56 protein-coding genes (2 of these 56 running past the window's edge) are annotated in these 55,479 nt (G+C 58.1%); 26 read left to right on the forward strand and 30 right to left on the reverse strand.

Annotation, left to right across the window (positions count from 1 at the left end; all coding sequences use genetic code 11):
• The 3 genes in view from GGR28_RS00240 to GGR28_RS00250 are tightly spaced (at most 54 nt apart) and all read left to right on the forward strand, a layout consistent with a single transcriptional unit that may run on beyond the window.
• Positions 1-381, forward strand: partial view of a sigma-70 family RNA polymerase sigma factor gene (locus tag GGR28_RS00240; protein ID WP_183493709.1) — the 3' portion only. Its footprint begins 198 nt before the window's first position; 381 of the gene's 579 nt are visible here — the last part of the coding sequence; the start codon falls outside the window, past its left edge; its stop codon occupies positions 379-381.
• A 54-nt stretch (positions 382-435) separates the two neighbouring features.
• Entirely contained in the window at positions 436-675 is a 240-nt protein-coding gene (locus GGR28_RS00245; protein ID WP_183493710.1) for a hypothetical protein, read from the forward strand.
• A gap of 50 nt (positions 676-725) precedes the next feature.
• On the forward strand, positions 726-1,766 hold the full coding sequence (locus GGR28_RS00250; protein ID WP_183493711.1) for a DNA topoisomerase IB: 1,041 nt from the start codon (positions 726-728) through the stop codon (positions 1,764-1,766).
• On the opposite strand, the gene porD is transcribed toward GGR28_RS00250, so the two are convergent.
• From porD to GGR28_RS00270, 4 genes are read right to left on the reverse strand one after another with little or no spacing between them, the layout of a single operon-like run.
• Positions 1,738-2,721 (reverse strand): type IX secretion system protein PorD, encoded by a 984-nt coding sequence (gene porD / locus GGR28_RS00255; RefSeq protein WP_183493712.1) that lies wholly within the window; start codon positions 2,719-2,721, stop codon positions 1,738-1,740. The genes GGR28_RS00250 and porD overlap by 29 nt on opposite strands.
• Positions 2,718-3,932, reverse strand: a complete 1,215-nt coding sequence (gene coaBC / locus GGR28_RS00260) for a bifunctional phosphopantothenoylcysteine decarboxylase/phosphopantothenate--cysteine ligase CoaBC (RefSeq protein WP_183493713.1) — start codon at positions 3,930-3,932, stop codon at positions 2,718-2,720. Before coaBC ends, porD begins: the two co-directional genes overlap by 4 nt.
• Before the next feature lie 2 nt (positions 3,933-3,934).
• Positions 3,935-4,285: a DNA-directed RNA polymerase subunit omega gene (locus GGR28_RS00265; RefSeq protein ID WP_183493714.1), complete on the reverse strand. Its 351-nt coding sequence runs from the start codon at positions 4,283-4,285 to the stop codon at positions 3,935-3,937.
• Entirely contained in the window at positions 4,251-5,084 is an 834-nt protein-coding gene (locus tag GGR28_RS00270; protein WP_183493715.1) for an outer membrane protein assembly factor BamD, read from the reverse strand. The genes GGR28_RS00265 and GGR28_RS00270 overlap by 35 nt, the downstream gene beginning before the upstream one ends.
• A gap of 97 nt (positions 5,085-5,181) precedes the next feature.
• Between GGR28_RS00270 and GGR28_RS00275 the strand changes: the two genes are divergently transcribed.
• Positions 5,182-6,114 (forward strand): DUF3137 domain-containing protein, encoded by a 933-nt coding sequence (locus GGR28_RS00275; protein WP_183493716.1) that lies wholly within the window; start codon positions 5,182-5,184, stop codon positions 6,112-6,114.
• On the opposite strand, the gene GGR28_RS00280 is transcribed toward GGR28_RS00275, so the two are convergent.
• A complete protein-coding gene (locus GGR28_RS00280) occupies positions 6,068-7,015 on the reverse strand; it encodes a Ppx/GppA phosphatase family protein (protein WP_183493717.1) in 948 nt (315 codons plus the stop codon). The genes GGR28_RS00275 and GGR28_RS00280 overlap by 47 nt on opposite strands.
• 91 nt (positions 7,016-7,106) lie before the next feature.
• On the reverse strand, positions 7,107-7,718 hold the full coding sequence (locus tag GGR28_RS00285; RefSeq protein WP_183493718.1) for an outer membrane beta-barrel protein: 612 nt from the start codon (positions 7,716-7,718) through the stop codon (positions 7,107-7,109).
• A 92-nt stretch (positions 7,719-7,810) separates the two neighbouring features.
• On the opposite strand from GGR28_RS00285, the gene GGR28_RS00290 reads away from it, so the two are divergent.
• A complete protein-coding gene (locus tag GGR28_RS00290) occupies positions 7,811-8,101 on the forward strand; it encodes a hypothetical protein (protein ID WP_183493719.1) in 291 nt (96 codons plus the stop codon).
• Here GGR28_RS00290 and GGR28_RS00295 read toward each other — a convergent pair whose 3' ends face one another.
• The gene (locus GGR28_RS00295) at positions 8,102-8,770 is read right to left on the reverse strand and encodes a hypothetical protein (RefSeq protein ID WP_183493720.1); all 669 of its coding nucleotides are present in this window, start codon (positions 8,768-8,770) and stop codon (positions 8,102-8,104) included.
• 120 nt (positions 8,771-8,890) lie between these two features.
• Between GGR28_RS00295 and xseB the strand changes: the two genes are divergently transcribed.
• Both xseB and GGR28_RS00305 read left to right on the forward strand, forming a co-directional pair.
• Positions 8,891-9,076, forward strand: a complete 186-nt coding sequence (gene xseB / locus GGR28_RS00300; RefSeq protein ID WP_183493721.1) for an exodeoxyribonuclease VII small subunit — start codon at positions 8,891-8,893, stop codon at positions 9,074-9,076.
• Between the two features lie 4 nt (positions 9,077-9,080).
• The gene (locus GGR28_RS00305) at positions 9,081-9,920 is read left to right on the forward strand and encodes an SDR family NAD(P)-dependent oxidoreductase (protein ID WP_183493722.1); all 840 of its coding nucleotides are present in this window, start codon (positions 9,081-9,083) and stop codon (positions 9,918-9,920) included.
• On the opposite strand, the gene GGR28_RS00310 is transcribed toward GGR28_RS00305, so the two are convergent.
• The 3 genes from GGR28_RS00310 to GGR28_RS00320 all read right to left on the reverse strand — a co-directional run bounded on the left by GGR28_RS00310 (position 9,895) and on the right by GGR28_RS00320 (position 12,703).
• Entirely contained in the window at positions 9,895-10,758 is an 864-nt protein-coding gene (locus GGR28_RS00310) for an SDR family NAD(P)-dependent oxidoreductase (protein WP_183493723.1), read from the reverse strand. The two genes, GGR28_RS00305 and GGR28_RS00310, sit on opposite strands and share 26 nt — an antisense overlap.
• A gap of 212 nt (positions 10,759-10,970) precedes the next feature.
• Positions 10,971-11,792: a type 1 glutamine amidotransferase gene (locus GGR28_RS00315; RefSeq protein ID WP_183493724.1), complete on the reverse strand. Its 822-nt coding sequence runs from the start codon at positions 11,790-11,792 to the stop codon at positions 10,971-10,973.
• 206 nt (positions 11,793-11,998) lie between these two features.
• Positions 11,999-12,703 (reverse strand): YjjG family noncanonical pyrimidine nucleotidase, encoded by a 705-nt coding sequence (locus tag GGR28_RS00320; RefSeq protein WP_183493725.1) that lies wholly within the window; start codon positions 12,701-12,703, stop codon positions 11,999-12,001.
• A gap of 150 nt (positions 12,704-12,853) precedes the next feature.
• Between GGR28_RS00320 and GGR28_RS00325 the strand changes: the two genes are divergently transcribed.
• From GGR28_RS00325 to arfB, 3 genes are all read left to right on the forward strand, one after another.
• On the forward strand, positions 12,854-13,363 hold the full coding sequence (locus GGR28_RS00325; protein ID WP_183493726.1) for a DUF1573 domain-containing protein: 510 nt from the start codon (positions 12,854-12,856) through the stop codon (positions 13,361-13,363).
• Between the two features lie 114 nt (positions 13,364-13,477).
• A complete protein-coding gene (locus GGR28_RS00330) occupies positions 13,478-14,173 on the forward strand; it encodes a metallophosphoesterase family protein (protein WP_183493727.1) in 696 nt (231 codons plus the stop codon).
• Positions 14,170-14,571, forward strand: a complete 402-nt coding sequence (gene arfB, locus GGR28_RS00335) for an alternative ribosome rescue aminoacyl-tRNA hydrolase ArfB (protein ID WP_183493728.1) — start codon at positions 14,170-14,172, stop codon at positions 14,569-14,571. Before GGR28_RS00330 ends, arfB begins: the two co-directional genes overlap by 4 nt.
• A gap of 17 nt (positions 14,572-14,588) precedes the next feature.
• Here arfB and GGR28_RS00340 read toward each other — a convergent pair whose 3' ends face one another.
• The 3 genes from GGR28_RS00340 to GGR28_RS00350 form a co-directional block, all read right to left on the reverse strand.
• Positions 14,589-15,500, reverse strand: coding sequence for a transcription antitermination protein NusB (locus GGR28_RS00340; protein ID WP_183493729.1), 912 nt, complete (start codon positions 15,498-15,500; stop codon positions 14,589-14,591).
• Positions 15,501-15,573: 73 nt separating this feature from the next.
• On the reverse strand, positions 15,574-16,944 hold the full coding sequence (locus GGR28_RS00345; RefSeq protein WP_183493730.1) for a hypothetical protein: 1,371 nt from the start codon (positions 16,942-16,944) through the stop codon (positions 15,574-15,576).
• 57 nt (positions 16,945-17,001) lie between these two features.
• On the reverse strand, positions 17,002-20,394 hold the full coding sequence (locus tag GGR28_RS00350; RefSeq protein WP_183493731.1) for a DEAD/DEAH box helicase: 3,393 nt from the start codon (positions 20,392-20,394) through the stop codon (positions 17,002-17,004).
• A 193-nt stretch (positions 20,395-20,587) separates the two neighbouring features.
• On the opposite strand from GGR28_RS00350, the gene GGR28_RS00355 reads away from it, so the two are divergent.
• From GGR28_RS00355 to GGR28_RS00370, 4 genes are all read left to right on the forward strand, one after another.
• Positions 20,588-21,556 carry an NAD(P)H-dependent flavin oxidoreductase gene (locus tag GGR28_RS00355; protein WP_183493732.1) on the forward strand — a complete coding sequence of 323 codons (969 nt, stop codon included), beginning with the start codon at positions 20,588-20,590 and terminating at the stop codon, positions 21,554-21,556.
• 51 nt (positions 21,557-21,607) lie between these two features.
• Positions 21,608-22,405, forward strand: a complete 798-nt coding sequence (locus tag GGR28_RS00360) for an SDR family oxidoreductase (RefSeq protein ID WP_183493733.1) — start codon at positions 21,608-21,610, stop codon at positions 22,403-22,405.
• A 6-nt stretch (positions 22,406-22,411) separates the two neighbouring features.
• A complete protein-coding gene (locus GGR28_RS00365; protein ID WP_183493734.1) occupies positions 22,412-23,152 on the forward strand; it encodes an enoyl-CoA hydratase-related protein in 741 nt (246 codons plus the stop codon).
• A 161-nt stretch (positions 23,153-23,313) separates the two neighbouring features.
• Positions 23,314-24,045: a helix-turn-helix transcriptional regulator gene (locus GGR28_RS00370; protein ID WP_183493735.1), complete on the forward strand. Its 732-nt coding sequence runs from the start codon at positions 23,314-23,316 to the stop codon at positions 24,043-24,045.
• Between the two features lie 141 nt (positions 24,046-24,186).
• Here GGR28_RS00370 and GGR28_RS00375 read toward each other — a convergent pair whose 3' ends face one another.
• Complete coding sequence (locus GGR28_RS00375) at positions 24,187-26,574, reverse strand: glycoside hydrolase family 3 N-terminal domain-containing protein (protein ID WP_183493736.1); 2,388 nt, start codon at positions 26,572-26,574, stop codon at positions 24,187-24,189.
• A gap of 73 nt (positions 26,575-26,647) precedes the next feature.
• Positions 26,648-27,136 (reverse strand): DUF6495 family protein, encoded by a 489-nt coding sequence (locus GGR28_RS00380; protein ID WP_183493737.1) that lies wholly within the window; start codon positions 27,134-27,136, stop codon positions 26,648-26,650.
• A gap of 80 nt (positions 27,137-27,216) precedes the next feature.
• Here GGR28_RS00380 and GGR28_RS00385 point away from each other — a divergent pair, with 80 nt between their 5' ends.
• The gene (locus GGR28_RS00385) at positions 27,217-28,074 is read left to right on the forward strand and encodes a TerC family protein (protein ID WP_183493738.1); all 858 of its coding nucleotides are present in this window, start codon (positions 27,217-27,219) and stop codon (positions 28,072-28,074) included.
• An 11-nt stretch (positions 28,075-28,085) separates the two neighbouring features.
• Here GGR28_RS00385 and GGR28_RS00390 read toward each other — a convergent pair whose 3' ends face one another.
• The 5 genes from GGR28_RS00390 to rplU all read right to left on the reverse strand — a co-directional run bounded on the left by GGR28_RS00390 (position 28,086) and on the right by rplU (position 33,316).
• Positions 28,086-29,252: a PD40 domain-containing protein gene (locus tag GGR28_RS00390; protein WP_183493739.1), complete on the reverse strand. Its 1,167-nt coding sequence runs from the start codon at positions 29,250-29,252 to the stop codon at positions 28,086-28,088.
• Between the two features lie 198 nt (positions 29,253-29,450).
• Positions 29,451-30,263, reverse strand: a complete 813-nt coding sequence (locus GGR28_RS00395; protein WP_183493740.1) for a LytR/AlgR family response regulator transcription factor — start codon at positions 30,261-30,263, stop codon at positions 29,451-29,453.
• 103 nt (positions 30,264-30,366) lie between these two features.
• Positions 30,367-31,608: a DEAD/DEAH box helicase gene (locus tag GGR28_RS00400; RefSeq protein ID WP_183493741.1), complete on the reverse strand. Its 1,242-nt coding sequence runs from the start codon at positions 31,606-31,608 to the stop codon at positions 30,367-30,369.
• A gap of 1,060 nt (positions 31,609-32,668) precedes the next feature.
• Positions 32,669-32,950 carry a 50S ribosomal protein L27 gene (rpmA, locus tag GGR28_RS00405; protein ID WP_183493742.1) on the reverse strand — a complete coding sequence of 94 codons (282 nt, stop codon included), beginning with the start codon at positions 32,948-32,950 and terminating at the stop codon, positions 32,669-32,671.
• A 51-nt stretch (positions 32,951-33,001) separates the two neighbouring features.
• Positions 33,002-33,316, reverse strand: coding sequence for a 50S ribosomal protein L21 (gene rplU, locus GGR28_RS00410; RefSeq protein WP_183493743.1), 315 nt, complete (start codon positions 33,314-33,316; stop codon positions 33,002-33,004).
• Positions 33,317-33,547: 231 nt separating this feature from the next.
• Between rplU and GGR28_RS00415 the strand changes: the two genes are divergently transcribed.
• Positions 33,548-33,967, forward strand: coding sequence for a hypothetical protein (locus GGR28_RS00415; protein ID WP_183493744.1), 420 nt, complete (start codon positions 33,548-33,550; stop codon positions 33,965-33,967).
• Here GGR28_RS00415 and GGR28_RS00420 read toward each other — a convergent pair.
• Genes GGR28_RS00420 through GGR28_RS00440 form a run of 5 tightly spaced genes read right to left on the reverse strand, consistent with a single transcriptional unit; the run spans position 33,899 to position 38,105 of the window.
• A complete protein-coding gene (locus GGR28_RS00420) occupies positions 33,899-34,702 on the reverse strand; it encodes a Rossmann-like and DUF2520 domain-containing protein (protein WP_183493745.1) in 804 nt (267 codons plus the stop codon). The genes GGR28_RS00415 and GGR28_RS00420 overlap by 69 nt on opposite strands.
• Positions 34,695-35,351, reverse strand: a complete 657-nt coding sequence (locus tag GGR28_RS00425) for a phosphoribosylanthranilate isomerase (protein ID WP_183493746.1) — start codon at positions 35,349-35,351, stop codon at positions 34,695-34,697. Before GGR28_RS00425 ends, GGR28_RS00420 begins: the two co-directional genes overlap by 8 nt.
• Positions 35,348-36,166, reverse strand: coding sequence for an indole-3-glycerol phosphate synthase TrpC (trpC, locus tag GGR28_RS00430; protein ID WP_183493747.1), 819 nt, complete (start codon positions 36,164-36,166; stop codon positions 35,348-35,350). Before trpC ends, GGR28_RS00425 begins: the two co-directional genes overlap by 4 nt.
• Positions 36,167-36,218: 52 nt before the next feature.
• Entirely contained in the window at positions 36,219-37,208 is a 990-nt protein-coding gene (trpD, locus tag GGR28_RS00435) for an anthranilate phosphoribosyltransferase (protein ID WP_183493748.1), read from the reverse strand.
• Positions 37,209-37,214: 6 nt separating this feature from the next.
• Entirely contained in the window at positions 37,215-38,105 is an 891-nt protein-coding gene (locus tag GGR28_RS00440) for an outer membrane beta-barrel protein (protein ID WP_183493749.1), read from the reverse strand.
• 239 nt (positions 38,106-38,344) lie between these two features.
• On the opposite strand from GGR28_RS00440, the gene GGR28_RS00445 reads away from it, so the two are divergent.
• The 5 genes from GGR28_RS00445 to GGR28_RS00465 all read left to right on the forward strand — a co-directional run bounded on the left by GGR28_RS00445 (position 38,345) and on the right by GGR28_RS00465 (position 41,685).
• The gene (locus GGR28_RS00445; protein WP_183493750.1) at positions 38,345-38,962 is read left to right on the forward strand and encodes a NifU family protein; all 618 of its coding nucleotides are present in this window, start codon (positions 38,345-38,347) and stop codon (positions 38,960-38,962) included.
• Between the two features lie 104 nt (positions 38,963-39,066).
• Entirely contained in the window at positions 39,067-40,362 is a 1,296-nt protein-coding gene (gene bioA, locus GGR28_RS00450; RefSeq protein ID WP_183493751.1) for an adenosylmethionine--8-amino-7-oxononanoate transaminase, read from the forward strand.
• Positions 40,363-40,365: 3 nt separating this feature from the next.
• Positions 40,366-40,707: a 2Fe-2S iron-sulfur cluster-binding protein gene (locus tag GGR28_RS00455; protein WP_183493752.1), complete on the forward strand. Its 342-nt coding sequence runs from the start codon at positions 40,366-40,368 to the stop codon at positions 40,705-40,707.
• 108 nt (positions 40,708-40,815) lie between these two features.
• A complete protein-coding gene (gene iscX / locus GGR28_RS00460) occupies positions 40,816-41,061 on the forward strand; it encodes a Fe-S cluster assembly protein IscX (protein ID WP_183493753.1) in 246 nt (81 codons plus the stop codon).
• A gap of 90 nt (positions 41,062-41,151) precedes the next feature.
• Positions 41,152-41,685 (forward strand): KdsC family phosphatase, encoded by a 534-nt coding sequence (locus GGR28_RS00465; RefSeq protein WP_183493754.1) that lies wholly within the window; start codon positions 41,152-41,154, stop codon positions 41,683-41,685.
• A gap of 5 nt (positions 41,686-41,690) precedes the next feature.
• Here GGR28_RS00465 and GGR28_RS00470 read toward each other — a convergent pair whose 3' ends face one another.
• Positions 41,691-42,299, reverse strand: a complete 609-nt coding sequence (locus GGR28_RS00470) for a Uma2 family endonuclease (RefSeq protein WP_183493755.1) — start codon at positions 42,297-42,299, stop codon at positions 41,691-41,693.
• A gap of 89 nt (positions 42,300-42,388) precedes the next feature.
• Between GGR28_RS00470 and GGR28_RS00475 the strand changes: the two genes are divergently transcribed.
• The gene (locus GGR28_RS00475) at positions 42,389-44,707 is read left to right on the forward strand and encodes an ATP-dependent helicase (RefSeq protein WP_183493756.1); all 2,319 of its coding nucleotides are present in this window, start codon (positions 42,389-42,391) and stop codon (positions 44,705-44,707) included.
• Positions 44,708-44,764: 57 nt separating this feature from the next.
• Entirely contained in the window at positions 44,765-45,943 is a 1,179-nt protein-coding gene (locus tag GGR28_RS00480) for a cellulase family glycosylhydrolase (protein WP_183493757.1), read from the forward strand.
• A 5-nt stretch (positions 45,944-45,948) separates the two neighbouring features.
• On the opposite strand, the gene GGR28_RS00485 is transcribed toward GGR28_RS00480, so the two are convergent.
• The 3 genes from GGR28_RS00485 to GGR28_RS00495 are packed head-to-tail and all read right to left on the reverse strand — an operon-like array spanning position 45,949 to position 51,843.
• On the reverse strand, positions 45,949-47,163 hold the full coding sequence (locus GGR28_RS00485) for a Pycsar system effector family protein (protein ID WP_183493758.1): 1,215 nt from the start codon (positions 47,161-47,163) through the stop codon (positions 45,949-45,951).
• Positions 47,126-48,097: an SdiA-regulated domain-containing protein gene (locus GGR28_RS00490; RefSeq protein ID WP_183493759.1), complete on the reverse strand. Its 972-nt coding sequence runs from the start codon at positions 48,095-48,097 to the stop codon at positions 47,126-47,128. Before GGR28_RS00490 ends, GGR28_RS00485 begins: the two co-directional genes overlap by 38 nt.
• Before the next feature lie 11 nt (positions 48,098-48,108).
• Positions 48,109-51,843 carry a hypothetical protein gene (locus tag GGR28_RS00495; RefSeq protein ID WP_183493760.1) on the reverse strand — a complete coding sequence of 1,245 codons (3,735 nt, stop codon included), beginning with the start codon at positions 51,841-51,843 and terminating at the stop codon, positions 48,109-48,111.
• 194 nt (positions 51,844-52,037) lie between these two features.
• Here GGR28_RS00495 and bshB1 point away from each other — a divergent pair, with 194 nt between their 5' ends.
• Complete coding sequence (bshB1, locus tag GGR28_RS00500) at positions 52,038-52,769, forward strand: bacillithiol biosynthesis deacetylase BshB1 (RefSeq protein ID WP_183493761.1); 732 nt, start codon at positions 52,038-52,040, stop codon at positions 52,767-52,769.
• Here the strand turns inward: bshB1 and GGR28_RS00505 are convergent.
• Entirely contained in the window at positions 52,720-54,072 is a 1,353-nt protein-coding gene (locus GGR28_RS00505) for a polysaccharide deacetylase family protein (RefSeq protein ID WP_183493762.1), read from the reverse strand. The two genes, bshB1 and GGR28_RS00505, sit on opposite strands and share 50 nt — an antisense overlap.
• Before the next feature lie 84 nt (positions 54,073-54,156).
• Between GGR28_RS00505 and GGR28_RS00510 the strand changes: the two genes are divergently transcribed.
• Complete coding sequence (locus GGR28_RS00510) at positions 54,157-54,957, forward strand: hypothetical protein (RefSeq protein WP_183493763.1); 801 nt, start codon at positions 54,157-54,159, stop codon at positions 54,955-54,957.
• Between the two features lie 71 nt (positions 54,958-55,028).
• On the forward strand, positions 55,029-55,479 hold the start of the coding sequence (gene aroB, locus GGR28_RS00515) for a 3-dehydroquinate synthase (protein ID WP_183493764.1). Its footprint extends 614 nt past the window's final position; 451 of the gene's 1,065 nt are visible here — the first part of the coding sequence; the start codon lies at positions 55,029-55,031; its stop codon lies beyond the right edge, outside the window.

Raw genomic sequence — 55,479 nt, forward strand, 5'->3', positions numbered from 1 at the left:
GCCCGCAACCTGTTCATCAACGACTACCGCAAGCGCAAGCGGCGGGGGGAGCAGGAGCTGGACGAGCGCGCCGCCTACCAGTACCGCGATGTGGACAGCCCCATGGCCGGTTTTGCCGACCTGCGCATTGCCGGGGCCCTCGACCGGGATTTCAGCGACCAGATCATGAAGGCGATGACCTTCCTCTCCGATCGCCAGCGGGCCATCGTACTCATGGCCGACCTCTACGATTTTGCCGAAAAGGAAATCGCCGAGGCCATGGAAATGCCCCTGAATACCGTTAAGTCGGTCACCCGCCGCTCCCGCATTGCCCTCATCAAGCAACTGCAGAGCTATGCCGAATCGACCTTCGGTATCGTGAATACCAGAAACTTAGGTTAACCCAATGGTGCCATCCCGACTACGTCGGGGTGGCACTTTTAAATTCGAAACGTCATGTACAACGAGTGTAATCCTTCCCCCAACGGAACCCCCTCCCGTCCCGGCCATAGGCTGCCGGAAGTGGTGGAACACCAATCGACGACCGGCGAGCACGATCCGCCGAGTACCTACGCCGAAACCGACTTGGCCTCCTTTAAGGTCTTCCTGAAGCGCAATATGCGCAACCAGGCTCCCCCGGCCGGCCTACTCGACGATATCCGTGCCCGCATCGCCGGCATTAGAACGAGAAAATAGCAAACCAGCGGGCCGATTTTTCCTTTAAGCAGGGTCAGATCATCAACCCCATGGAGGAAGCCCGTACGAAAAGCCTGGACGTACCCGACCTTGTTCACGTCTCCGACGAACAGCCCGGGTGGACCCGCAAACCCTACAAGGACAGCTTCCGGTACTTCCGCGAAGACGGTACCCGGATCAAGGATAAACTCGTCGAGGACCGCCTGGCCTCCCTCGCCATTCCACCGGCCTGGACCGAAGTCTGGATCTGCCCCCTGGAAAACGGCCACCTACTCAGTACGGGGCGCGACGAGGCCGGCCGCAAGCAGTACCGCTACCACCCCGACTGGTTGGCCTTCCAGCAACTCAATAAATTCAATACCCTGATGGAATTTGCCGCCGCCCTGCCCGGTGCCCGGCGAACGCTGCGCGGCATCATTCAGGACAAAAGTCGGGGCTGGACGAAGGAGCGGGTCGCCGCCATCGCCGTAGCCATGATGGACGAAACCGGCATGCGGGTCGGAAATTCCGCCTACCGCAAGCGCAACGGCACGATCGGGCTGACTACCCTGCGCCGCAAACACGTCGAGGTAGACGACGACGGCCTGCACTTTGACTACGTGGGCAAGAGCGGGCAGGAACGGGAGGTGAACCTGAACGATCCCATCCTCGTCGGCCTCCTTTCCAACATGAGCGAACTACCGGGCTACGAGGTTTTTCGTTACCGGGGCGACGACGGCAAGATGTACAACCTAGACAGCAGCGAAGTCAACGAAATGGTGCGGCAGTTGGTAGGTCCGGACTTCAGCAGCAAGTACTTTCGGACCTGGGCCGGCACGGCGGCCGCCGTAGATGCTTACTGGGAGCTACTGGAGGAAAATGGAGGCACGCCTCCCGAGCGCCCGGATTTGCGCGTGGTCGAACGGGTCGCGGAGTTTCTGGGGAATACCACTACGGTTTGCCGTAAGTATTACATCCACCCCAGCGTGCTTGCCGCCGTGGCGGAGGAGCGGGTGCCGGGAGAAGATTCCATTACGAAAAAAGAAGAAAAGGAATTTGACGGGGAGTTCGACAACGATGAAATCATTGCCTTCCGTTTGGCCCGCGGTTGATCGTCGTTCCCCGGGAGGTAGCGGGACCGGATGATCGAATCAGGCGGTAGTCGCCGGACTTGGATGGGTCGATGCGCGACATCATCTGAATGACGGCATTCTGCTCGGGACCCGTAGCCCCCTTGTAAATTTCCACGATCTCATCGCGCTTGGCGTCCACGAAGGACTGAACCAGGGCCGAGCTCGGGTAGGATTGGTTGGCGGCCTGCACGTCTTCGATGGCCAGCGTAATGTTGTTCCGTCCGGCTACCGGATCGGTAAGCATTTGGTCAAGTCCCAGCCGGTGGTAGGTATACAGCGCGCGGCGGACGGGCACCATCCGGGGGCTCAGCAGATTCTCGAGCAGGAAGGAGCGGTTGTTGCTCTTGTTTCCGGAGCTCCAGCCCGGGCTGTTGGCGACGGCGGACGGGAGGCGGTTGTAAATCTCCTGTGCCTGCTCATAGTAGGGTTGGCCGCCCATGGGGGAAAAGGTATCGTAGTCGAGTCCCAGTACCAGGTAGGCGTAGAAGCCCATGAGTGACGACAGCTCCGAGGTATAGCTCTGCTCCGAAAGCTGAATGGCCGCGAATTGCTCGTAACCGAAGGAGATGTTCTTGTCCTGGTAATTTAGGATCGGGGTCACCTCACCGGTTCCGTAGATCGGCCGGGAAGTTTGGATGGCCAGGGTTCCGGAGTAGCGGTTCGGGATTACCTGCTCGCCGTCCTGGGAGTTCTTTTCGGTTTGCTCGGTGATGGTGAGAAAGATGGTAGCGTCGATGCGTTCTTCCGGCTCGAAGCGGTCGTTGGTCCAGGTGCGCCCGTTCAGAAAAATGGCCAGGTCCTTCTCCAGGGTTTCGAACACGCGGCGGTCCGTCTGGGTGATCTGCTGGGTGTTGAGGTTAACGGTCCAGTTGATTTCACTCTGTCCGACGAGGAGCAGGGGAGCCAACAGGAAGAGGATCAGCGTCAGTTTCATGGTGTCGGTTTATCGGCGGCGAGGCGATCGAGAATGTCATCGGCTACTTCCCGCTTCGTTTTTAACTCGAAGGCGGTGACCTTATTGCGGTCGATGAGCTGGATTTGGTTGGTATCGTGACCAAAAGCGGCACCCGCCGTCCGTGGGGAGTTGAGTACGATGAAATCGAGGTTCTTCCGCAGCAGCTTTTTGCGGGCGTTTTCCACGCCGTTTTCGGTTTCCAGTGCGAAGCCGACTACCCGCTGATCGGCCAGTTTGTTGTTCCCGAGCTCCGCGGCAATGTCGGGATTGCGGACGAGCGACAGCGTCAGCTCCCCGTCCTTCTTTTTTATCTTATCCGTTGCCACGGTTTCCGGCCGGTAGTCGGCTACGGCGGCGCACAGGATGGCGTCCGTACATTCCGGCCACCGTTGGAGTGCGGCGGCGTGCATCTCGCGGGCCGACCGGACCGGCGTGGTCGTAATATTTGCGGCAGTCGTAGAGAGGTGGGTCGGACCAAGAATAAGTTCTACCCCGGCTCCGCGGGCGGCGGCGGCTTCGGCGAGTGCGATGCCCATCTTGCCGGTACTGCGGTTGCCGAGGAAACGGACGGGGTCGAGGTCTTCAAAGGTCGGGCCGGCCGTAATGAGTATTCTTCTTCCCTTGAGGTCCTGACTTACCGTTTGATTGGGCTGATCTCCAAAGTGATCTTCCAGCCGCTGCAAAATGTGTTCCGGTTCGGCCAGTCTTCCCTGACCGTTGAGGCCGCTGGCCAGTTCCCCGCTTTCCACGTCGATGAGGTGATTGCCGTACGACTGCAGCAGGGCGACATTGGCCCGGGTGGCCGGGTGCAGCCACATGTCTACGTCCATGGCCGGAGCGAAAAACACGGGGCACCGGGCCGATAAATAGACGGCCACGAGGGCGCTATCACAAATGCCGTGGGCCAACTTAGCCAGGGTAGTGGCCGTAGCGGGGGCGATCAGGTAAGCATCGGCCCAGAGGCCGAGCTCGACGTGGTTGTTCCATCCCTCGTCGGTATGCACCGACGAGATCACCGGATTGCGGGAGAGGGTACTGAGGGTGAGGGGGGTAATAAAATCGGCAGCGGCCTGGGTCATGAGCACCCGCACCTCGGCGCCGGCGCGGACCAGGCCACGTACGATGAGGGCGGCTTTGTAGGCGGCGATACTGCCGCTCACCCCCAGAATGATCTTTTTACCGGCGAGCAAGCCTACAGGTCGTCCTCGTCTTCCTCGCGGCGCTCGTTGTAGCGGCTGTAGAGCTCATCGTCCAGGTACTCACGCATCGCGATCAGGACCGGGTTGGGGAGCTTCTCGTAGAACTTGGAGATCTCGATCTGCTCCTTGTTCTCCACTACCTCCTCGATGGTATCGGTGACTTCGGCAAACTCTTCCAGTTTCTGGTCGAGCTCGTGCTTCAGGTCGACGGCGAGCTGGCGGGCGCGGCGGCTCACGATGGCGAGCGACTCATAAATATTGCCGGTTTGTCCGACGACACGCTGAATGTCGCGGGCGGCGGTATCGGGACTAAGCCCCTGTGCCCGTGCTTTGATATCTGACATCTTCTAGATCTTTAAGTTGTGCTTCTGATTTGCGTAAAATGGTGTCGACCTCCGACAGGTACTCGCTACCGGGGTAACGATCGAGGAAGTTCTGGGCCAGCTTGATGGTTGCTTCCAGTCGTTCCGGTTGGCGCAGCCGGAAACTCCGACTGGCGTATTCATACTGTACTTTTGCCATGAGGTAGCGGATCTCCTCGGCCCGCTGGGTTTCCGGATAATCCTTGAGCACGTTCTCGAAACTTACGAGTGCTGATTCATAACGCTCAATGTCCATGTACAGTTTGGCGGACTCGAAGTCCTTCAGTTCCATCTTCGCGCGCATTTCGTCGATGAGCCGGTTGGCCTCGGTCACGCGTTCGCTGTTGGGATAGCGGTTGGCAAACTCCTCAAACCCCTCGATGGCCTTCACGCTGTAGCTCTGATCCAGCCGGTACGTAGGGCTGAGCTGGTAATTTGAGTAGGCCGCCATAAAGTCCGCTTCCTCCCGCAGGTCGCTGCCGCCGTAGGTGGTGGCGAAGTTCTTGAAGTAATAACTGGCCAGCACGAACTGCTCGGTATAGTAGTAGGTGTAGGCGTAGCGGTAGGCGATCTGCTCGGCCTCGGCCCGTCCGCGGAAGGGAGCGATGGTAAGCTCGTACAGGGTCTGCGCCCGCTGGTACTCACCGGCATCGTAGTAGGCGTTGGCCCGCTGCAGGATGTATTCGGGATCCGTGCTCATACGGATCGTCTCGAACTCCGAGCGGCAGCCGAAGAAAGTGAGGACCAGCAGGAGAGCGGTAAGTTTAATGCTGTTTTGCATAAGCGCGCAAAGATAGGGGTTTTTAAGAAGACACCTTACGGGGGGCAGAAGGTTGTACAAAGTACGGGGTGGCGGGGGCGGGTTATCTTGCGCCGCCATGATACCGCCGCGACTCGACGAGCTAAGGCTCTTTTACAATACCACCATTCGCCCGGAACTGCTCCGCCTGGAAGGCCTGCGCAAGCGTATCCTGCGCGGCATCGCCATTTCGCTCCTGGGCATCTTCGTGATCGGTACGCTCTTTCTCATTTACGACCTGGGTTTCCTGATCCTGATCCTGGTGGTGCCGGTCGCCTTTTACGTAGGAAGCCTGTACCTGCGCATCGAGCGCTTTCGTCAATCCTTCAAGCCGGCCATCATCCAGTTGCTGCTCAATTTCATCAACGACGCCCCCAACTTTCGATCGCTGGAGTACAATGCCACCCGGCCCATCCTGCGCGACCGCTTCGAGCGCAGCGGTCTGTTCCGGCCCCACCCAGACAGCTACCGCGCCGAGGACTACATCCGGGGACTGGTGGGGGAGATGGCCTTCGAAATGGGGGAGACTTACGTGCAGGAGATCAGCCCGGCAAGCAACCGCCTCGAAGTGGTCTTCAGCGGACTATTCGTTCACGCCATCTTCAACGAGGAAACGAGCGGACGATTAGCCGTATGGCCCCGCCACAAACTCCGCCGCCTCAAGCGTTCCGTGGATGCCTACATCGGATCGCGGGGTCGCTCGGCGGATATCGAAATCCTGAATCCCGGCTTCCGGGAGACTTTCGCCGTCTACGCCCACCCCGGCACGAAGGTCGCCGGCATCCTGACGCCCCCCATGCAGGATGCTTTGCTGGAATTTCACCGGCGGGAGGGGCGCGACCTCTACTTTGCGGTCCACGACCAGGATCTTTTTATCGGCCTGGAGCACGGCTACGACTTGCTCGAACCCCACTTCTTTCGGTCCAACGTGTCGTTCCAGCTCATCCGCAAGTTCTACACCGACATCACCCTGATGCTGCGGGTGATCCAAGATTTTGATCAGACGCATTGAGCAGTATTCCCTCCTTCATGGCGTAATCGCTCACCGTGAGTTTCCGGATGCCCGCCAGCCCGATCGTGAAGCGAATGAGGAGCATGGCCACGACGATCAGGTCGACGCGCTCGGGGGGCACCCCCGGAATCGCCAGCCGCTCCGCTACGGTGGACCCCACGATCGTAAGGTGAAGGTGCTCCAACCCGTCCATGGTGAGCACGTGGCTGTTGCGGGCGCGGAGGGCGGCCCCGTCCCGGAGCACTTCGGCCATTACGTCGAAGGTGCCGGCCGCTCCGACCAGGTGGTGGGCCGGGTAGGCACCAAGCGCCTCGCGTAGGGGTTGAAGTTGCACCTCCAGGAAGTTTTCTAACCGGCTGACTTCATCCGCACTGATCGGATCGGTGTGGTGAAACGACCGCTGCAGCACCGCCACGCCGATGGGAAAGGATTGCCGCCAGTGCACCCCCTCCGACGAGGCGATGATGTACTCCGTAGAGCCTCCGCCGATGTCCATGATGAGCACCCGGTCTTCCAGGGGCGGAAGCGCGGCAAGTACCCCGCGGGTGATGAGCTCTGCCTCGGTATCTCCCGAAATCAGGCCGATCTCAATGCCGCATTCCAAGCTGGCGGTGCGGACAAAGGCTTCCCCGTTCGTAGCGGTACGCAGGGCCGCGGTGCCGATGGCCGTGACCGACGTTACGCCGTGCTCCCGGATCACCCGGGCAAAGTGCTTCAGAGTGGCGATCCCGCGTGCAAAGGGTTCCGGGCCGATGGTTTCGATGCCATCGCTGGCCAGTTTAACGAAAATGCGCTCCCGGTAAATTTCCGCGAACTGCTCCTCCGCCCGTACCTCGGCGATCAGAAGGTGGAAGGTGTTGGTGCCGAGATCGATCACGGCGTGTAGGGAATTTTCGGCCATTCCGGTGGGGTTTATTGGGGGTAGGGTAGGACTGACATCGGGCGGGGACGCAGGTGCAAGGTAATTAGGGACGCTAAACGCGGCAAAGCCATCATTCCTCCACGGGGGAAGCAGGAAGCTCCTCACCCGCGCCCAGGGTATACACGGCCCGCAAACTGATCGTGCGGCCCCGCAAGCGGGGCGCCTCGGCAACCTGCAGATCGGTGAGGTGCTTCGACCACCGGAAGTTGAGGCCCAGCTTGGGGGAAAGGTAGAGGGTGACGCCGAACTTTATCGCGAACAGGTCGTCCCGGAGGGGAAAATCGAGGGTGATGTCGTCGCGGCGGAAATCGCTTACCGTGTAATCGATCAGTCGTTGGTAGCTGAGGCCGGCCTCCGCGGTGAGCCTCCAGTCCTTGTAGTAAACCATGAGGGGGAGTTCGACCGTATTCAGCCGGAAGGCGTAAAAATCGCTTACGTTCAGGCTGTTTTTATTGCGCCGGGCACCCTGCTGGCTGTACAGGATCTCGGGACCCACCCGCCATTTTTCCCCGAACAGCGCGACTACCCGCAGACCGGCATTCACGCCCGGCTGGTGGAATCCCAGCAGGTCGTCCCCGTCAATTTGGCTCAGGTTGGCACCGGCCAGCACGGAGGCCCGGAAGGTCTGGGCGCCCACGCCGGAAGCAAGCAACAGTAGGATAAACGGGAAGAATAACCGCATGCGGCAAAAGTAAGTTACGTACCGGCTTTCCCCCGCCTACCAATTACATTTGCACGTCTGCCCTACCAACACTGCACCCGCGGTCCCGCCCCATGCTTCCTACCACGAAACACAGCCTGAAAAAACTGGAGACCCTGCTTAAGGAATTGGGCTATACGGTACGCTACGAGAAGGGAAATTTTACCTCCGGATACTGCCTCGTGGAGCAACGTCGGGTAGCCATCGTGAACCGCTTTTACGATACGGAGGGGCGCATCAACGTGCTGTACGACATCTTAGGACAGTATCAGTTGCCCGAGCAAGCTCCGGAACTAAGCGATCCGTCGCTGAAGTTGTTACGGAAAGTGAAGAAGTTTGTCGGGCTGGCCGCCGAGGAAGAGTGATCAGTGATTGCGGTTCGCGGAGGGGTGCTGGTAGAAGGTGATCCCTTCCCAGGGTACTTCCAGCTCGTTCGTTTCGACCCACGTCCTGTTTTGGCGGAGCATGGTGTAGACATTCCGGCTTTCGTCGCTGTCCGCACCATCGCGCGAGATCTGCACCAGGTCGAAGGTGGTATCGAGGTTGAGGTCGGTGATGTAGCTGTCGAGTTGGGCGCAGTTGCCGGGTTCGGCGCAGTTGAGGTAGGCGAGGGTTTTTAGGTGGACCAGCTTGCCGTCGCGAATGGCGAACATATCGATCTGGTCGCGCCCGGGACCGTCGAAGCGGGTGAGGTACAGGTTCTCCTCAATTCCCTTGACGGCGATGGTGGCGTACATTTTCCCCTGCCGGGCACCCAGTCCCTCCAAAAATTCATTGGGCAGTTGCCCAACTTCCGCTTCTCCCATTTCGGTGCCGCGGAGCAGATAGGTTTCCAGCGGATCAACGGCGGGATCGACGTAGACGTGTAGGAAACCAACATTACTCTCATCGAAGAGGGTGGCAAACTCATCCATGCCGGTGCTGGCTTCGGGGAGGGGCGTCTGCATGCCGCCGCGGCCGACGTCGACCGGACTCTGAGCCATCAGCGGAGTGAGAAGTACGAAGAGGGATAGGACGTAGAGCAATCGGGTCATAAATGGAATACTTTACCCTGAAACGGCTGGTCGCGGGGCATGTTCTTTCCCTACTGCCGGGCACCCGACGGAGACCCACATCCTGAAAAGGGGAGTACTTTCGCGCAAACCTTCATTACCATGAGCTACGCCGAAGCCGTTGCCGAGCTTGAGGCCATTCTCGCCCAACTTCAGGAAGTACCGGCCGACATCGATCAGTTGCACGCCCGCGTGGCCCGGGCCGAACAGTTGATCACCGCCTGTCGGAGTAAACTTCGCGGGGTAGAAGACGAACTGGCCAAATTACGCGCGACCACCGAAAACTGACACCATGAGAAAAATCGCCCTGGTTACCGGCGCCACCGCCGGAATCGGCTTCGAAACCGCGCGTGGCCTGGCCGTGCAGGGGTTTCACGTCCTTCTCCACGGCCGTACGCTCGCAAAGGCGCGTGCCGCCGCCGCTGAGATCCCCGGCGGGGACGGTAGGGTTACCCCCCTTTATGCCGACCTGAGCGACTTGAATGCCGTGCGCCTGCTTGCCGCTGGCATCGTGGCAGATTATCCCCGCCTGGACGTGCTCGTAAACAACGCGGGCGTGTGGAACTCAAAACAGGAGCTCACTGCGGAAGGTGTGGAAAAAACCTTTGCCGTCAATCACCTTGCTCCCTTTCTCCTAACGGGATTACTGCGCGAACACCTACAGCCGGACGGGCGGATCATCGGTGTGTCCAGCGATAGCCACAAACAGGTAAGGGGCATCGCGTTTGATGACCTTAATCTCGACCGCAACTACCACGGCCTGCGCAGCTACGCCCAGAGCAAGTTGGCCAATGTGTTGTTCTGCTACGAATACGATCGGCGCAAACGGGACGCGACCACTATTTGTGCCGTGCAGCCGGGCCTGGTCCAGACCGACATCGGCCTGAAGGGCAATACCTGGTTGCACCGGCTGGCGTGGCGGGTGCGCCGACAAATGAGCGGACACAAGACCCCGGTGGAAGGAGCCGACACGAGTGTGTTTCTGGCAACGACGGTAGACCCGCCTCCGTCCGGCCTGTACTGGGACGACCGGCAGCCGAAGCGATCCTACTCCTCCAGCTACGACGAAACGGAAGCCCGGAAGTTGTGGGAAGAGAGCGAACGGCTCACGAACTATACGTATCGGTTTTAACGGGTACCGCACCGCTTACTTCCGTTAGCGCATCGTTGCGGTAGCGGCTGAAGAGCTTTTCAAGAATGCGCATTCGCCACGGGCGGGGCGTCAGGTAGCTGATCAGGATAAGCAGCCGGATGAGCCGGCCCGGGACGATGACGGCCTTTCCCGATAGCATTCCGTGGATGGCGGCGGGCGCGATGTCATCGGGCATGGTTACGAGCAGGCGGGCCCTTGCGCCCTGTGCCTCTACGCGACGCAGGCCGTCTTCGTTGGTGATCACCGGTCCGGGACACAGCACCGAAACGCTGACGCCGTGGTGGCGCAACTCTTCCCGAAGGGCCAGGGAGAAATTGTAGACGAAGGCCTTGGTGCCGGTGTAGACGGTCTTGTAGGGCAGCGGCAGGGTCGCCTCCATGCTGCTCATGTTCAGGATACCTCCACTCCTTACCTTCAGCTGGGGCAGCAGACGGTAGATCAGCTCGGTCATCACTTGGTTGTTGAGCTGTAGCATACGCTGGTACTCCTCCCAAACGGTATGCTCGAAGAGGCCGCCCCGCCCGAAGCCGGCGTTGTTGACCAGGTAGGTGACCTGAATGTTTTCCTCCTCCAGCCAGTGTAGTACGCGAACGACCGCGCCGCTAGCCGTCAGGTCGATTCCGTAATGGCGTAGTTTGCCGGAGGCCAGTGGGCGTAGTTCGGTTACCGCCTCCGCCAAATCTTGATTGGGTAGGGCGACTATTGCGACACCCAGTCCCTGGCGGAGACACTCCCGGGCCAGTGCCAGCCCGATGCCGTGACTTCCGCCCGTGATCAGGGTCCACTCAGCGGCTACGGAGTCAAGAGGTTTTGTCATCCGGGAAAGGTGTTGTGTAGTTCGGGGAGGCAATTAGCCCGGGCTAAGGTAGCTACCGTCACCTGGATTTTTGTGTCGATCCACCAGTATCGATACTATTTCTCCCGCATTCCGCCCTGCGCAAGCCCGTAAACTCGAGTTGAGGCGCTACACCTTCGGTAACTCCAAACAGTACAGTCCGGCAAGGGTGATACGCACGCCGCCCTCATGAATCAACCCCGCGCAACAGCGGGCTCCGGGCTAAGCACTTCGAGGGCCCGCTCGATGAAGCCGGGTATGACCGCATCGTGGGTGTGGGCGATTTTGGTAGGATCGCTCAAGTCGGCCATCAGGCTCAGCCACTTATCCAGACCGTGTTCGTTAATAACTTCGGTCTTAATCTTCAGGCTGCTGAAGTGATCGAGCATGCCTTCCGCATCTGCTTCGGGATGGAACTGGGTGCCGATGATTTCGGGGGTCCAGCGAATGGCCATCGTTGCCCGTTCGAGATCCACGTGCGGCCGGTCTTTTTCAATTGCCAGTACGGTGGCGCCGATTGCGCGCATTCGCTCCATGTCGGGTTGTACGACCTGGAACCGCCGGAAATCAGCTGCCGTGAAGGGATCGGCGAGGCCGGTAAAGATCGGATCGTTCTCGCCCTCCTCAGTAATGTGCATCGGAAACGTGCCAAAACTTAGGCTGCGGCGTTGGGTTACTTCCGCCAGTCCGAGGTGATGAACGGCCATCTGGAAACTGTGGCAGATGAAGAACACGAACTTCTTGCGGTCGTTCTGCGCGTTGAACGCGCGAACGGAGTCGAACCACTCGCCCCACATGGGTTCCCAGACCCCGTCTCCCTCGCGGGGGTCGCCCGGACCTCCCGAGCTGATGTAGAGGTCGAAGGAAAGGTCAGGAATACGGTGGGCGGCCCGTACGTCGAAGACTTCGTATTCGAGGCGATCGGAGTACTGCTCTGCGATCTCACGGATGCAGCGCATGCCCTGGTTGGGGATGCCGTTGTAAAGATCGAGGATGGCGAGACGGAGGCGGCTCATTTGCATTGGGGTTTATATGAACAACTAGTGAGACGTATCCCGACCAATATAGTAAGTGGGCGGAACCAACAAGTTGGTGCTTTGTCTAAGAACGGACACTGCCACCATCTCTAGTATGTAGGAAACACCGGGGTAGGGGGCTGGTGTTGACTATTTAAACTTTAATAACATTCGTGTTAAGGTTTGGGCGGCCATCTGGGATCCCATCACAACCGCAGTTCGGCCGCCGATGTGCTGAGGTGGCCTAACAACTCCCCAATGGCCCGGATGCGGAAGGTTTCTCCCAGGCCCTTACGATTGGCAGCTCCGGGCCGCCGCAGCCAGCAGGCGTGGTAGCCGTATTCAAGGGCACCACGAATATCGGCGTTCGGATTATCGCCGACTACCAGAACGGTGGAGGGGTCGGGCCGTCCCATTTGCTGGTGGGCGTGGTCGAAGAAGGCGGCGTGGGGTTTGGCGACCCCGAGTTCGTCGGAGATGGCAATAAATTCGAAGTAGGGTGCGATACCCGTATTCGCGAGGCGGGGGCGCTGCACTTCGGTCAGCCCGTTGGTGATCAGGCCCAGCCGGTAGCGGCCGCTGACCGCCTCGAGCACTTCGCGGGCGCCTTCCAGCAGGTGATTGCTGGCGGCCAGGTAAGTGCGGTAGCTCAGCGACATATCCTCCGCCGGATGGTCCTGGCGGTAGTGTTCCAGTAGTCGCTTAAAGCGTATGTCGCGGAGTTGCTCCTTGGGTAACCTTCCGTGCTCGTAATCGTCCCAGGCCGATTTGTTGATCAGGCGGTAGGTACCGAGTACTTCCTGTGACCATTCTAAATCTCGCTCGAGCAGGGTGCGTTCCAGTGCGCTGGCTTCCGCCGCGTCGAAGTCCCAGATCGTATTGTCCGCATCAAATAAAAGCCAGTCGTACATAGTATCGGTTAGAGGGGTGAGGGCGAGGATAAGGTAAGAAAAGTGATTTAGGGCAGTCGATGTTGACAATCCGTTAACAAGAATTTGGTGGTCATTGGGGGGAGGGTAGTGTTATAGAACTGATCTTTGTGACCCACAAAACAGCATGCTATGTTTAATTCTAAGTTATCTCTCCTCGCCGTTACGGTAATGGCCTTCAGCGTATTCTCCTGTCAGCAGGGAAACGATGAGGTACGCGACGCCGCCCGCCAGGACATCGAGACCGTAGCCCCCGCGAACCCCAACGCCGCCGCTCCCGATCAACCCAGTGTAGCCACTCCGGCCGGCCCCACCACCGCGCTTGCGTTTGACGAGGACGCGTTCAACTTCGGCACCGTTACCGAGGGCGAAATCATCACCCATACCTATTCCTTCAAGAACACCGGTAGCGAGCCGCTCATCGTCTCCGACGCACGTGGTACCTGTGGCTGTACCGTTCCATCCAAGCCTACCGCTCCCATCGCTCCCGGCGAAACCGGTGAGATCACCGTCCGCTTTGACACCCGTAACAAGGTAGGTGAGCGCCAGCAGAAGGTGACCGTTACCGCCAACACCACTCCTCCCCAAACCGTCATTTCCCTCGACGGCACGGTAGTGGCCGACCCCAACGCTTCGAAGTAAGCCGTTGCGTTACGGTCAACGTGATTACGCCCCGTCGGCTTCGTGCCGGCGGGGCGTATTTGTGTGTTGGCTTACCGACGGAAAAGCTACTTTTGCGTTTTTCTATTCTACCGAATGCCCCGCAGACTAGCCATTTCTGATATTCACGGTTGTGCCCGCACCTTCGAAGCCCTATTGGACCGGGTAAGTTTGGGAACCACCGATCACCTGTACCTCCTCGGCGATTACGTTGACCGCGGTCCCCGCACCGCCCAGGTCCTCGACTACATCATTAAGCTGCAGCGTGAGGGGTATAAAATCCATGCGCTGCGCGGCAATCACGACCAGTACATGGTCGATGCCGCCCTCATCGGCGACAAGCACTCCCGGAACGCCTGGCGCAGTGCCGGTGCCGCGAGCACCCGCAAGAGCTACATCCGGCCCGGAAACCCCGTAGGGGCCATCGACCCCCTGCACATTTTCTGGCTCAACGAGCTTCCCTACTATTACCTGCTCGATGATTACGTACTGGTCCATGCCGGACTCAACTTTCGGCGCAAAAATCCCCTGAAGGGAAAGAAGGCGATGCTGAACCGGCGAAATTGGTACCGCCACATCGATTACGACTGGCTTGGCGACCGGAAGATCGTGCACGGGCACACTCCCCTCACGAAAGTACAGGTCGAGGCTCAGTTGCACCCCCGCCGCCGTGCCTATCCCGTTTTCGACATTGACGCCGGTTGTTTCCACGTCAAAGCCGGCATGGGACACCTCTGCGCCCTGAACCTGGATGAACGTACCTTCACCTTCGTCCCTAACCTCGACCGATGAATTGGGAGACGATCGAACGAGAACTCGAACTGCGTACCTCCCGGTCCTCCGGTGCGGGCGGACAGCACGTGAATAAAACCGAGAGCCGCGTAGAGTTGGTCCTCGACGTCAACGCCAGCCAGGGACTGAGTCGCCGCGAAAAAGACAACCTGCGTTTCCACCTTTCCTCCCGCCTCGACGGCCACGGTCGGCTCTCCGTAACGGATCAATCCGACCGGTCGCAACACACCAACCGCAAGCGGGCGCTCGCAAGTATGCGTCAACTGCTGGAGCGCGGCATCCGCAATCCACCCAAAAAGCGCAAGGCCGGGGCCTTTAAGGCAAACAACCGCAAGCGGCTGGATCGCAAGAAAAGGACGGGGGAGAAGAAGGCGGGACGCGGGAAAATTGATTGGTAGATAGACGCTGGCGCCTCTTACCTCACCAATCCCTCCGCCTGCAACTCCTTCAGCAACTTATCGAGGATGCCGTTCAAAAACTCCTTGCTCTTATCGGTGCTGTAGAGTTTGGAGATGTCGAGGTATTCGTTGAGGGTGACCTGGGGGGGGATGGAATCGAACTCGAGGAATTCGGCGATCGCCATTTTGAGCAGGATCATGTCGATGATGGCTACCCGTTCCGCATCCCAGTTCTGGAGGACGGACTTGATGCGCTCCAGTAAAGCCTCGTCTGCGTCCACCACAAATTTCAGCAGGACATCACCGAATTCGCTGACGGCTTCGGAGCTGCTTTCGTACTCCCGCGCAAAATCTTCGTCAACGGGCAGCGCCTTGATGGTCTTCTTCATGGCGCCGACGACCAGGCTTTTGTCTTCATCCCACAACGGAAAGTGATCTTCCACCATCGTCAGGAAAAGCTCCTGCCCCTGCAGCCATTTGTAGAGGGATAGGAGCACACTGATGGTTTCCGGGTGGCCTGCTTCTTCGTGTGCGCTGTATTCCGCGTAGGCTTCGCTGGCGAGAAAGTCGCGGTAAAGCTGCTTAACCTGATCGGCGTCGATGAGCGAACGAATGTGGTAGCGGTCGTAGAGCCGGCTGAGTTCCTTGTTGTCCGAAAGCGAGCGCACCTCCGGATTATTGGCGAGGGTAGCCTTGAAGGTCAGGTCCTCTTCGGAGGGGCGCAGCTTGGCGTTGCGGGTGGCGAGGTCCTGTTTGGCGTACTCGCACGTTCGCTGGAGGATCAGCAGATTTTGTAGGTAGAGCTCGAAGGACCGCTTGACCATCAGGGAGTAGTGGCTGCGGATGGCCCGGATGTCACTGCGCTCCTGCCGCTGGGCGGCGTAGAGGACCTGCATAATCTTGATGCGTACGTTGCGGCGACTCAGCATAATTGGGTCCGGTTTTCAATTTTGCAGGGGTGGAACTACCGGTCTGCCCCGCAAAGCAACGAAAAAAGGCCGACTACTGACCCGCTGCCGCCAAAATATCCTGCCGCGCAATGTCGTCGAAGGAGGGAAGGCGGCTGTGGTGCCACTTATTGACGATGACTCCCTGCTTCATCAACACTACGCCGGGGTTGGAACGAACGATGGTTTTGAGCAGAATGTCATCCCCCCGATGGAAGGGATAATCCGCGCCGATGGTTTGCCGAAAATCATCCAGGTAGGCATCGTCGGCGAATTTAGTCATGGCCATCACCGTATGTCCCGCCGCTTCGGCCCGCTCGACCACCGGCTGGATGTCGTTGACCCAGTCTTCCACATAGTCCTTGTTCCAGTTCCCGGGTTCCCCCTTAAGGGCATACGCCACGATAATGAAGGTGTACCCCGGATCGGCCAGCAACTCCGGCACGATGTCGTGGCCCTCGGTATCGCTCACCTCGAAGTCGCTGATCTTCGTGGCCACGATGGCCGGCTCGGAAGAAAAGGTTTCGTACGACCAGTTCGATTCCGGATAGTCCTTGTAAACCTCCAAAAAATCAGCGGTAGACATCTCGACCACCTGTCCGGTCTCCTTATTGGTAAGCACGTAGCCGAGCACTTCCACCGATCCGGCCGCTTCTTCCTCCGCCTGTTTCACCGCCGCCACGTCCGTACCGATCTTAAAGGGACGGAAATCCTGTCCGGGAATGTCCCACACGAAGTTGCTCAGGCAGTAGAAAAGGGCAATCGCCCCGGTAAGCATTACCGCCGCCGAACGCACGCCCGAGGTGAAGAGCTGGTGCATCTTTCCGGGAGCGATCAGGAACACGAGGGCGGGCAGCAGCAGGAAGACATCCTTCAAAAAGCTGACCCGTGGCTCGAGTTTGAGGAAATCACCGAAACACCCGCAATCGGTCACCTTCATGTTACTCTCCGCGTACGGCCCCCAGTCGCCGAAAGCGAAGAAATTTACTCCCGCCGGCACGTAACCCGTGAGGTAGGTAAACCCGGTTAGCACCGTAAAGAAGGCTACGATAACGAAGAACAACCAGGCGGTCAGCTTCGGTTTAGCCCCCACGATCAGCATCAGGCCGAGCATGATCTCCAGTACGATCATAAACACCGAGAAGCCGACCGACATGCTACTCAGCCAGGGAAATATGGGAGCCAGAAATCCGGCACCGGCCCCCTCCGCGGTAGACGCAAATTCCGCGAAGTACTGTTCCATTTTATACGCCGTACCCAGGGGGTCGATCGCCTTCACGTAGCCGGAAAATAGAAACAGGGCACCCGCAAAATTCTGCAGCAGACTCATGAACAGGTTGCGGGTCGACCGCAAAAACACGTGCGTCAGCGCCGTGAGCGACAGGGCGGCTACGGAAATGTAGATTAGTAGGGTAGTAAGCGTCATGGATGGAAATATTAAGCTAAAATACAACGGGCAAACGCAGAGGTTGTCAACGTAGTGTTAAGCGGTAGTCTGTTGTAATTCAACGTGTGCAAGCAAGCTGGCGTACACCTCGCTGTGTTGCAGCACCTCCGGGCATCCCACCAGCACGAGGTGGTCCCGCGCCCTGGTCATCGCTACGTTCAGCTTGCGGTCGACCCCTTCCTCGCTGATCTGCGACATCCGCTGCAATTGTCCGCTGTCATTGGCACACAACGACATCAGCACGATGCGTTTGGCACTTCCCTGGTACCGCTCGACGGTGTCGACGGTGAAGTCATCGGGACTGTACCCCCTGGTCTGCAGGAGGTTGCGGATGAAGGCGATCTGGGCCCGGTAGGGGGTGATGATGCCAATGTCCCCGGACTGAATCGGTCGCTCACTTCCGGCGTAAAGGGTCGTGAAGGCTTCCACCAACCGGACCAGCATTTCAGCCTCGTGTCGGTTCACCTTCGGGTCTGGAGTAGCAATGTCCACCGGGGTAGACAAAAACACGAGGCGCTGGGCCCGCAGCGTATGTTGCAGTTCGTCGGTAGGCATGCCCGCTTCAATCGGCGCCAGTTGCTTAATGCGGTAGCTGATGGTTTCGGGGAGAATGTCGAGCTTGCCCCCGTAGAAATGCAGGGCGGGAAAGGCCATAATGTCCCGGTGCATCCTCCCCTGGTACCGGAGCTGATCGTAAGCCCACGACCACCCATGGTTACGTGCGGTAAGGTAGAGCCGTTCGAATAGGCTGGTCCCCAGATTGGTAAGACCTATCTCACGCAGGGAAGCATCACCGACCCGCGTTTCGGTTTCCCCCTGCTGTACCACCGCGGGAAGCTGCCGGTGGTCACCGATGAGTAAAGACCGGGGTGCCCGGGTAAGGATGCCACCGAGCAGGGGCTCGAGAATCTGACTGGCTTCATCCACCACGATCCGGTCGAATTGCTTGAGCTGGAACAGCTCGGTCTTCCCCCCGACACTGGCCACGGTTCCGACCACCACCCGGCAGTCGTCGATCAATTGGCGCAGTTCCTTCCTGCCGCGGGCGCTCTTGCTCCTTACCTGCAGGAGCCGGTCCTCGTAGTGCGGCGAGGTGCCGAGTCTACTGCCGATGCGCAAGTAGTCCCGGAAGGGTGCGCCGCGCTCGTCCGTAATACGTTCGATGCTCTCGCAGATTTCGTCCACGGCACGGTTGGTATAGGCCACCAGCAGAATGTTCTCCCGGGTTTCGGCCAGTAGATGGCGCACGAGGTGGTGCAGCATTTTGCTCGTCTTCCCGGTTCCGGGAGGTCCCCAGAGCAAAAAATAGTCGGGGGCGGTGATGATTTTACGCAGGATGCCGTCCTGTTCGTCGGTCAGTTCGGCCGATACGAGTTGAGGGTAGGGGGCCGCCTGACCCGGGGGGAGCAGTCCGAGCCACCGCTTGCGCACTTCGGTTCCGGCCTGCGCCCAGAGATACAGCCCGAGGTAGTGGTTCTTAAAGCTGCTGTCGAGCACGTCTTTTTCGATGCTCCAGTACGGCTTACGCCGGAAGACGCCGTCGTTCAGCTGGGGGTTGCGGGGACGCAGGAGCACAGAAAGTTCCCGAACATCCATGATTGTGGACTTAAAGATTTGTGACTTCACCGCATCTCCGGGGCGGGCAATGGGTTCGGCGCAGCCGTAGAGGGCAATGATGTCGCCCTGACGAAATTTGATCAGGGTGCTATTCTCCGGCGATCGACGCAGGGTGAGAATATTTTCCGCCACGTCGTAGTGTTCGAAGGTAAGTCCGTCGAGCAGTTCGAAGCGGTCGATCTTGTCGTCGCGCTCATCGAGCCAGAGACTGGCCAGGCCGTTGACGTGATCGATTTTTTGCTCGCCTACTTTGGCCAGGCGTTGTTCCCGGGCTACGAAGCCCAGGAAGGCCCCGAAGTACCGTCGCTCCAGGTCGTCCAGCTGGGCGTAGGTTGCCAGTACGGTCTGGTGATCGCGCTCGGTAAAACTTCCCAGTTCACCCAATCGACCCGGTTCGATGCGGGTTAGGAGGGCGTCGGTTTGCCGGCGCAGGTCCCGCTTGCCGAGTTGGGCGAGCAACATTTCGATCCCGACGAGCTGGTTCCTGGCCGCGATCGCCTCCATCTGCCGGTTAAATTCGGGGGGGGCGTAGCGGACGGGATTGTCGTAATCTACGCTGTACAGAATGTAGGAACGTACGTTGGCTTCCCGACCCAGGGCCCGGTTGATCATCAGGTCGTAGAGCAGCGTCTGGATGAAATTGTCGCTTCGGATCCCGTGGCGGTTCGGCTTGTAGATCTTGCTTGTTTTGAGCTCGACGATGGAGGTCGTCGCCTCTTCGGTATCGCGCTGCGACTGGAGCAGGTCCAGGCGCCCCTGCAGTCCGTAACTCGGACTCAAAAAGGTGGGTTCCAGCATGACGGTCTCCCGATCGATGTCCAGTTCGGGTAGGAGCTGCACCACGAACTTCTGGACCGTGAGGAAGTGATGCTTCAGTTCTTGAATCAGCTGGCGCACTTCCTGGTCGGAAAACAGGCACAATTCCAGGGGCTGCATCTCGAAAATGGTGGGCAGCACGTCGCGGAAGCGCGATTCAGGACGGTGGATGAGTATGTCCAGAAAGCTGTTCACGATGTTTCCCCGGACCAGCGGCGGCCGCTTTTCGAAGGGGAGCAATCGCTTGGGCAGCGATGACCAGGGCTGAAAGGCCGGACCGTTGCCGAAACAGCCCGCCACGTCGGTGACGTTCACGAGAAAGTCCGGCTCGATGACGATCTGCGTCGGATACAGGCGGTTGCCTTCCCGCAGCTGGGCGTTGAGCAAATTGAGGATGATGAAGGGGCCACTGATCTTTTCCAGGATCTCCACCGCGCCCCGCACGAGGGAGTCCGCCAGCTCGGGTTCGCCGTAGGGGATGGTGTACACCAGTTCGGGACGGTCTTCCCTTCTCACCCAGAGCAGTTGCGCTACGGGGTCGATCTCCGCCGCCAGCACCCGCAGCTGGTAGTACCGGCGTTTTACCTCGGGCGGGCGGTAGGGGGGGAATTCAATAGCAAGGTACTCGGCTAATATTGCCGGAGCTTCCGTACCGAATAATCGGGAGGTGAGCTCCGTCGCTATGCGCAGGCCGAGTAGCAAGCGGTTGGCCAGCTCCGCCGGATCGGGCGTCTGGTTGCGGCCCCGGCGAAACTGCCTTTCCTGTACGACCAGTTCCCGCGGAAGCCCGAATTTATGGGCGGCGTAGGTGATGCGGGCGTACACGGTGCTGAAGTGGAGCAAGTCTTCCTCCGTAGCCCGCTCGAATATTTCCAACACCATCCGACGCAGGGCGTCCGTGCGCTGCGTGTCGGTCATCTCGGGGTTGTTTGCTACCTGCCGAATACGCCGGTAGAAATGGTCGCTGACGGCCTGCTGTCGGGGGGAGACACTCATGGCGGCAAGATAGTAAGTTGGCAGTACCTGCGTTCGCTGCTCCCGCGTCCCCGCATTGGAAATTTATAAGCTAACGGAGACTCTACTCGGCCGACGAGCTCTGCTGCGCGTCGCTCGGCGGACGAGGTTGGTACATCGCTCGGCGGGCGAGGGTGCTGGACGAGAATAAGCGAAATTTCGCTAAATTGCGGCAATGAAGGATCGTCACGAAATTTTGCGCAGTCTCCACCTCGACATTCCGGTGGTGGTTTCCCCCATGTTTATCGTATCCCAGCAGCAGCTTGTGCTGGAGTCGTGTAAGAACGGCGTAATGGGCACCTTCCCCGCCCTAAACAATCGAACAACGGAGGGCTTCGAGCAGTGGGTCATCGAAATTAAGGAGGAACTGCGGGCCGAGGAGGAACGTCGGGGCAAACCGCTTCCGGTCTTTGGCGTAAACCTCATCGTACATAAGACCAATCCGCGCGTACAGGCCGACCTGGAAGTCATCGTACGCCAGCAGGTGCCGGTGATCATTACCTCCCTGGGGGCGGTGAAGGAAGTGATCGACGCGGTACATAGTTATGGCGGACTCGTCTTCCACGACGTTACCAATACCTACCACGCCCAGAAAGCCATCGACGCCGGGGTAGACGGTCTGATCCTGGTCAGCGCCGGAGCGGGGGGACACGCCGGTACCCTCAATCCCATTCCCTTTGTCACCGAGATTCGTAAGATGTTCGATGGCGTAATCCTCCTCGCCGGAGCCCTCAGTACCGGACGCGACGTGGCCACCGCACTCCAAATGGGTGCCGATCTGGCCTATATGGGTACCCGCTTCATCAGCACCCGCGAGGCCATGGCCGACCAGGCCTATAAGGATATGATCATCGAGGCCGGTACCCAGGACATCATCTACACCGCCTCCGTCTCCGGCATCCCCGCAAACTGGATGGTACGCAGCCTCGAAGCCGCCGGCATCACGAAAGACATGTGGGACCAAAAAGCCAAGGCCGACTTCGGCGCCGAACACGAAGCCAAAGCCTGGAAGAACCTCTGGAGTGCCGGCCACGGCGTGGCGACGATTGATGATAATCCTGCCGTCGCAGACCTGGTCGATCGCCTAAAACGGGAAATGAGGGAGGCGTTGCAGGAACAATCCCAGCGAGCCGACAAATTTTAAAATTTCAAATATCCAATTTCAAATTTGACATTTTAAATTTAAAATTTCCTCATGTACGTTCCCGATCTTTTTGCCGGCAAAACCGCGCTCGTTACCGGCGGCCGTTCCGGCATTGGGTACGGCATTGCCGAGGCACTGCTAAAGCTCGGGGCCCGGGTGTGCATTTGCGCGAGGAAGCCAGAACCCCTTGCTGCAGCCGCGGCTGCGCTTGCTAAACACGGCACCTGCGTGGCCCGCCCCTGTGATATACGCAACAGCGAAGAAGTGGAGGCCCTGGCCGACCTGATTCAGACTGAATTCGGGCGACTGGATATCCTGGTCAATAATGCCGGCGGACAATTTCCTGGCCTGGCGCGACAGCTTACCGATAAGGGGTGGAACGCGGTCATTAACACCAATCTGAACGGGACCTTTTACGTCAGTCGCATTATGGCGGAACGTTTCTTTATTCCGCAGCAGGAAGGAAACATCGTCAACATCATCGTCAATATGTTGCGTGGTTTTCCCGGCATGGCGCATACGGGGGCGGCGCGCGCGGGAGTAGAGAATCTTACGAAAAGCTTGGCTCAGGAGTGGGCCCGCTACCACGTTCGGGTCAATTCAGTGGCACCGGGCACCATCATTTCTTCCGGACTGGAAACCTACGCGGAACCCGTGAAGGCCCTGCTCGACCGGATGAAACAGGACAACCTGATGCAGCGCCACGGAACCGTGGAAGAGGTAGCCAACGCCGTGCTTTTTTTGGCCAGTCCGCTCGCCAGCTACACCAGCGGCACTACCCTCTACGTCGACGGCATGGACCACCTGCACGGCAACCGGATGCGGATGGTCGATATGTTCCGAAAATAAGCCTCTATGAAGTATGCCGTATCCGAAAAGATTGCAACCCTCACCTTCGACCGCCCGGAAAGGGCTAACGCGCTCGATATTGCCGGCTGGGAGGCCATGCGTGCAGCTTTCGAGCGGGCGGATGCGGACGAGGCGGTTAACGTAGTGGTGCTCACGGGTGAGGGCAAACACTTCTGCGCGGGAATCGACCTGAGCGTACTTGCCGGATTGCAGGAAACGCTTACTGGCAAACAGAAGGAAATCGAGGAACAACTGCGCGACTTCATCGCCAACCTCCAGGATTGCATCACGGCCATTGAGCGCTGCCGTAAACCCGTAATTGCGGCTGTCTACGGCGGCTGCATCGGGGGTGGGGTAGACATCATCACGGCCTGTGACCTGCGCTACTGCACCACCGACGCTTACTTCTCGGTAAAGGAAGTCGACCTGGGCATCGTCGCCGACCTGGGTACCCTGCAACGTCTGCCCCGCATCGTCTCCCCCGGCATTGCCGCCGAACTGGCCTTCACCGCCCGTCGCGTCGACGGCAAGGAAGCCCAGCGCATCGGACTGGTCAACGAAGCCCTCGCCAACGCAAAGCAACTCCAGTTCCGCGTAGGGCAAACCGCCGACGCCATCGCCGCCAAACCACCCCGCATCACCGCCGGCATCAAGGCCACCCTCCTCCACCAACGCAACCACACCCTCCCGGAAGGATTGGATTACGTCGCCTCCTACAGCGCAGCCCTAATGGCCGGACGCCGCTAACCCTTCAACCCTTCAATCCCTTAACCCCTACAACCCCTCAACTAAAACAAATCCACCCGAATCACCCCTAAAACCTACAAATATTTAAGAAAACTTGTTGAAAACTTGCGCGTCTGTTTGAAAATGTTTTAATTTGAGGCAGAATTAACTGATACTAACAAATGATTACCACCGACCGCCGCGAACTGAACGATCGCTTTATCGAGGTTTTCCAAATCCTGGAAGATCGCGGAGAGATCATCAAGAACGACCGCAACGGGCGTGGGCTTGGTGACTTCGCTAAGCGCATTCTCAACAATCGCTCCTATGGCCACATCATCCGGGCCTACCTCAATCCCAAGGATAAGCGCTGCATCAACTACGAGCAGGCCCGTCGGGTATGCAGCGAGTACGGGGTGAACACGACCTACCTCCTCGAGGGTACCGGTACTCCCTTCGGAATGGACCTGCCCACGGCCAACGACGTCGACGGTAAGGAAACCAAGCAAAATATCCTCTTCACCTCCACGGAGGCATTCGCCGGTGCCAGCGTAGACAACGACAGCTTCATCCGCGAAGAAGCACAGTTCTTCAGTCTGCCCGACCTGTTCGGCGACGGCTTCGTTGCCTTCCCGATCAACGGCAACTCGATGGAGCCGGTCATCAACGACGGAGATGTGATCATCTGCCGTCAGATCGCCGGGGTCCATGAGATCAAGGAAAACAAGATCTACGCCGTGCGCGCCAAGGGCAGCCTGTGGGTCAAGTACGTACAGCCCATCAAAGACGGAAAGGGACGCATCCACTCCCTGAAGCTGATCTCGGCCAACTACCTGGAGCACGATCCCTGGACCGAAGAAGTAGACAAGAATACCCGCCTCTATGAGGTGCAGCGCCGCATCAGCGAGCTGTAACATTACAGGTAAACTATCGTAAGCGAGCGGTGGTCCGGCCTAACGGCGCCGGGCCACCGCTTTGCTTTTAAGTAAGAGCTATCCTGCTGTTTTTTGTTTTGTAACCCAGCCCGGCAAACTGCTGGGCTGGGTTTTCCGCGCTTACTTAGCCTGACCGGTGATGGTCAATACGGTAGACTGCAAATCCTCGTCCCGGCTGCTGCTGCCTACCATGATGCGAAAGGTGCCGGGCTCGACCACGTAGCGCATTTCTTCGTTCAGGTAATTCAGTTGTTCGAAGCCGATTTCGAAGGTTACTACCTTGGTCTGCCCGGGGTCGAGGAAGACCTTCTCAAATCCTCGCAACTCCTTCACCGGACGGGTTACCGTGCTGAAGTCGTCCCGGATGTACAACTGTGCTACTTCGTATCCGCTCCGCGTACCGGTGTTGGTTACTTCGACGGACACCGTAGTATTTCCGGTAGTCGACATTTGCTCCACGCCAAGGCGGGGTTCGCTAAACTCAAACGTCGTGTAGCTCAGGCCGTAACCGAAGGAATACAGCGCATTGACGTTATCGAAAAGGTACCCCCGTCGTGCCGTTGGCTTGTAGTTGTAGAACGCCGGAATGTGGCCCGCGGACCGGGGCAGGCTAATGGGAAGTTTACCGCTGGGATTCGCTTCGCCGTAAAGAACGTCGGCCACGCTGTGACCCGTTTCCTGTCCGAGGTAGAAACACTGAAACACGGCCTCCGACTTATCCAGAAGATTGCGGATGTCGAGCGGCCTGCCCCCGAATACGAGTCCGACCATCGGCTTGTCAAGTTCTGCCAGCGCGTCAATGAGGTCATTCTGTGCGCCCAGTAATTCCAAAGAGGGACGGTCACCGAGGTGTCCTTCGGCCCAGGCTTCCCGGCTGGTGAGTTCGTTACCTCCCAGGGCCAGAATGATGACGTCGGCGTCGGCCAGGTCGGCCACCGCCTTAGTGATGCGCTTACGATCCTGTTCGGCTGCCACGGCCGACACCGTGTCGCGGTACCAGCTCCCGGGCTCCGTTACCCGGGCACCTTCGGTGTAGATCAGACGACCGCCAGTAGCTGCAACGTGTGCTTCTAAGCCTTTACGCACCGTAATGAAATGCTGGGGCTGATCGCTGTAGCCGCCCAGAAGCACCTTGTCGGCATTCGGCCCCACCAGACCGATGGTCAATTCACCGTCGAGTGGCAGAAGGCCGTCGTTCTTCAGCAGGATCATACTTTCGGTACCCGCTTCCCGTACCAGGGCATCGTCTTCCGGGGTATTGGATAGCACCTTTTCCGGATCGGTGTAGGGGTTTTCGAACAGGCCGCGCTCGAATTTTTGCCGAAGTATCCTTCCCACGGCGGTATCGAGGATGGATTCGCTGAGCTCACCGGAATTGACGGCCTCCACAAGGGTGGGGTAGGCTTCCCGATCGGGAAGTTCTATATCAATGCCACTACGGATCGCCCGAACGGCCGCCTCCTTCAGGCTTGACGCGACCGCGTGACGACTGTTCAACTCCCGGATGGCAAAGTAATCGGACACCACCGCTCCCCGGTACCCCCACTCGCCGCGTAGCACATCGTTCAGCATCCACCCGTTGGCGTGGCTGGGTACGCCGTTGACCTCGTTGTAGCTGGCCATGATGTTGCGTACGTTGCTGTTCTCTACAATATACCGGAAGGGGAACAGAAACACTTCCCGCAGGGTACGTTCGCTGATGTGGGCCGGACCGATGTTGTTCCCCCCCTCCGGTTCGCCGTGACCGGCCATGTGCTTTAGGGTGGCGAAGACTTCCCCCTCGTCCCACTGGTCGTTGTCGCCCTGAAAGCCCAGCACCGCCTGTAGACCGATTTGGGCGGCAAGGTAGGGGTCTTCACCAAGGGTCTCTTCCACGCGTCCCCACCGGGGATCCCGGGCGACGTCCACTACGGGGGTAAGTACGACATGGGCCCCCCGACTGGCCGCCTGCCGTCCGGCAACGGAATAGAGCCTGCGGGTCAGCCGGCGGTTGAAAGTAGCGGCTACGGAGATCGGCTGACCCCAGCTGGTGGCGTCCCGGGCCGCCAAACCGTGCAGGCTTTCCTCGTGCATCAGTGCGGGAATTCCGAGACGGGTATCCTCTACGAGGTATCGCTGGATGGCATTCACGTACGCCACCGCTTCCGCTCCGGTACGCCCGGGCTCTCCACTCCCGGAACGCTCACTCGGACGGGTCACGTGGCCGATGCCAAAGGGAATTACCTCCCGTGCTTTGACCGGATCGAAGGAGTAGTCCTCGGTCTCCATCTTGTGTTTGTCGGCCCATACGGCCGTGATCTGCGCCACTTTTTCCTCCACGGTCATGCGTCCAATCAGGTCGGCAATGCGGTCGTCGATGGGTTGCGTCGCATCGTGGTAAATGGCCGTTTCGGTATTCAACCGCGGGCTGTCGGCAACCGCAGCCGGAGTGTCACTGACGTCGGCTTCGGATCCGCCACAGGTAAGGAGCAGGACAGACAGGAGACAGAGGGTGAGGTGACGAAGCATGGCTTGACGCGTTGGCAGGAGATAGGTAGGACAATGTAAGTATTTTCGGGCGGCGGAAGGACGTCCGCTTTGATCACAGCGAGTCCAGCAACTGGAACAGTTCCCCGCCGTCGATCAGCGCACCCTCCTCCATACGCAGGAAAATATCCTGGTCGCGCCCGATCGGCAGGTAAGCCCGCTCGGCGGAATACACTTTCGGCGTAGCACCGTCGGCCTTCAACTGAGCGAAAATTTCACTCGGCGTGATTGAAATGTCCGTGAGATCAACCTTAGTGGGACCGGAGAGCAGTAAGCCCCGCATTTCGATCTTATCCGGTCCGGTGCGGTAAGTGCGCAGATCGTGCGGCTTGCGGTGCACCAAAAATTCCACCCGCTCGATCACGCCGGCGAAAACGATCTGACTGAACTGAAGGATGAGGGCGTCGGCACGTTGCGGTTCCTCGCGCTTAATCCTGACCCAGCTGTCGGCGTCGATTCCGTTGACGCTGAGAAATTTTACGAACTGCGGGGTAACCTCTTCAAGTTCGTCACGGCGCAGGCGGCGGAATTTCGTTTCCTTCATAGTGAGCCCAAACAAATGACCGGTGGCGTAGTTTTGCGTTAAGCGGGGAAAATCCCCGCCCTCTTCTGACCACCTCTTCTATGTTCACCATCCCCGATTTTGGCAGCGGAGCCGTCTGGCTTTCTCTCCTCACCCTCACCTTTCTCGAGATCGTGCTGGGTATCGATAACATCATCTTCATTTCGATCGCTTCCGGTAAGCTGAAGAATGAAGCCGATCGAAAAAGGGCCACCAACATCGGACTCATTCTCGCGATGGCCCTGCGCGTCGCACTGCTCTTTGCCGTATCGTGGCTGGTGTCGCTGGAAGAGTCGTTCGTCAGTTTCGACTGGGGCTGGGCCAGCGCGGGCTTCAGCGGACAGAGCCTCATTCTCATTGCGGGCGGAATCTTCCTGCTTTACAAGTCGACTTCCGAAATTCACCACAAGCTCGAGGGGGATGAACACGTCGACGGAGATCCCGGGACGCCAAGCGTCGGAGCCTCGCTACAATCCGTGATCGTCCAGATTACCATCATCAACATCGTCTTCAGCTTCGACTCCATCCTGACGGCGGTCGGCATGACCAACGGCCTCGTGGGCGCGCTCATCATCATGATCATTGCCGTGATCGTCTCCGTCCTGATTATGATGCTGTTCGCCGTACCGGTGGGCAACTTCGTCAACCGCAATCCTACGGTCCAGATGCTGGGTCTAGCCTTCCTGATCCTGATTGGATTCATGCTCATCATCGAAGGAGCCCATTTGGGCCACCTCAATGTGTTCGACAATGAGATCGGTACGGTACCCAAAGGCTACCTCTACTTTGCCATCGCCTTCTCCCTACTCGTCGAGTTTCTCAACATGAAGATCCGCCCCAAGGGCATGGGGACGCAAGTCAAGCTCAACACCTACGCCCAGGAAGCGGCGGATAAGACGGATTACATTCGTATGGAATAGGCGGTAGCGAGCTACTCATCGCCGGGAAAGGGCACGTATGCCGCTTCCAGGTAATAGATGTCCGATTGGCCGGAATCGCCGCGTTCGCTACAGAAGTAGAAATACTTTCCATCCGGAGAAAAGGCGGCGCCGGTTTCGTTTCCTAAATCATTGATCTCCGGACCCAGATTTACCGGAGTTCTCCAACCTGCCGAGGTTCTGCGCGCGCAGTACAGATCTTCGCTACCGTAGCCATCAGGCTTGCCGTAGGCACTGAAGCAAACGAGCTGCCCGTCGGGCGAAAATACCGGGTCGCTTTGCGATCCCGGTCCGCTGAGTCCTGCCACCCGTTCCGGAGTTGTCCACGATCCGTCCGCCCGTTCTGTGGTGCGGACGATGTCGGCATCCGTAGTGTCGGCCAGCGCCGTCCAGTAGTAAAGTGTTCCATCGGGCGCAACCGTTGGCCCAGCCTCGTAGCGGTAGGGCCACTGATCACCCGTCTGCATGACGCGATTGATCGTGGCGGGTAGCGGCTCGGGCGTCGTCCAGCCTTCTTCAGCCCGGGATGTCCGCCATATATTCATGTCGTAGGGTGTTTGGGCGGGACGATTCGGTAGCGGTCGGAAAGACGCAAAGTAGAGTTGATTTCCATCCGGGCTCAGGGCGGGACTTTCGTCAGTGGACGTAGAAAACGGGGCAACGGTAGGGGTGGACCAAGTGCCGTCCCTGAATACACTCACATAAATCTGCTGGACGGTACTGTCGATACCCCGTCGGGCAAAGAAAAGCTCATCTCCGGTAGGACTAAAGGCAGGACCCCATTCATTGCTTTCCGCGCGGGAGATTACCTCAGGGGCAAAGCGTGTCGGTTTATCCACGACCAGCGTGTCCCGGTAATATCTACTCGACGAGAGTTCGGTACCTACGGGATCATAGCGGCGTTCTATCCCGTGCCGTTCTCCCCTTACGTAGATCGTTTCCCTAGCCAAAGCGCCGTTAGGGTGGTACGCCCGTTCGATGCCTACGGGCCGGTCCTGGTCGTAGACCGTCTCGGAGCGCAACTGCCCACTGGAATAGAAATATTCCCACATGCCCACTCCCTTTCCCCTGTGCCACCAGGAACGGAAGCGGAGCGTTCCGTCCGGATACCATTCTAACCATTCCCCCTCCGCCAGCTCGTTCGCTTCCTGACGGTGCATTTTGGGCCTTCCGTCGGGATAGGTTTCAGTAATAGTTCTTAGCTGTGCTTGTAGGTCGAAAACAAGGCACAGGCCAAGTGCGATTAGAATCGGGCGCGAAGCGCGGGAGCAACGGATTTCCATAAAAGCCAAGTAAACGGGAAATCACCCGCCGGCCAAACGATTAATGACGAAGTTGTCAATAGGTGGACGAACGCGTCAGTCACGGAGCGCCGACAATGTTGGAAGGTACTTTGCCCCGACCGGTAGGATTGTTCCGTCTTCCAACTCGACCTGATGTTTGCGGCCAACTTTAGCTATGCGAACCACCTGATTGAGGTTGATTAGGTAGGAGCGGTGAATGCGCAAGAAGGGAAGATCGGGGAACCGCTGTTCCGCCGCACCGATACCCATCGACAGCAGGTAGCTTTGATCGTTCGCCCGGAGCCGGCAGTAGTTCCCGCACGCCTTCAAGTACTGAATATCGCCCCGGACAAGCGGCACTTCGGTTTTGCCCTTACGCACGAGGATCCACGGTGTTTCGGGACGCTTTGCTTCTTGTTGAGTTCGTAGCTCCTGCGTTTCCCGCCCACTAAACTTAAGGGCTGCCAGGAACGAGCACTGCAGGGCGTAAAAACCACCGGCGATCAGGTAATTGAACACATAGAGCCGCCCCCCGAAGAAGTGCACCCATTTAAACCGATCAAGCAGCACCGTTTGCAAGCAGTCGGACAGCAGCACGAAAAGGACCAGGCCAATCAGTGGTTGTACCCAGAAGTAGATGCCCGATGTCGGGTCGTCCGCCCGGGGTAGTAACCGGAAGAGCAAAAGGGAAAGGCAAAGGAAAACGGCAAACTTCAGGCCCGCTGAAGCCACGAATTCCTCCAGGTTCAACAGCGGAGGATGCCCTCCGGAAAAACCACCGTAGGCCTGCCAGGTGGTCAGATAATACACAAAACAACAGCTGAGGTACAGAACGAAGAGGCCTTTCCATTCCCGCGGAGTAGTCGGTCGAATCAGTAGGGTGGTCATGGCCTTAAGATAAAACGCAAAATGCCCCGTCGCTGGTCCTGCGGGGCAGGGAGCGACGGGGCATTGTATGAACCCGGGTTCATCCGGGGCGATGCGACGCTTACTACTTGTCGTAGAAGGTAATCGCTTCGCCACCCTTCCCGGCCCGACCGGTACGGCCGACGCGGTGGATGTAGGTGTCGTAGTCGGTCGGCGCTTCGAAGTTGATGACGTGGGTGATGTCATCGATGTCGAGACCGCGGGCGGCAACATCCGTTGCACACAGGGCTTTGATTTTACCAGCTTTGAAATTGTTCAGGGCCTTCTGGCGGTAGTTCTGGCTCTTGTTGCCGTGAATTTCGTCGGCACTGATGCCGGCCTGCTGAAGTTTCTTGGTCACCTTCTTCACGCGGTGCTTCGTTTCGGCGAAGATCAGCACGCGCTTTAGTTCGGGCTCCTGCATCAGGCTGATGAGTTCGTCGAATTTGTTGTCGGGCTCCACGAAGCGGACCGTCTGATTGATGTGCTCGGCGGACGCCTGACCGCTGCTGACGGCAACCGTGGCGTAGTCGGTCAGGAAGTGGTCGATCAACTTTTGCTGACTCCGGTCGAGGGTGGCAGAGAAGAGCAGGGTCTGGTCGCGTTCACCGATCTTGTCGGCGAGGAACATTACATCCTTCTGGAAACCCATGTCGAGCATGCGGTCGAACTCATCCAGGACGAGTACCGAAGCTTCCTGCAAGTCGATCTTGCCCTGTTGGTAGAGGTCCTTCAAACGTCCGGGCGTAGCCACTACGAGGTGGTAGCTGCGCTTGCGGAGGTTCACGATATCGGTATTGATGTTGCGGCCACCGATGAGGGTGATGGCGTTGAATTTCATTCCCAGGGTGAGGGCACGGAATTCGTCTTCGATCTGCAGGGCCAGCTCCCGGGTTGGGGCAAGCACGAGCGTCTGGAAGGGCTGTTCGCTATCGAGTAGGGCATCGATGATGGGAATCAGGAAGGCGCCGGTCTTACCGGTACCGGTAGTGGCAATGCCCATCACATCCTTGAGTGCGTTGATGTGCTCGAACGATTTCTCCTGAATCTCGGTGGGGTACGCCCAGCCGGCCGCCTTGATGGCGCTCTTCAGTTTCGGGTTCAGTTTCCAATCGGCAAACTTGGTTTCCGATTTGTACTCGACGGTTTTCAGGGGGACGCCCTCGTGCACCATCTGGTCGGCGGGCAGGGGAATGTAATTGTGGTTGGAACGGCCTCCGCCGCTGCCGCGACGATCGCGATTGCCGCCGCCGCCGGATTTCTTATTTCGATTAAAGCTGTTGTTGCCGCGGCCTTTGCCGGAGCGGGTGGGACGTTTGGTGTCCATATAGTAAAAAGGGGTTGAATTTGCCCGGCGGTTCCGCGGAGCAGCAACGGCCAATGGCAGAGGTGCCAGGTACGTTTCGTAAGCGCTTCGGTCCGAATGTGCATACACCCGATGATTCAGGGGAATGGGGCGAGGCGTGGATCGGAGGAAGCAATAGGGGTCCCGGCTCGCGGCGCAAAGGTAAGACTAAATTTACAATTTGCCATTTTTAATTTACAATAGTCAATTTGCGGCTCCGCTCGTCCTTGTCGTCGGCCGACCGAGGCACGAGACTCGTCCGACGACTATACTGACCCGACGCATCCCGGTCCTCTCAATTAGTTCGGTTGTACTCTCTCCTACACTCGGCGGACGAACCTCCTACGTCGGTCGGCCACCGACTATACAATCCCGCCGCATTACCTTTCTCTCAGTTAGTTCAGTTGTACTCTTTCCCACACTCGGCGGACCAAGCTCCCACACTCGGCGGACGAACCTCCTCCGTCGGTCGTCCGCTGACTATACTATCCCGCCGCATCACCTTTCTCTCAGTTAGTTCGGTTATGCCCTTTCCCACACTCGTCGGACGAACCTCCTACGTCGGTCGGCCGACGAGATGGCCCGCCGACTTCAGGACATCTCGGCAATGAAAAGAACATACCACTTATCCGACCGCACCCACTCAACAACCCAACAATCCAACAACCCACTCCCTCACCTCACCTTCACCCCCTTCAATCCCTCACCCCCCTCAATCCCTCAACCCCTTCCCCCCCCCAACCAAACCCACCCCCCCTGCGTTTACCTTATCCACACAGGTCCTAAAATTGGTTGACCCTACAATTTATTTAAATTGGGAAGTGACTTCGGCCTGTCTAGGGCGGGCCTTAAACCCTTCGACTTGTCAGGGTTCTGATCTTGCTTAGGTGAGTGAAGACAAGGGGATTACCGAACCAGGCCAGCTATCCCAACCATGTTTTCAGCAGGAGTCAAACCACCTGAGGGCTTGTGTGGAATTAAACTGAAAACGCCCGTTCGAGCTAGCTCGAACGGGCGTTTCTGATTAGGTTGGAAGGGGTCGTTAGGCCTGCTCCTGGGCAGCGGTGGCTTCTTCCGGATCGATGCTGACGTACATCCGATTGAGGCGGCTCTTGCGGAAAGAAACCTTTCCGTCGACCTTCGCGTGAATGGTAAAGTCCTTACCCATGTAGGTGTTCTCACCGGGGTGGTACTTCGTGCCGCGCTGGCGAATGATGATGTTACCGGCCGTAGCGACCTGACCGCCGAACAGCTTAACGCCCAGCCGCTTGGATTTGCTGTCGCGGCCGTTGTCGGTACTACCTACACCTTTTTTGTGTGCCATGATATTGTATTTAGGCTCCCCCGTAGGGAATAGTTAGGAATGGGGCCGTGACTAGCCCGCGATGGAGTCGATCTTCAGCTTAGTGAATTGTTGACGGTGGCCGTTCTTTACGCGGTAGCCCTTACGGCGCTTCTTCTTAAAGACGACGACCTTATCCCCCTTAACGAGGGGTTCAACGACAGTAGCGCCAATGGAGGCGCCGCTGAGCATCGGCGTGCCAACGGTGACATCATCGCCGTTGGCGAGCAGATGGACCGCGTCGAAGCTGACGGAGTCGCCAGCCTTGGCTTCTAACCGGTGGACGAAGATCTCCTGACCTTCCTCAACTTTGAATTGCTGACCGGCTATGGTTACGATTGCAAACATCTAGTATGGATGTTGGTGAAAAAAATAGATTTCGGGGCGCAAAGGTAAGGAACAATTCGCATTCCAGGAAGGGGCGGTCCCGAAGTTTGTTTGCCCACCAGGCAAGGAGGTGGAAAACCACGATTGCCGCAGGGCGATCACCCTTATCCGGTCGATGCACCGCAGTTGTCGGTCGATGCCGTTGTTCGGAATCCGCCGACCCGACCGATCTTCACTGAAATTACAGATACCATGCTTGACGATATACTCGACGGAGCCCGCAAGGCGGTAGCCGGTTTAGCCAGCACCGTGGGAGAGGGAACCCGCGAAAAGACCAATAAGATGATCGAGGACTGGCTGCAGATCTTTCCCACGTTAGCCACCTACGGACTCGACATCACGAGTTTCTCGATGACCCTGGCACTCAGCCCTTCGCTCAACGTAGAACTGCTGGGCAGCCACGAGCAGTGGAATGAAGAAATAATCCGGGAACGAATGGCCGCTCACCGCGGGGAAACCGCCATTACCATGGTATTCACCGCTATCCGCACCGCGTACCGGCTGCAACGGCAAACAAAGGCCACGCTTCGCGATCCCCTGATCCTAAAAATCATCATCCGGATCACGCCGGAGGTCAAGGTCGTCCTTGGGCAGCCGGTACTGGAGGATTAACCGGCTAAGGTCCCGATACAGCTTCTCGTACCGCGCATCGCTCAGCAAATCGAGGTGTCGCTGCATCGTAATGGTATCGTTCCGGGCAGCAGCACCGGTCTGTCGGTCGGCGGGCCGGCTGCCGTCCTGCTGCTCGGCGGTTTTGCGGATGATGGGCAACAGAAGATCGAAGGGAATGTGATGCTGGTGGCAGAGCTGGTAGGCGATCTCGTAAAGGGCCGTGACGAAGTTGTTAGAGAATACGGCCGCCAGGTGCAACTGCGCCCGCTGGGCATCATCTAGATAGGCTACCGTATCGCTGAGGGCAGCGGCAAGACTCGTGAGCCGGTCGCGGGTGATCTCATCGGTTGCATAGATGACCAAAGGCAAATCTCTCCAGTCGGTAACCGGATCACCCCGGCGCAGGGAGCGGATCGGCCAGAGCACCCCCCGGTGCCGGAAATAGGAAGAGATACGGTCGACCGGAGTCGCGCCACTCGTGTGGTAAACCGTGGTCGTGGCGGGCAGCACCTCCGCCAGCCGGTCACTGACCTCACCGATGCGATTGTCGGGCACCGCCAATACCACCGTCGCCGGACGCAGGCGTGCAAGTTGATCGTAGTCGATAACCGGAAGGGGCCAATCCGTACTGGATAGATTGCTCCGGCTCACCACGACACCGGGACCGTCGAGTACCGCGGCGAGGTGCCAGGCCAGGTTGCCGCTACCCACGATAGCGATCTTGGTCTCAGGCATGCAGTTCGTGCAGGAAGCGGGAGAGTAACGGCACGTCCTTTTTCCCGGGTTCGGTTTCAAAGCGGCTATTGAGGTCGACGCCGCGTAGTTGTGGGTGATCGATTTTCCGGATGGCTTCCGCGTCTTCCGGGCCGATGCCGCCACTCAGTAGGAAGGGGATGGGGCCCCGGTATTCAGCTAGCTTACTCCAGTCCCATTTTTTACCCGTGCCCCCGTTCGTCCGGTGCCCCCCCGTATCAAAAACGAAAAGGGAACAGCTACTGACGTAGTCGTTGGTCCTGCGAAAATCAAAGCCTTCGGTTATCGGAAAGGCCTTACAGATGCTTGCCTTTCGCAGCGTATTGACCGACCAGAGCAATTTAAGTTCCTGGCAGTAGCCGGCACTTTCGTCTCCGTGGAGTTGCACCCAGTCCAGGTGGTAATCGTGAACGGTATTGAGCACATAGTCGATCTCGGCGTTGACGAATACACCGAACAACTCCTTCTTTTTCAGGAGCTTTTGCTTGGCTTCGATCCATTCTCCCAGGTCTGCATTACCGGCGAAACGTGGGGAATCCGGGTGAAAGATCATGCCTAGGTAATCCACGTCCAGCTGGCTGATCTCCGTGATATTCTCCGGCTCCCGCAGGCCGCATACTTTTACTTTCATGCGATGGCGTCCTTATATACGTCCTCGATCTCGTGGGCACGCTGAATGAATTCCGCGCAAGCCTGGCCGGGATCGGGTTGCCGCATGAAGTAGGTGCCGATCAAGAATCCACGGAACCTGTGCCGCCGCAGCTTTACGATTGACTGGGGATCCTCGATACCGCTCTCACTAATCCGCAGTATACCGGGGGGTAGGAGGGGTTCGAGTTCGAGGCTGTTGGTGATGCTTACCTCGAAGGTGGCAAGGTTGCGGTTGTTTACGCCGATGATGTCGACGTTCGGACTGATGCGGGCCACTTCCTCTTCGTCGTGGACTTCGCAGAGCACCTGCATTCCCAGGTCGTTGGCCTCACTGGCGAGTTCGTCGAGCTGGCTCGCGGAGAGGCAGGAGGCAATCAGCAGGATGGCATCGGCACCCATGGCACGCGCTTCGTGTACCTGGTAGCTGTCGATCATGAAATCTTTGCGGATGATGGGCAGATCAACGGCGGCCCTTACCCGGTCGATGTCGTCGGGGCGGGCACCGAAAAAATGGGCATCGGTCAGGCACGACAGGGCGGCGGCCCCGGCCGCGGCGTAGCCGCGGGCCACTTCGGCGGCGTCGGCACCGAGGTTGATGTCCTGCTGGGAGGGAGACTTGCGCTTGAATTCCGCAATAATGCCGAAGTGCTCGCTGTTTTCGAGTGCTTTACAGAGGCTGCGTCGATCGCGGTGGTAGCCGTCGCTGTCTTTGAGCGCGCTAACGGGAAACTCCGCGCGACGGCGGTTTACTTCCAGCTTTTTATGTTCGACGATCCGATCGAGAATGTTGGCCATTGGCGGTTACTTGGTTGGACAAGATAAGGCGTGAAGCCGGTACTGGGTTGTCTCAGCTCAGCAGTTTCCGCAGGACGTCGCGGGCACGGCCGCTCACGATGCTTTCCCGGGCTTCGGCGACGCAGTCCGTAAGGCTGCGCTCGGGGTGGACGACGTGAATGGCCAGTCCGGCGTTGGCACACACCACGGCCAGTTGCGCCTCGGTAGCGGCATTATCCAGTACGCCAAGAAAGATTGCTTTACCCGCTTCCGGGGTCTCACCGCCGTACAGGGCATCGGGAGAAAGCATCGGTAAGCCGAAATCGTTCGGATGCAGTACAGCTTGGCTCCTGCGTCCCCGCACGCTGGATCCTCCCGTCAGGCTGATCTCGTCGTAGCCGTCCAGGGCGTGAACGATAAGGTACTCGCGCTGGGTTTCTGCCTGAAGCATGTAGTCGTAGATCCGGCTCACCTCGCGGTCGTAGGTGCCGAACAGCTGGTATTTCGGGCGGGCCGGATTGATGAGCGGGCCAAGTAAGTTAAAGAAGGTTCGGACCCGTAGCGCCTTACGTACCGGCACCACGTTCTTCATCGCCGGGTGAAAGAGGGGAGCGTGGAGGAAGCATATTCCGGCCCGATCGAGGTCACCGAGCAGGCGGTCGCGGTCGTTGGAAAATTCGTAGCCCAGGGCAAGGAGTACGTCGCTGCTGCCGACGTTGCTGCTGACCCCGTAGCTGCCGTGTTTGGTCACCGGATAGCCGGCGCCGGCCACCACGACGCAGGAGAGGGTGGAGATGTTAAAGGTGTTCTTGCCGTCGCCGCCGGTACCGACGATGTCGATGGTTTCGCGTCCCGCAAGATCCAGGGGGATGGCCAGTTCGAGCAGGGCATCCCGGAAGCCCTGAATTTCCGTCAGGGAAACCGGTCGCATATTGATGGCGGAGACTACGGCGGCGATTTCCGGGTCCGCTGCTTCTCCGTTGGCAATGCGGCACAGGGTCGTATAGGCCGTCTTCCGGCTCAGGGGGTGGCGGGCGTAAAGTTGGGTGAGGAGTGACTTCATACGTACCTAGAATCTGAATCCTACGCTGGCCTGAATGACGCGATTGAAGTCCTTGTCGTCCGTATTGTATTCCCGATCCGTACTGCCCTCGGTACGGGTGAGTCGCTGGTCGTTCTCTCCGCGGGTGGCGTCCGTGAGGCTAAATTGGTACCGTGCGCCGAGGTACAAACCGTTGTTCAGGAAGTAGGCGACTCCGCCGATGAGTCCGAAATCGAGGCGCTGGTAGAGCGGAGTATTGTCGTTCGAATTGTAGTAGGCATCGATGACGGAAGGGGGACGGTTCTGGATATCGGCACTCAGGGGTGTTTCCGACACTTCGACTATGGCCGCGCCGCCGATCGGATCACCGAAGTAGTTGTAATCATAGTTGAAGGCAATGTCGCGGATGGGGCGTCCGTCAAGCGCCCGGACGTTCGTGTAGGTAGCCGCTCCCGAGGCCCGGCTGTTCACGAGGAAGCCGGCACTTACCCCACCTTCGATTTCCAGCGGTCCGAGTCGGTAGTAGGCAACCAGCGGGATATCGATGTAGCTGTTGAGTACGTCGCGTTCGCTGTCGAGGTCTCCGATGATGCGCGCGCCTTCCGTATCACCGGCGTCGGCGTAGAGGTAGAAAAAGGAGGGGCCCTGGTAGATCACTTCGCCCCCCTTCTGGCTATACATTAGGTCGGCTTTCAGACCAAACAGATCGGTAATTTCGTAAGCGAAGGTGGCCCCTACGTGGAAGCCCGTGGTCCGTTTGAATTCTTCGAGGGTCGTTCCGGATGCGTCCGTTTCCGCGTCGCCGTCGAAAGAAATGAAATTGAGGCCGGCCCGGAAGCCGCCGCTGAACTCCTGTGCGGGCAGTACAAAACAGGCCAGTAGGAGGAACAAGGTGACGGTGGCGCGTATTAAATGCATAGGTAATATGTTCAGAGCGCAAAGATGCGCGGAAATCGCGAATGTAGGGGCGGGTGCGCAGGAGCAAGGAGGGTCGTGCAGAAGAAAAGGTTGGTGGTATAGGCACTTTTGACACTGGACAACCCTTGTCAGTTGGTCTTTGCTGTAAGCTACTACGGCGTGATTGCACCTCCTTTTATGTTGCAGGGGGTCCGTTCAACCCTAAAAGTGTACCAGACGTTAGTGTACAAAAGATCAACATGAGCCAAGCTACCGCCACCAAGCGCCCCGTTCTTCTCTACACCGAACAGACCCCCAATCCCGAAACCCTCAAGTTCGTCACCAACCGCATGCTCTACAACGGCACCGCCGAGTTCCGTGAGGAGGAGTTTGCCCGGGAGTGGTCGCCGCTGGCCTCCGAGTTGTACAACTTTCCCTACGTAAAGAAGGTGTACATCGCCAACAACTACGTCACGATCACCAAGGAATTCAACTACAGCTGGGACGACATCATGCTCAAGCTGAAGGAGTACGTCAAGGGCTACCTTGAAGAAAACAAGCCCATCATCAACGACGGATTTGCCGAGGCGGTCGCCGATATCGAGGCGGAACGCGGCGTGAGCTACGAATACACCGAAGATGAAGCCGAAACGGTCACCCAGATCAAAGAGCTCATCGACACTTACGTCAAGCCCGCCGTGGAAATGGACGGTGGCAACATCGAGTTCAAGTCGTTCCAGGACGGCATCGTGACCGTGATAATGCAGGGCGCCTGCTCCGGCTGCCCGAGTTCTACCGTCACCCTGAAGTCTGGCATCGAGCAGATGCTCAAGCGCATGATGCCGCAGGTGAAGGAGGTGGTGCAGGAAATGGGGTAGGGGATTTACCATTTCCCATTTACAATATCAAATTTACAATTTGCGTGGAAGCTCGCTGCGCTCGTGGCGTTGGGTGGCTCCTGAAACGCTGCTGTGCCCAGTAGATGATTGATTCTTCCGATCTTGATTTTGACCGACGTCACCTGTGGCATCCCTACACGAGTCTGGCTGATCCGCTGCCGGTTTATCCGGTGGAGTCGGCGAGTGGGTGTCGGTTGAGACTGGCTGACGGGCGCGAGCTGGTCGATGGGATGGCGAGCTGGTGGTGCGCGATTCACGGATACAATATTCCGGAGCTTAACCGGGCGGCAACCGATCAGTTGGCGAAGATGTCGCACGTCATGTTTGGCGGATTGACCCACGAACCGGCCATTGAATTAGGCAGGCGGCTGGTGGAGATTACGCCGGACGGCCTCGATCGCGTTTTTCTGGCCGATAGCGGTTCGGTGAGCGTAGAGGTAGCGATGAAGATGGCCGTACAGTACCAGCACGCACTGGGCCGTAGCCGGACCACTTTTCTCACCCTGCGGGGCGGCTACCACGGCGATACGACGGGCCCGATGTCGGTCTGCGATCCGGTGACGGGGATGCACCAGCTCTTTGCGGGCTTCCTGCCGCGACACGAATTTTACGACCGCCCGCCCGGTGGATTTACTGCGGCGGTTGATGCCGAATACATTAGTGGCCTGGAGGGTTTTTTCGCGACTCACGCCGATCGCGCCGCAGCCTTCATCGTCGAACCGGTGGTGCAGGGGGCGGGGGGGATGCATTTTTATAATCCGGCCTACTTGCGCGTCTTCCGGGAACTGTGCGACCGCCACGGACTGCTGCTCATCTTTGATGAGATCGCATCTGGTTTCGGCCGTACGGGCAAACTCTTTGTGGGCGGGGACGCAGGAGCAATGCCCGACGTGATGACCGTTGGTAAAGGGCTTACCGGAGGATACCTTACCCTGGCCGCGACACTCTGTACCAGCGAAGTAGCGGATACGATCGGACGGGGCGAAGCCGGGGTGATGATGCACGGTCCCACCTTTATGGCTAATCCGCTGGCCTGTGCCGTAGCCGTAGCGAGCATCGATCTGCTGATGAGTCAGGATTGGAAAGCCAACATTGCCCGCATTGCGGATTCCCTTACCCTGCACCTGCGCCCCGCCGCCCAGAGCGATCGGGTGAAAGAAGTGCGCGTGCTGGGAGCCATCGGGGTAGTGGAAATGCGGGACCCCGTTGACGTTGCCTCATTCCAGGCTCACTGTGTGGGTCGGGGGGTATGGATCAGGCCCTTCGGTCGGTTGGTGTACCTGATGCCGCCCTACGTCATAAGTGAAGACGACTTAGAACTGCTGTGCCTTACGGTCGTTAAATATGTTCTAGCTTTGCAACCCGAAAATGACCCCTGACCGATGGCTACCGTAAAATTTACCTTTGAGGACAAGAATATTCCGCCCAAAACGGTCGAGAATGTCCCGACCGACGTGAGCATCCTGGAGGTGACCGAAGACAACGGCATTCACCTGAATCACAACTGCGGAGAGGTGTGTGCCTGCTCTACTTGCCACATCTACGTGAACAAGGGCGAAGACGCGCTGGAGGAAATCAGCGACAAGGAAGAAGACTTCATTGACCGCGCCATCAATCCCCGCATCGAGAGCCGCCTCGGCTGCCAGGCCGTCATTTTGGACGAAGACGCCGTCATCGAAGTGGAAATTCCCGACCAGAGCCGGATCATCGGACACGAACACTAAGTAGTAGGTTAGTTCTTTGGTCCGTTATAGGCAATACTTTGCCCAGTCCATCGACTAAGGAATTTGACCACTAATGCCTAATTGCCTAACGAACTAAACTACTACATTTTGAGCTTTAAAGACTTCAACGACTTTCCCTTCGGCTGGCCCGACCACGAGGACATTGCCATCGCGCTCTACGACCGCTTCGGAGACGACTTTGGCCAGGACAAGATCTACCGCATCCGCTTCACCGACCTCCTGGACTGGATCCTGGAAATTCCGCAGTTCACCGGCACCCGCGAGCAATCTACCGAAGAGCACCTGGAGCAGATTCAGGCGAAGTGGGTGTATGAGTGGAGGGAGAATCAGTAGAGTAGTAATGTAGTATGGTAGTACAGTAGTACGGTAGTCCTGTAGACCGTACTACTGTACTACCGTACTACTAGAATACCGTACTAAAACATGAACGAGCTAGAACGCTTCACCGACATCACCACCTTCATCTTCGACGTCGATGGGGTACTGACCAATTCACAGTTGATGATACTGGAGGATGGGGGATTGTTGCGGCAGATGAATGTGCGGGATGGGTACGCGATCAAGCGGGCACTGGAGAAGGGGTATCAGGTGTGCGTAATTACCGGGGGGAAGAGCCAGGGAGTGGTTTCGCGGTTGCAGGGACTCGGGGTGGTGGACATCTACTACGGGGTGCAGGATAAAGTGGAGGCGTACCGGGAGTATATGGACCTGTATGACCTGGACGACGAGAATGTCCTGTTTATGGGAGACGACGTGCCGGACTATGAAGTGATGCGGCTGGTGGGATTTCCGACTTGTCCACAGGATGCTTGCTCGGAGATATTGTCAATTTCGAAGTACGTGAGCGATAAATGCGGGGGCGCGGGAGCCGTGCGGGACGTGATCGAGCGAACGCTAAGGCTGCACGGGAAGTGGCTACCCGACGATCCGACTGATGAGTTGCCGACGAGCGTTTAGGGCAGTTAACCTTTGTTAGATTCTTTCTGTGGGGCGTCGATCTGAACATCGCGGTACAGCTCACTGAGTGGGAGGCTGACGCCGAGGCTAGCAAGGGTTATGCTTTCCTCTAATCCATCGGCGTAGTGGAAGCTGCCGAGATTGCTTTCTTCGTAGCGTCGGTAGAGTGTTACGTGTATTTTATCCTGGTCAATAAGAAGAATTTCTCTTACCGTCGGCAAGGAAAGATAGTAACGCATTTTGGAGCCCCGGTCATAGTCCGCGGAGGATGCGGAAATGACTTCAACTATTACCCGGGGATTGCGGACAGCACCAGTGATGGTGTCTGATTCGTTAACCTTCCCACATACCACGGCGGCGTCGGGATAGACGTAGCGACTGCCTTCATTGATTTCAACTTTAACTTCAGAATTAAAAGCAATACACTTTTTTCCGCCAGCAACTATTTCGCTGCGGAGGAGCCCGGCACAATTCGCACAAATAATGCTGTGCTGTATCGTCCCTCCAGCCATGGCGAATACTTCGCCTTCGTGATATTCATACCGTACTTCCCCTTGCTGTTCGAAGGCAAGGTATTCGGTAATAGGCAGTTTTGTGATGTGAGCTACGGCCATCATTCATTGCTTTCCGCTAATATACCCTGCACCTGCGGCCCCGCCAAACAAATTGTTGCTTATCTTGGCCGCTCGCTCGAAACCGATACATGATGCCCGAACCTAAGACCAGCAGCTACCTCGACTCCCTGAACGACGTACAGCGGCAGGCGGTCACGACGATCGACGGGCCCGTACTGGTGGTGGCCGGACCGGGATCGGGGAAGACCCGGGTGCTCACCTTTCGCATCGCCCACATCATCGAACAGGGGACGGCGCCCTGGGAAATTCTGGCCCTGACGTTTACCAACAAGGCGGCGCGGGAGATGAAGGGACGAATCGAGGAAGTCGTGGGCAAACGGGCCAGCTACATCTGGGCGGGCACCTTCCACAGTTTGTTCGCGCGGATTCTGCGGGTGGAGGCCCAGCACATTGGCTACCCGAGCAACTTTACGATCTACGATACCGACGATACGAAGAGCCTGCTCAACTCCATTATCCGGGAGTTTAATCTAGACCCGAAGGTGTACGGCGCCAATGCCATCAAAAACCGCATCAGCTCCGCGAAGAGCAGCCTGATCACGCCCAAACTTTACGAAAAGAATGAGGAGCTGCTGGCCCAGGACAAGCTGGCAAACATGCCCCTCGTGTACAAGATTTATACCGCCTACGTAGCCCGGTGCAAGAAGGCCGGCGCGATGGACTTCGACGACCTGCTGTTCCGCCTGTTCGAGCTGATGCAGAACGTGCCGGAGGTAGTGCAGAAGTACCGCGAGAAGTTTAAGTACGTGCTTGTAGACGAGTTTCAGGACACGAATACCCTGCAGTACGCCATCATCAAAAAACTGGTGCAGTACCCCGATAGTCCGCGCAACATCTGCGTGGTGGGAGACGACGCCCAGTCGATCTACGCCTTCCGGGGGGCAACGATTCAGAACATTCTGGACTTCGAGCAGGATTTCGGTCAGTTCGGCATTCAGACCTTCAAGCTGGAGCAGAATTACCGCAGCACGGAAAATATTGTAAACACGGCTAATGCCGTCATCAGCTACAACAAGCGGCAGATTCAGAAGAGCATTTGGAGCGATAAGGGGGTAGGGGACAAGATCCGCGTCATCAAGGCCGTCGACGACAACGAGGAGGGACGCCGGGTAGCGGATACCATTCTGGAGCAGAAGAACCGCTACCACTTGCAAAACAACGACGTTGCGATCCTGTACCGGACCAACTCTCAGTCGCGCATTTTCGAGGAATACTTACGGCGCTTTAATATCGCCTACCGCGTATACGGGGGGCAGAGCTTCTACCAGCGCAAGGAAGTCAAGGACCTGATTGCTTACCTACGTATGGTGGTCAATCCAAACGACGAGGAAGCTTTCCGGCGATCGATCAATCATCCTAAAAGGGGCATCGGTGGCACCAGCGTCGCGAAGGTGACCACGCTGGCCCGGCAGCAGAACCTGACCCTCTTCGAGGCCCTCAAGCACGTGGACCTACCCAAACGTACCCGCCACGCCGCCGATGGATACATTCACGTCATCGAGCAGGCCATGGCCAAAGCCGACACCGCCAATGCCTACGAACTGGCCGACCTAATTGCCAAAGGCAGCGGACTGACGGATATGCTGCGCAACGACAAGTCGATCGAGGGCATGGGAAGACTGGAAAACCACGAGGCTCTGCTGGACGGCATCAAATCTTTTGTCGAGGACGATACAGTCATCGATACCGATACGCTCCCGGACAAATCACTGGCCACCTACCTGCAAAACATTGCGCTGCTCACCGACGCCGACGAGAGCGACTCCACCAATACCGACGTAGTGACGCTGATGTCGGTCCATGCGGCAAAGGGGCTCGAGTACAAATCCATTTTCGTGGTCGGCCTGGAGGAAAAGCTCTTCCCCAGCTGGATGAGCATGGACAGTATGGAGGGGCTGGACGAGGAGCGGCGGCTGTTCTACGTGGCCATCACGCGGGCCGAGCTTTACCTTACCCTCAGCTACGCCAACACCCGTTACCGCTACGGTAAAATGGTCATGAACGAGCCCAGCCGCTTCCTGGCCGAGGTGCCGGCGGACGCGGTCGAGAACACCACCGGCGGCGGACGGCGCAGCAACGACTTCGAATTCGATAAGGTGGCCCGCCAGCGGGAGCACCGGGCACGGGTAACGGGTGTCACCCCCAACAAGCGTCGGGGAACCGCCCGCTTCGCCGCGCCGAAAGTGGACCCCGCCACCTTCGAACCGAGCCCCATCACCGAGGTTGAAACCGGTCGTCGGGTACTGCACCTGAAATTTGGGGAAGGCAAAGTGCTGCACGTGGACGGGGGAGCGGACAACCGGATTGCCACGATCCACTTCAGCGACCTGCCCCAGCCCGAAAAGCGCATTATGCTGAAATTTGCCAAACTTCAGGTGTTGGACTAGGTAAGTGACCGACACCTATGGAATAAATCCATCGGATAGAGTTATTACATTGGTAGAATGAAACCACTCATTGCGCTACTCTTTCTGCTGCCTATCCTTATTTCATGCGATGGAGGGGGAGGGCCCGGTAATGGTGCCGATACCACGGAGTCGAAGTTCGTAAACTTCGATACGTCCACCGTTGCCGGCCGGTGGTCCAGGGAAAAAGCTCAGGAATACTACGATGCGCACCCCTGGATCGTCGGGGCAAACTACAACAACCGCGGTGCCATCAATCAACTGGAAATGTTCCAGGCCGAGACCTTCGATACTGCCCAAATCAATGAGGAACTCGGGTGGGCCGCGGGCATAGGAATGAACTCGATGCGGGTGTACCTGCATAACTTGTTGTGGGAACAGGACAGCACCGCCTTTCTGAACCGACTGGAGCAGTACCTCACGGTTGCCGACAGCCACGGGATCTCCACCACCTTCGTGCTCTTCGACGCCGTTTGGAATCCGAATAGCGATCTGGGCCCACAGCCCGCTCCGAAACCCTACACCCACAATAGCGGCTGGGTGCAGAGCCCCCCGGAAAGGCAGTTGAGTGGTGACCGGAGTCATTACCCCCAATTCAGGTCATACGTGGAGGGGATCCTCCGTCACTTCGACGGAGACGATCGAATTTTTATGTACGATCTGTACAACGAGCCGGACAACAACAATTTCGGAAAGTTCCCTAGTGAGCGGGCCAACACCAAGGGCGAACGCGTCTTCCCCCTCTTACGCGCCTGCTTCGAGTGGGCCCGGGCGGTGAACCCCTCTCAACCCCTGACGGCGGGCGTGTGGATTGGGGACATCAGCGATCCCCACGAGTTAGGTGCCTTTAATGCGTTTCAGCTGAATAATTCGGACATAATCACCTTCCACTCCTACGGCTCTCCGGAAGAGTTGCGGGCGAAGTATCTTGAATTCCTGCCCCGTTACGGACGACCAATCGTGTGCACCGAGTACATGGCCCGCACGAACGGCAGCACCTTCGCGGGCTACCTGCCCATCTTTAAGGAAGAAAACATCGGGGCCTACAACTGGGGACTGGTAGCCGGAAAAAGCCAGACCATTTATCCCTGGGAGAGCTGGGACAGCATCTATACCGCGGAACCGCAACAGTGGTTTCACGACGTATTTCGACCGGACGGCACGCCCTACGATAGTACGGAGACGCTGCTGATCCAGGAATTGACCGACCGACCCTAGCAGACCTAGTTGAAGCTGGTAAGATTGAAAATATACACGGTGAGGAAGATGATCACCGCCAGGGCAAGTCCACCGATAAAGGTATTGTAACTGATGGTCAGCAACAGGTACTTGCGGTGCAGCACCTGGCCGAGGTCGTACAGGTCGCGCCCGAGGTCGTCGTAGAGGCTGTCCTGGTCCATCTTCATTTTTGACATGTACTTGATGAAGTCGGATTTTTCCAGCTTCAGGAAGTTGCCGAAATAAAGGAGACTGGCTTCCTTGCTTTCGAGCAGTTTGCGCTTCTTGATGCGGTACTCGGTCACCTTGGGGCGTGCGGAGAATACCGCGAAGATGACCGCGGTGAGGGAGCTGATGAGCAGGATGATGATGGGCGCCAGAAACTCCGGATCCTCGAAGAAAAGCTCTTCAAAGAAGCTGAGTCCCGCACCCGAGACCGCGATCAGGATCGACAGGATGATCGTGTTGATGGAGATCATCATATTGGCCTTATCGTCGGCAATCCGGCTCAGGTTGATGTGGTTGCGGAAGGCCGTCCGGTACATCGTATCGATGCCCCGGCCGAAGTTCTTGCCCGTTTTGGCCTTTACTTCCTTCTGCTGAATCTTGTAGTTGTTGCTCTGTTGCTTGCTGACGTTCTTGCGGCGGCGGCTGTCGAATTCCTCCTTCCCGACATCGGTGAGGTAATTGAATTTTAGTAGGAAGTCCTGCATCTCCTTACCAAATTTGACGGGGTCGCCCACCTTTCCTTCGACCGCCTCCCGCTCCAACTGTAGGAGGTTGGAACGGCGGTCGTAGCGCTTTCGGCCGAGCCAACTCCAGGCCGCATCGTGCAGCAGGCGGACTTCGAAGGGACTCTGGGCGGTAGCCGCGGGAGCAGCGGTGATCCAAGAAGCGGCGTCTTCCGCATCAAAGCCCTCCTCCTTCGCAAAGGCGAGCAATTCCGCTGCGGAGCGTTCGGCGAATTTCTTATGGCCCTTGGTGTACCCCAGCGGGTAGAAGAGTGCCGCCAGTCGCAGCTTTTTGGTCAGGGCTTCGTCGAGGTCGGCCTCTTCCGCCAGATCGACGATCTTGTCCGCGATCTCTTCCGAGAACGCGTAGTTGTGGAAGAGATAGATGGGGTCCAGCGATTCGTTGAAGCGAGCCCGGACATAGGCTTCCGCACGCTTAAAAACCTTATCCTCAGTTTTCTCCGCGGTCGCTTTCTCCTCTTTGTCCATTGTTGCTGGTGGTTTGTGCATTTCGGGTGAGTGTCGCAATCATGCCGCGTCCACCACGGCCTTCACTGCTGATGTATAGTTCGCCGTTGGGACCAAATGTGATCCCTTCCGGCTGACGAAAGGTATTCTGTTCGAGCAACTCGATGTGTTTCACCTGGCTGTCGCGGTCGATTACGATGAGGATATTGCCAACGGCGGAAAGTACGAATAGATAGCCCGTGGAGGGTTCGACGGCAATTCCGCTGGGTTTAATGACGTACTCCCGGTTCTTGCCGAAAATGATCTGACCCACCTCCAGTCCGTCCACGAAGTAGGTCGGCTGACTGTTAAGTTCGTTCATCACCAGGTCGTAGGTATAGATACCCCGGCGGGTTTCGTCGTCCGATTGCGGGTTCAACTCCTGCGCCTTCGGGACGATCAGTAAGGTATTGGTGATGGAGTCGTAGCAGATGCCCTCCGTATCGTTGCGGTAGCTGAAGCTGGTTTCCAATTTATTCGATACAACCTCCGCGGTAGTATCCTGCGCGTAATCGAACGTGTGGATGTCGCCATCCGCCTCGAGTACGTAGAACCGGTTGTCCTTGCGGGTAATTCCCTCGTAGTCGAGGTCCTTGCCGAAAGTCAATCGCTGCAGTAATTCACCGCTTACCGCATTGACCCGGTACATTACCCCCTCCTCGTCCTGTACCGCAAATACCTCATCGGCGCGAAATCCCTGGCACAGTCCGCTTATTTCCTCCAGCTCCCCCGGAAGTTTTACGACCCGGTCGAGTCGGTCAAAGTTGTAGGGGAAAAAGTAATCGTCGTCGACCGTAAAGCTCTCCGTTTCCGGTCGTTCCTGTAGGGTAAACAGTACGTACCCGGCTCCGATGACCAGTATGATCACCAGAATGACAACGGAAATAAGGTTCGGTCTTTCCCAGATCCTGTTCATAAGCGGGTAATTTAGAAAGGAAATCCTGCAGCGAAGTTGAATCTACCCCGTTCCTCGTCGAGGAAGTAGGTTGCGCTGATGATGGTGGCACCGAGTGGAGCCACCCATACGCCGCCGCCGTAGCCGAAGTGCCAGGTGCTGCTGTCCTCTCCGTCGAGCCAGACGCGCCCATGGTCGAGCCCCAGGATGAATCCACCCACGGTCGGCACTTCACCCTTTCCAAAACCAAAACCCATGAAGCGTAGGTCGATGTTTTGGTAAAAGAGATTATTGCCCAGGTAGCGATCTACCCGCGCGGCGCGGTAATTGAGGCGACCGCCCATGGAAGCCAACTGATAAAACTCCGGATCGCCCGTATTAAGTTCGAAGCCCACCCGGGTCGCGAAGTTGATGGCCTTGGTGAGCATCCGGTAGAAGGTTAGGCTGCCACCGTACTTGGTCGTGGTGCGCTCGCTGTCGTCGAGGTTCCAGGTTTGACGGGCGAAGAGATCGTACTTAATTCCGTTATCGGCCATCAGGGGAATGGCCAGGTTGTTGGAGGAGATCGCCGCTTCCAGACCAGCGAACGCCTGCTTATCGAATACCCGCGGATCGATAGCCTGAGTATTTTCGATCAGGGTATAGTCGGGGGCGTCGTCGAGGTCGTAGCTGTGGTAGAACGGTCCGACCGAAAAGCTGAAACGGTTGCGGTTGCCGCGGAAGCGCAGCATGGGATTGAAGAAAATTTCCTGGCGACGCGCACGGTTGTATTCCAGGATCTGATCGTCGTCCAGCTCGGTCTCGTCTTCGTCGGGCTGCCCTACGCCTTCGTTGCCGAGGCCGAAGAAGTTGGCCACGTATCCCGGGCTGAAGTAGTGACCGGTGAGCGTTAGGTCCTTCCTCCGCCCGAAGGTATTGTTCAACTCTCCCTTGTAGGTGAACTTGTAAAAGTCATTTGTGCTGTAGCTGCCCATGAAGGTGTGGCGCTGGGCGTAGGGGGCCGGATTGAAGCCGGTCACGGTGTGGACGAATCCACCGCCGATAAAGAGCCCATCGTCGACGTTGAAGCCCAGGGAGGGGACCGGGGTGGTGTAGTTCGGGTAGTATTCCTGAAAATCAAAAGTGTTCAACTCGGGATACCGGTCGGTCCGCCGATCGCGCAGGCGACTTGTATTACCACTTAGTTCCATTCCCTCTTCTTCGTCGTAGATCCGTGCGGTCAACTCACCACTTGCGTTCGCTTCATCTCCGTCGGTGCCGCCGATCACCCGCACCTTGATGCGGCTGCGCTCACCGGTTAGTTCGAAGTGGTCGTCTCCGTCCATTCCGTAGAGGGACACGTACTTCGTTTCTACCGCGTGGAAGGTCCGTTCGTAGAACTTCTCATCCGGCTGCCCCTCCTTGTCGGCGTCGAATACCTCTACCTGCAGGTCTCCGTTGGCGAGCCCCGTTAGCAGAAAGTAGTCGTCGCTGTCGGTACCCAGTACGTTCACCCGTTCGGCCAGGGTTTCGTAGTACTCTTCGGCAAAGCGATCAAGTTGTTGCCGCCGCTGCTTGAGCTTGCCGGCGATGTTTTCTTGTTCCAGGCTGTAGGGGAGTACTTCGGGGGGCATGCGTTGTAACGCACTGTCGATTACCGCATCGGTAAGGGCCTGCTGAATCCTCCTGGCTTCGGCTACCATTTCCTCGCGGGTAACCTGGTTCAGGAAAACCCGGTCGTTCCACTTGCCGTTGAGTCCCCGCCACTTGGCCTTGTCCAGCTCACCGGTAAACGGACGAAGTTTGCGGGCCTCGGGCACGAAGATGCGGGCGACGCTGAGTAAGCCCCCGTCGAAATTGCTGAACACCTGGTCGCGGTCGCGGGCGATGGCCTCGTAGCGGGTGCGACCGTCTTCCTCCGGGAAGGCCGCCCAGCGCCACTGATCGCGGTGGCGGTCCCAGTCGCCGATCAAGAAGTCGAAGAGGCGGGCGCGGGCGTAGTTTTTCTGGTCGGCGTAGTTCTTCCAGTCGTCGAGGAGGGCCTCCCGCATTTTGCTGTTGCTGATGATGTCCTTACTTCCCCCGAAGAAGCGGGTCCCGCTCCAGTCCTCGTCTGGCCGTTGCTCCAACCAGTACATTTCTCCACCGAAATTGGTGTTGAACGTGCCGAGCGCCGGCTGCTTGGGTACGTAGTAGAGATAGGGGTCGGCGGCAAGCAGTCCGAGCTTCTCCTGCATGGGGGGCAGGGTAAGGGGAGCGTAGGGGTGAATGGCCGTGAACTGGTCCTTGGCTACGTCGGCGGCAAAGCTGTTCTCGAGCAGACTGGGGAGCAGTTGCGCCGGGTTCTTGCGTACCGACCGTAGTTGATAAAGGTGGCCGTCCGCCCCCTCCGTGTGCAGGCTCATGGTGGTCATGCCACCCCCCCGACGGTAGGGAGAGAGGCCACCGAAGATGGTATCGATCTTCAGGACCGGCACCTCGACGGGCAGGTAGTACAGCGGACGGTAATGCCGACCGAAAGTGGTGCGGTAAGCAAGGTTCTTGTCGTCGCCCTCCGCGGCGTAAATGGAGGCTTTGACCACCTTGTCGGTGACCGTTTCCGTCGGGACTTCCTCAATCCCTTCGTCCTGGGGAGCGAAGCGGTCCTCGATGATGCGCCGGTAGAACACCCGTTCTTCCCGGCCGGCTTCGTCTACGGTGTAAAAGCCGACGTAGACGGATCCCGTGTCGTAAAAATCCAGGCGGCTGTAGCCGATGGCACCCTGCACGAAGTTGGCGTCGTTGCCGCCGACCCCGGGGCCGCGCTTACTGCCGGAGCCCGCAACGATTTGCATGTATTCGTCCTCGTGCACGAGCATCATGTTGTGTTCATGACCGCTGACGAAGATCACGTTGACTTCATCGTCGATGCCGGCCTTCACTTTATTGATGAACTGCTGGTAGCGCAGGTTGTGCAGGTCCTGCGGTCCACCTCCGACCCCCTGAATGAGGCGGAAGATGCTCCCCACCACGGGCAGGGGCACGTAGGCTCCCGGGATCAGATCGGCGAGGGGAAAAAGATGCTGGCCAACACTATACTCTCCACCCCGGTTTCCGTTGGCCTGCAGGGGGTGGTGCATCATAACGATCTTGACCTGGTCGCGGTACCCCTTGATCTCGTCGGCCAGCGCGAAGGTCATGGCGTCGCGATTGGTGAAATCGCAGCCTTCGCTGACCTCTTCGTCCCGGTCCCAGTCGCTCATGTACCAGGCCGTGTTGATGCCGATGAGGCCGACGCGGTCGAAGAGCTTCTCGTCGTCCGGACCGGAGCAGGCGTTGTTGGGAAGAAAGTCGACTTTTTTCTCGCTGTGGTCCTTGAAGTATTTCTCCAACCTTTCCAATCGGCTGAATTGTCCGCTACGACCGATCTCGTTCTCTCCGGGGGTGTAGAAGATTTTTCCGGGTACCCGCTGGAGCCGGTCGATCAGGGCATCCAGGTGGGCCGTTTGGTCTTCGTTCCGATTTTTACGTAGCCCGTCCGGACCGGTGATGTCACCGAGCAGGAGCAGCGAACTGTTCTTCTTGCCCGCCGGCATCTGTTCGACCATCGCACCGAGGGTGGTGAGGCCGCGTTCGAAGTCGTAGCCCAGGTCACCCACCATAAAGGTGGAGTACTCCAGCTCGCCCGTGGGCACGGCTTCGCTGGTGAGGCCCTCGATTTCGGCTTCGTGAATTCTGTAGTCAGCACACTGGCTGAGGGTAAGTAGCACTGCCACAAGACTGGTGCAACGAAATAAGGCTATGCGCATCGTGAGTATAGTGTTCGGTCTATAACTACGCTTCCCCTTGGGTGTTCAGGGTTTACGCACAATGAGATTTCTGAATACTACCGATTAAACTTCCCCGGTTCGGGAGGTTTGGCGTTCTTTGCCCCGTGCACCCCCTAAACGGCGGTTACCACCGACCGGGTGCAACTTCCATAATCTGACACCCCACCAAAGAGATGAAGGTTAATATTCTTGCCATTGGCGTCCACCCGGACGATATAGAACTAAGCTGCTCCGGCACCCTCCTGCGGCACGCGGCCCTGGGCCATACCTTCGGATTGCTGGACCTAACCCGTGGAGAACTGGGAAGCCGGGGCACTGCCGAGATACGGACCCGGGAGGCCTACGCGGCCGCGGAAAAATTGGGCGCAAAGTTCCGGGAAAACCTCGATCTGCCCGACGGATTCATCACCGGCGACAAGCAAACCCAGCTCAAGATTATCTCCGCCATCCGGGACTGTCAGCCCGACATCGTGCTCGCCAATGCCCTCGGCGACCGCCATCCGGACCACGGCCGGAGTGCCGAAATCGTCGCGAACGCCTGCTACCTAAGCGGGCTCAAACGAATAGAAACCTACAACCTCGAGGGGGAGGAGCAGGAAGAATGGCGGCCACGGGCGATCTACCACTACATCCAGGATCGCAACCGGCAGCCCGACTTCGTAGTAGACATCTCTCCCTACGTCAAGCAAAAGTTTGAAGCCATCGCCTGTTACGCTTCCCAGTTCAACGACCACGTCAATAACGAATACGCCACCGAGGTCGCTACGCCGATCAGCGGCAAGGACTTCATGGATTTTCTCGCCGCAAAGGGGCGGTACTTCGGACGGGAGGCCGGATACGAGTACGCCGAAGCCTTTAATGTTCGTCGCTACCCGGGCGTGAAGGACCTGCTCGATCTGGAGTAACGCCTTCCCACCCGGCCAGCCGGCCCACCAGATCTACGTACATCTCCCACCAGCCGGCCCAGCCGTAGTCCGCTGCGAAACTGCTGTTGTGCCAGAGCAGGGGAAAGGGCCCGCCGTACCGACCAAGTCCCTCCGCTAACTTTATGATCGCTGCACCCGCGGCCCCGCAGGAAAGCCCCTCGTAGGTTTTTAGGGTGACATCCATGGCCGCAAAGGGGTGAATCGTCAGGCCGGTCTCCCGTTCGCGCAGCAGGTCGTACCAGGGAAATGGCTGGTTGGTGCCGGCCCGCCACCCCGATCGATCGGCATATCCCATGCTGTGGTCGTCGGTAATGCCGTGCTGACTCAGCTGTCGGTACGTGTCGGGTAGGCGGAAGCGTAAAAAATGCTGACGGGAGGCCGTGATTCGCTCCCCCGCGATCTGCTCCAGCCGCTTGCGTTCCTGTCCGATCAGCGCGGGAGACTGGGAGGAGAGGTAGCTCGGATGAATGCCAGTACTGGAGGTGGCGGCGAGCCTGCGAATGAGCGCTCTCTGCGCTTCCGGTATGGGATAAGGATTTGTGTCGTGCCGGTTCGTTCCTGTTGAAAGCAACCAGAAATAGGTAGCCCTCAATTCGTGTTTGCGGTGGAGGTCTTCCAGGGCCGCGACCGTGTTGTAGGGGTCGTTTTCCCGCGTAGCGCGCAGTCGGCTCACGAACCTGGATCCGTTGCCCGCCAGCAGGTCGCGTATTCCGCTCAGTCCGCCCCGCCAGCCCCGGTGCCGGTACGCGTAGAGTAGGTCGATGTCGTAGGTAGGCCGAAAGGTAAAGCCGTACCGACGGGGGGCGGGCAGGGTAGGGAACCAGGCGCGAAGCTGACGGCCGATCGCGGCGGTCCACTCCCGCACGACGGGGCGGTGCAGGTAGCCATTCTGTACTGCGTGGGAAGCGGCGGCCGTAAACCTGCCGTGGCGGTCGGGGGTGAACGCGTCGTACTCCTCGTAACGGCTCAGGCAGTAGAATATGCAGGCGAGCAGATCGGGACCGGTCTTGGTCATGCAAAAAACCGGCAGGCCGTCCTCGGATAATTGGGCGGGGTCCGCGGGTCCCGTGTCTCGCCCGGAAAGCAGTGGATGGTGGGGTAGCGTACGGGGCCCTTCCCCTCCGTAGTTGATGCCGTAGCGGGGCAGTCGCGGGCCGAATACGGAGCGGTCGTTGGAGAATCGAAAGCGGTAACCGAGATCGTCGCCGACGATCCGCAGCACGTAGCGCAGCCGGGGATGGCGGATCGCGGTAACAACGGTGATCTCGGGAACGGAAGACAAGTCGGGCGACAATTAGGCTGCTAAAGGTAGGTGGAAACAACAAAGGGGCCTCCCGGACTGTAATTTCGGTATATCTTTCCCCTCATGCGACGATTGATCATCATGTGCTGCGGTGCACTCTTTACCTTGGGACTCACGGCCCAGCAGGAGCTACCCGGCAACCGGAATATTTACGATGCAAAGGACATTGGCATCATCTACAACCACGAGCTCACCTTCAACGTCGCCCTGGCCACCCCGCGGAACTTCTTCCTCGGCGTACGATCGGGTAAGTTGCTGACCTACGACAAGACCCGTTACTGGACGCTTTCCATCGGCGACATTCGCCACAGCCGCGAACGGCGGGAAAATCCGGACCGCGTCAACGTGATCAGCAACCGGGTGAGCCGGGCCTACGTGTTCGGCAAACAAAACCAGTTGTACGCCCTGCGGCTCGGTTTCGGCATGAAGAAATTTCTTTCGGAAAAAGCCCGCGAGCGGGGGGTGGCGATCGGCTACTCTTATGAGTTCGGGCCCAGCCTCGGACTGCTGAAACCCTATTACCTCGAGATCGAGCGCAACGACGCCGCACCGATCGACGTCCGCTTTACGGGAGATAACCTGGACGTATTCATCAATAACCAAACCAACATCTTCGGTGCCTCGGCCTGGACGGTGGGGTTGGACGAGATCGGATTACGGCCCGGCGTACACGCTAAATTTGCTACCCACTTCGGCTTCGGTGCGTACGACGAGACCGCGAAGTCGCTGGAGGCAGGCATTATGGCGGACTACTTTCTCGGCAATACCGACATCATGGTGGAAAGCGAACTGACCCCGGGGGTGTCGAACAGCCCGTTGTTTCTCAGTTTGTTTCTGAATTTTCAGATTGGGAAACGGTGGTAGGGGAGTCTTTTAGGCGGATAGTTCTTTAGTCGGTTAGTCAGGTCGGGTGGGGGTCATTTACAATATATCCTATGGAGTTGAGTGTTGGAGGGGAGTACGGTATTGTGATTGATGCCGTTGGGGCCGAGCAGTTTGCGTGGCTGCGCGAAAGAGCTTACGCAGGCTGGGTGCTCATCATGGACGAGGAGACCGAACGGTACTGTCTGCCGCGGATCGAGCGCTACCTGGGGTCAACTCCCCTGGTCAAGATCGTGGTGCCGGCCGGTGAGCGGCACAAGCATTTGGATACCTGTAAATTTATTTGGGAGGAGATGTTCCGGGGCGGCGTGGGCCGGCGCTGGTGCTGCCTGAATTTAGGTGGCGGCGTGATCGGGGATATGGGCGGATTTGCCGCCGGTACCTTTAAGCGGGGCATCGACTTCGTGCAGATTCCTACCACCCTGCTCAGTCAGGTGGATGCGAGCGTGGGGGGGAAGCTGGGCATCGATTTTTACGAAGTCAAGAACAGCATCGGGCTGTTTG

This window comes from Neolewinella aquimaris, assembly GCF_014197245.1.
Classification (GTDB): domain Bacteria; phylum Bacteroidota; class Bacteroidia; order Chitinophagales; family Saprospiraceae; genus Neolewinella; species Neolewinella aquimaris.

Excerpts from the sequence above, each read along its gene's own strand:
- GGR28_RS00245 (WP_183493710.1), top strand. The coding sequence starts at position 436 with ATGTACAACGAGTGTAATCCTTCCCCCAACGGAACCCCCTCCCGTCCC.
- GGR28_RS00250 (WP_183493711.1), top strand. The coding sequence starts at position 726 with ATGGAGGAAGCCCGTACGAAAAGCCTGGACGTACCCGACCTTGTTCAC.
- porD (WP_183493712.1), bottom strand. The coding sequence starts at position 2,721 with ATGAAACTGACGCTGATCCTCTTCCTGTTGGCTCCCCTGCTCCTCGTC.
- GGR28_RS00265 (WP_183493714.1), bottom strand. The coding sequence starts at position 4,285 with ATGTCAGATATCAAAGCACGGGCACAGGGGCTTAGTCCCGATACCGCC.
- GGR28_RS00270 (WP_183493715.1), bottom strand. The coding sequence starts at position 5,084 with ATGCAAAACAGCATTAAACTTACCGCTCTCCTGCTGGTCCTCACTTTC.
- GGR28_RS00275 (WP_183493716.1), top strand. The coding sequence starts at position 5,182 with ATGATACCGCCGCGACTCGACGAGCTAAGGCTCTTTTACAATACCACC.
- GGR28_RS00280 (WP_183493717.1), bottom strand. The coding sequence starts at position 7,015 with ATGGCCGAAAATTCCCTACACGCCGTGATCGATCTCGGCACCAACACC.
- GGR28_RS00285 (WP_183493718.1), bottom strand. The coding sequence starts at position 7,718 with ATGCGGTTATTCTTCCCGTTTATCCTACTGTTGCTTGCTTCCGGCGTG.
- GGR28_RS00290 (WP_183493719.1), top strand. The coding sequence starts at position 7,811 with ATGCTTCCTACCACGAAACACAGCCTGAAAAAACTGGAGACCCTGCTT.
- GGR28_RS00295 (WP_183493720.1), bottom strand. The coding sequence starts at position 8,770 with ATGACCCGATTGCTCTACGTCCTATCCCTCTTCGTACTTCTCACTCCG.
- xseB (WP_183493721.1), top strand. The coding sequence starts at position 8,891 with ATGAGCTACGCCGAAGCCGTTGCCGAGCTTGAGGCCATTCTCGCCCAA.
- GGR28_RS00305 (WP_183493722.1), top strand. The coding sequence starts at position 9,081 with ATGAGAAAAATCGCCCTGGTTACCGGCGCCACCGCCGGAATCGGCTTC.
- GGR28_RS00310 (WP_183493723.1), bottom strand. The coding sequence starts at position 10,758 with ATGACAAAACCTCTTGACTCCGTAGCCGCTGAGTGGACCCTGATCACG.
- GGR28_RS00315 (WP_183493724.1), bottom strand. The coding sequence starts at position 11,792 with ATGAGCCGCCTCCGTCTCGCCATCCTCGATCTTTACAACGGCATCCCC.
- GGR28_RS00320 (WP_183493725.1), bottom strand. The coding sequence starts at position 12,703 with ATGTACGACTGGCTTTTATTTGATGCGGACAATACGATCTGGGACTTC.
- GGR28_RS00325 (WP_183493726.1), top strand. The coding sequence starts at position 12,854 with ATGTTTAATTCTAAGTTATCTCTCCTCGCCGTTACGGTAATGGCCTTC.
- GGR28_RS00330 (WP_183493727.1), top strand. The coding sequence starts at position 13,478 with ATGCCCCGCAGACTAGCCATTTCTGATATTCACGGTTGTGCCCGCACC.
- arfB (WP_183493728.1), top strand. The coding sequence starts at position 14,170 with ATGAATTGGGAGACGATCGAACGAGAACTCGAACTGCGTACCTCCCGG.
- GGR28_RS00340 (WP_183493729.1), bottom strand. The coding sequence starts at position 15,500 with ATGCTGAGTCGCCGCAACGTACGCATCAAGATTATGCAGGTCCTCTAC.
- GGR28_RS00345 (WP_183493730.1), bottom strand. The coding sequence starts at position 16,944 with ATGACGCTTACTACCCTACTAATCTACATTTCCGTAGCCGCCCTGTCG.
- GGR28_RS00350 (WP_183493731.1), bottom strand. The coding sequence starts at position 20,394 with ATGAGTGTCTCCCCCCGACAGCAGGCCGTCAGCGACCATTTCTACCGG.
- GGR28_RS00355 (WP_183493732.1), top strand. The coding sequence starts at position 20,588 with ATGAAGGATCGTCACGAAATTTTGCGCAGTCTCCACCTCGACATTCCG.
- GGR28_RS00360 (WP_183493733.1), top strand. The coding sequence starts at position 21,608 with ATGTACGTTCCCGATCTTTTTGCCGGCAAAACCGCGCTCGTTACCGGC.
- GGR28_RS00365 (WP_183493734.1), top strand. The coding sequence starts at position 22,412 with ATGAAGTATGCCGTATCCGAAAAGATTGCAACCCTCACCTTCGACCGC.
- GGR28_RS00370 (WP_183493735.1), top strand. The coding sequence starts at position 23,314 with ATGATTACCACCGACCGCCGCGAACTGAACGATCGCTTTATCGAGGTT.
- GGR28_RS00375 (WP_183493736.1), bottom strand. The coding sequence starts at position 26,574 with ATGCTTCGTCACCTCACCCTCTGTCTCCTGTCTGTCCTGCTCCTTACC.
- GGR28_RS00380 (WP_183493737.1), bottom strand. The coding sequence starts at position 27,136 with ATGAAGGAAACGAAATTCCGCCGCCTGCGCCGTGACGAACTTGAAGAG.
- GGR28_RS00385 (WP_183493738.1), top strand. The coding sequence starts at position 27,217 with ATGTTCACCATCCCCGATTTTGGCAGCGGAGCCGTCTGGCTTTCTCTC.
- GGR28_RS00390 (WP_183493739.1), bottom strand. The coding sequence starts at position 29,252 with ATGCACCGTCAGGAAGCGAACGAGCTGGCGGAGGGGGAATGGTTAGAA.
- GGR28_RS00395 (WP_183493740.1), bottom strand. The coding sequence starts at position 30,263 with ATGACCACCCTACTGATTCGACCGACTACTCCGCGGGAATGGAAAGGC.
- GGR28_RS00400 (WP_183493741.1), bottom strand. The coding sequence starts at position 31,608 with ATGGACACCAAACGTCCCACCCGCTCCGGCAAAGGCCGCGGCAACAAC.
- rpmA (WP_183493742.1), bottom strand. The coding sequence starts at position 32,950 with ATGGCACACAAAAAAGGTGTAGGTAGTACCGACAACGGCCGCGACAGC.
- rplU (WP_183493743.1), bottom strand. The coding sequence starts at position 33,316 with ATGTTTGCAATCGTAACCATAGCCGGTCAGCAATTCAAAGTTGAGGAA.
- GGR28_RS00415 (WP_183493744.1), top strand. The coding sequence starts at position 33,548 with ATGCTTGACGATATACTCGACGGAGCCCGCAAGGCGGTAGCCGGTTTA.
- GGR28_RS00420 (WP_183493745.1), bottom strand. The coding sequence starts at position 34,702 with ATGCCTGAGACCAAGATCGCTATCGTGGGTAGCGGCAACCTGGCCTGG.
- GGR28_RS00425 (WP_183493746.1), bottom strand. The coding sequence starts at position 35,351 with ATGAAAGTAAAAGTATGCGGCCTGCGGGAGCCGGAGAATATCACGGAG.
- trpC (WP_183493747.1), bottom strand. The coding sequence starts at position 36,166 with ATGGCCAACATTCTCGATCGGATCGTCGAACATAAAAAGCTGGAAGTA.
- trpD (WP_183493748.1), bottom strand. The coding sequence starts at position 37,208 with ATGAAGTCACTCCTCACCCAACTTTACGCCCGCCACCCCCTGAGCCGG.
- GGR28_RS00440 (WP_183493749.1), bottom strand. The coding sequence starts at position 38,105 with ATGCATTTAATACGCGCCACCGTCACCTTGTTCCTCCTACTGGCCTGT.
- GGR28_RS00445 (WP_183493750.1), top strand. The coding sequence starts at position 38,345 with ATGAGCCAAGCTACCGCCACCAAGCGCCCCGTTCTTCTCTACACCGAA.
- bioA (WP_183493751.1), top strand. The coding sequence starts at position 39,067 with ATGATTGATTCTTCCGATCTTGATTTTGACCGACGTCACCTGTGGCAT.
- GGR28_RS00455 (WP_183493752.1), top strand. The coding sequence starts at position 40,366 with ATGGCTACCGTAAAATTTACCTTTGAGGACAAGAATATTCCGCCCAAA.
- GGR28_RS00465 (WP_183493754.1), top strand. The coding sequence starts at position 41,152 with ATGAACGAGCTAGAACGCTTCACCGACATCACCACCTTCATCTTCGAC.
- GGR28_RS00470 (WP_183493755.1), bottom strand. The coding sequence starts at position 42,299 with ATGGCCGTAGCTCACATCACAAAACTGCCTATTACCGAATACCTTGCC.
- GGR28_RS00475 (WP_183493756.1), top strand. The coding sequence starts at position 42,389 with ATGATGCCCGAACCTAAGACCAGCAGCTACCTCGACTCCCTGAACGAC.
- GGR28_RS00480 (WP_183493757.1), top strand. The coding sequence starts at position 44,765 with ATGAAACCACTCATTGCGCTACTCTTTCTGCTGCCTATCCTTATTTCA.
- GGR28_RS00485 (WP_183493758.1), bottom strand. The coding sequence starts at position 47,163 with ATGGACAAAGAGGAGAAAGCGACCGCGGAGAAAACTGAGGATAAGGTT.
- GGR28_RS00490 (WP_183493759.1), bottom strand. The coding sequence starts at position 48,097 with ATGAACAGGATCTGGGAAAGACCGAACCTTATTTCCGTTGTCATTCTG.
- GGR28_RS00495 (WP_183493760.1), bottom strand. The coding sequence starts at position 51,843 with ATGCGCATAGCCTTATTTCGTTGCACCAGTCTTGTGGCAGTGCTACTT.
- bshB1 (WP_183493761.1), top strand. The coding sequence starts at position 52,038 with ATGAAGGTTAATATTCTTGCCATTGGCGTCCACCCGGACGATATAGAA.
- GGR28_RS00510 (WP_183493763.1), top strand. The coding sequence starts at position 54,157 with ATGCGACGATTGATCATCATGTGCTGCGGTGCACTCTTTACCTTGGGA.